The sequence below is a fragment of the Comamonas sp. E6 genome (assembly GCF_001010305.1).
Classification (GTDB): Bacteria; Pseudomonadota; Gammaproteobacteria; order Burkholderiales; family Burkholderiaceae_C; genus Comamonas; species Comamonas thiooxydans.
Map to the genome: position 1 here is coordinate 1 of NZ_BBXH01000028.1, position 57,671 is coordinate 57,671.

The 57,671-nt window shown below is 57.2% G+C and carries 48 protein-coding genes and 2 pseudogenes (1 of these 50 running past the window's edge); 28 read left to right on the plus strand and 22 right to left on the minus strand.

All coding sequences use genetic code 11. The annotated features are described in order from the left end of the window. Positions 1-255 precede the first annotated feature (255 nt). Entirely contained in the window at positions 256-732 is a 477-nt protein-coding gene (locus CSE6_RS22020) for a GNAT family N-acetyltransferase (RefSeq protein WP_238585769.1), read from the minus strand. A gap of 42 nt (positions 733-774) precedes the next feature. After that, a pseudogene (locus CSE6_RS22025) lies at positions 775-1,062 on the minus strand (LLM class flavin-dependent oxidoreductase); the annotation flags it as partial. Between CSE6_RS22025 and CSE6_RS26560 the strand changes: the two are divergent. The 3 genes and pseudogenes from CSE6_RS26560 to CSE6_RS22040 form a co-directional block, all read left to right on the plus strand. Continuing rightward, positions 1,060-1,173: pseudogene (locus CSE6_RS26560) on the plus strand (transcriptional regulator); the annotation flags it as partial. The pseudogenes CSE6_RS22025 and CSE6_RS26560 overlap by 3 nt on opposite strands. A gap of 932 nt (positions 1,174-2,105) precedes the next feature. Then, positions 2,106-2,777 carry a response regulator transcription factor gene (locus tag CSE6_RS22035; protein ID WP_034381054.1) on the plus strand — a complete coding sequence of 224 codons (672 nt, stop codon included), beginning with the start codon at positions 2,106-2,108 and terminating at the stop codon, positions 2,775-2,777. A gap of 185 nt (positions 2,778-2,962) precedes the next feature. Continuing rightward, the gene (locus CSE6_RS22040; protein WP_238585770.1) at positions 2,963-3,700 is read left to right on the plus strand and encodes a sensor histidine kinase; all 738 of its coding nucleotides are present in this window, start codon (positions 2,963-2,965) and stop codon (positions 3,698-3,700) included. A gap of 102 nt (positions 3,701-3,802) precedes the next feature. Here the strand turns inward: CSE6_RS22040 and CSE6_RS22045 are convergent, their stop codons facing one another. Then, a complete protein-coding gene (locus tag CSE6_RS22045; protein ID WP_034380975.1) occupies positions 3,803-4,450 on the minus strand; it encodes a response regulator transcription factor in 648 nt (215 codons plus the stop codon). Positions 4,451-4,882: 432 nt separating this feature from the next. Here CSE6_RS22045 and CSE6_RS22050 point away from each other — a divergent pair, with 432 nt between their 5' ends. From CSE6_RS22050 to CSE6_RS22060, 3 genes are all read left to right on the plus strand, one after another. Continuing rightward, positions 4,883-5,452 (plus strand): fimbrial protein, encoded by a 570-nt coding sequence (locus CSE6_RS22050; protein ID WP_238585771.1) that lies wholly within the window; start codon positions 4,883-4,885, stop codon positions 5,450-5,452. Positions 5,453-5,516: 64 nt separating this feature from the next. Continuing rightward, on the plus strand, positions 5,517-6,266 hold the full coding sequence (locus tag CSE6_RS22055) for a molecular chaperone (protein WP_059441497.1): 750 nt from the start codon (positions 5,517-5,519) through the stop codon (positions 6,264-6,266). Positions 6,267-6,402: 136 nt separating this feature from the next. Next, complete coding sequence (locus CSE6_RS22060; protein WP_238585772.1) at positions 6,403-9,090, plus strand: fimbria/pilus outer membrane usher protein; 2,688 nt, start codon at positions 6,403-6,405, stop codon at positions 9,088-9,090. Here the strand turns inward: CSE6_RS22060 and CSE6_RS22065 are convergent. After that, entirely contained in the window at positions 9,085-9,567 is a 483-nt protein-coding gene (locus tag CSE6_RS22065; protein WP_152668622.1) for a hypothetical protein, read from the minus strand. The two genes, CSE6_RS22060 and CSE6_RS22065, sit on opposite strands and share 6 nt — an antisense overlap. A gap of 212 nt (positions 9,568-9,779) precedes the next feature. Further along, complete coding sequence (locus CSE6_RS22070; protein ID WP_083994790.1) at positions 9,780-10,823, minus strand: fimbrial protein; 1,044 nt, start codon at positions 10,821-10,823, stop codon at positions 9,780-9,782. Between the two features lie 719 nt (positions 10,824-11,542). Between CSE6_RS22070 and CSE6_RS22075 the strand changes: the two genes are divergently transcribed. After that, the gene (locus tag CSE6_RS22075) at positions 11,543-12,217 is read left to right on the plus strand and encodes a phosphoribosyltransferase (RefSeq protein WP_034380990.1); all 675 of its coding nucleotides are present in this window, start codon (positions 11,543-11,545) and stop codon (positions 12,215-12,217) included. 546 nt (positions 12,218-12,763) lie between these two features. Here the strand turns inward: CSE6_RS22075 and CSE6_RS22080 are convergent. The 3 genes from CSE6_RS22080 to CSE6_RS22090 all read right to left on the minus strand — a co-directional run bounded on the left by CSE6_RS22080 (position 12,764) and on the right by CSE6_RS22090 (position 15,791). After that, positions 12,764-13,381, minus strand: a complete 618-nt coding sequence (locus CSE6_RS22080; RefSeq protein ID WP_034380996.1) for a flavin reductase family protein — start codon at positions 13,379-13,381, stop codon at positions 12,764-12,766. A gap of 232 nt (positions 13,382-13,613) precedes the next feature. Further along, the gene (locus CSE6_RS22085) at positions 13,614-14,330 is read right to left on the minus strand and encodes a FadR/GntR family transcriptional regulator (RefSeq protein WP_122974441.1); all 717 of its coding nucleotides are present in this window, start codon (positions 14,328-14,330) and stop codon (positions 13,614-13,616) included. Positions 14,331-14,456: 126 nt separating this feature from the next. Next, complete coding sequence (locus CSE6_RS22090) at positions 14,457-15,791, minus strand: MFS transporter (protein WP_059441499.1); 1,335 nt, start codon at positions 15,789-15,791, stop codon at positions 14,457-14,459. A 193-nt stretch (positions 15,792-15,984) separates the two neighbouring features. Between CSE6_RS22090 and CSE6_RS22095 the strand changes: the two genes are divergently transcribed. From CSE6_RS22095 to CSE6_RS22105, 3 genes are all read left to right on the plus strand, one after another. Next, positions 15,985-16,542, plus strand: a complete 558-nt coding sequence (locus CSE6_RS22095) for an ureidoglycolate lyase (RefSeq protein ID WP_003062254.1) — start codon at positions 15,985-15,987, stop codon at positions 16,540-16,542. Positions 16,543-16,835: 293 nt separating this feature from the next. Further along, positions 16,836-17,810, plus strand: a complete 975-nt coding sequence (locus CSE6_RS22100; RefSeq protein WP_059441500.1) for a tripartite tricarboxylate transporter substrate binding protein — start codon at positions 16,836-16,838, stop codon at positions 17,808-17,810. 442 nt (positions 17,811-18,252) lie between these two features. Then, entirely contained in the window at positions 18,253-19,227 is a 975-nt protein-coding gene (locus CSE6_RS22105) for a magnesium and cobalt transport protein CorA (RefSeq protein WP_059441501.1), read from the plus strand. A gap of 818 nt (positions 19,228-20,045) precedes the next feature. Here the strand turns inward: CSE6_RS22105 and CSE6_RS22110 are convergent. From CSE6_RS22110 to CSE6_RS26240, 7 genes are all read right to left on the minus strand, one after another. Then, positions 20,046-20,507: a hypothetical protein gene (locus CSE6_RS22110; RefSeq protein WP_059441502.1), complete on the minus strand. Its 462-nt coding sequence runs from the start codon at positions 20,505-20,507 to the stop codon at positions 20,046-20,048. Between the two features lie 618 nt (positions 20,508-21,125). Next, on the minus strand, positions 21,126-22,826 hold the full coding sequence (locus CSE6_RS22115) for a LeoA/HP0731 family dynamin-like GTPase (RefSeq protein WP_059441503.1): 1,701 nt from the start codon (positions 22,824-22,826) through the stop codon (positions 21,126-21,128). Then, positions 22,823-25,261: an AAA family ATPase gene (locus tag CSE6_RS26235; RefSeq protein WP_059441504.1), complete on the minus strand. Its 2,439-nt coding sequence runs from the start codon at positions 25,259-25,261 to the stop codon at positions 22,823-22,825. The genes CSE6_RS22115 and CSE6_RS26235 overlap by 4 nt, the downstream gene beginning before the upstream one ends. A gap of 100 nt (positions 25,262-25,361) precedes the next feature. Further along, positions 25,362-26,279, minus strand: a complete 918-nt coding sequence (locus tag CSE6_RS22125; RefSeq protein ID WP_083994791.1) for a YafY family protein — start codon at positions 26,277-26,279, stop codon at positions 25,362-25,364. 73 nt (positions 26,280-26,352) lie between these two features. After that, positions 26,353-26,892, minus strand: a complete 540-nt coding sequence (locus tag CSE6_RS22130; protein WP_152668623.1) for a hypothetical protein — start codon at positions 26,890-26,892, stop codon at positions 26,353-26,355. A 331-nt stretch (positions 26,893-27,223) separates the two neighbouring features. Further along, a complete protein-coding gene (locus tag CSE6_RS22135; RefSeq protein WP_238585773.1) occupies positions 27,224-30,037 on the minus strand; it encodes a transporter substrate-binding domain-containing protein in 2,814 nt (937 codons plus the stop codon). Then, complete coding sequence (locus tag CSE6_RS26240) at positions 30,018-30,335, minus strand: hypothetical protein (RefSeq protein WP_193751164.1); 318 nt, start codon at positions 30,333-30,335, stop codon at positions 30,018-30,020. The genes CSE6_RS22135 and CSE6_RS26240 overlap by 20 nt, the downstream gene beginning before the upstream one ends. A 559-nt stretch (positions 30,336-30,894) precedes the next feature. Here CSE6_RS26240 and CSE6_RS22140 point away from each other — a divergent pair. From CSE6_RS22140 to CSE6_RS22160, 5 genes are all read left to right on the plus strand, one after another. Further along, complete coding sequence (locus CSE6_RS22140) at positions 30,895-33,726, plus strand: ATP-binding protein (protein WP_083994792.1); 2,832 nt, start codon at positions 30,895-30,897, stop codon at positions 33,724-33,726. A gap of 2 nt (positions 33,727-33,728) precedes the next feature. Beyond that, entirely contained in the window at positions 33,729-34,946 is a 1,218-nt protein-coding gene (locus CSE6_RS22145; protein WP_059441509.1) for an EAL domain-containing protein, read from the plus strand. Positions 34,947-34,977: 31 nt separating this feature from the next. Next, positions 34,978-38,247 (plus strand): hybrid sensor histidine kinase/response regulator, encoded by a 3,270-nt coding sequence (locus tag CSE6_RS22150; RefSeq protein WP_083994793.1) that lies wholly within the window; start codon positions 34,978-34,980, stop codon positions 38,245-38,247. Between the two features lie 478 nt (positions 38,248-38,725). Continuing rightward, positions 38,726-39,673: a bifunctional helix-turn-helix transcriptional regulator/GNAT family N-acetyltransferase gene (locus tag CSE6_RS22155; RefSeq protein WP_059441530.1), complete on the plus strand. Its 948-nt coding sequence runs from the start codon at positions 38,726-38,728 to the stop codon at positions 39,671-39,673. 122 nt (positions 39,674-39,795) lie between these two features. Beyond that, positions 39,796-40,059, plus strand: coding sequence for a hypothetical protein (locus CSE6_RS22160; protein ID WP_238585774.1), 264 nt, complete (start codon positions 39,796-39,798; stop codon positions 40,057-40,059). A gap of 164 nt (positions 40,060-40,223) precedes the next feature. Here the strand turns inward: CSE6_RS22160 and CSE6_RS22165 are convergent, their stop codons facing one another. Both CSE6_RS22165 and CSE6_RS22170 read right to left on the minus strand, forming a co-directional pair. Beyond that, positions 40,224-40,856 carry a LysE family translocator gene (locus CSE6_RS22165; protein ID WP_059441510.1) on the minus strand — a complete coding sequence of 211 codons (633 nt, stop codon included), beginning with the start codon at positions 40,854-40,856 and terminating at the stop codon, positions 40,224-40,226. A gap of 81 nt (positions 40,857-40,937) precedes the next feature. Continuing rightward, the gene (locus CSE6_RS22170) at positions 40,938-41,876 is read right to left on the minus strand and encodes a DMT family transporter (RefSeq protein ID WP_059441511.1); all 939 of its coding nucleotides are present in this window, start codon (positions 41,874-41,876) and stop codon (positions 40,938-40,940) included. Positions 41,877-41,927: 51 nt separating this feature from the next. On the opposite strand from CSE6_RS22170, the gene CSE6_RS22175 reads away from it, so the two are divergent. Next, positions 41,928-42,809 carry a LysR family transcriptional regulator gene (locus CSE6_RS22175; protein WP_059441512.1) on the plus strand — a complete coding sequence of 294 codons (882 nt, stop codon included), beginning with the start codon at positions 41,928-41,930 and terminating at the stop codon, positions 42,807-42,809. Positions 42,810-42,974: 165 nt separating this feature from the next. Here the strand turns inward: CSE6_RS22175 and CSE6_RS22180 are convergent, their stop codons facing one another. Next, positions 42,975-43,208 carry a hypothetical protein gene (locus tag CSE6_RS22180; RefSeq protein WP_034381030.1) on the minus strand — a complete coding sequence of 78 codons (234 nt, stop codon included), beginning with the start codon at positions 43,206-43,208 and terminating at the stop codon, positions 42,975-42,977. A gap of 169 nt (positions 43,209-43,377) precedes the next feature. On the opposite strand from CSE6_RS22180, the gene CSE6_RS22185 reads away from it, so the two are divergent. From CSE6_RS22185 to CSE6_RS22200, 4 genes are all read left to right on the plus strand, one after another. After that, a complete protein-coding gene (locus tag CSE6_RS22185; RefSeq protein ID WP_193751161.1) occupies positions 43,378-44,778 on the plus strand; it encodes a PLP-dependent aminotransferase family protein in 1,401 nt (466 codons plus the stop codon). Between the two features lie 239 nt (positions 44,779-45,017). Continuing rightward, the gene (locus CSE6_RS22190) at positions 45,018-46,664 is read left to right on the plus strand and encodes a sensor domain-containing diguanylate cyclase (protein WP_059441513.1); all 1,647 of its coding nucleotides are present in this window, start codon (positions 45,018-45,020) and stop codon (positions 46,662-46,664) included. Positions 46,665-46,783: 119 nt separating this feature from the next. After that, positions 46,784-47,632 carry a glyoxalase III HchA gene (hchA, locus tag CSE6_RS22195; protein WP_034396576.1) on the plus strand — a complete coding sequence of 283 codons (849 nt, stop codon included), beginning with the start codon at positions 46,784-46,786 and terminating at the stop codon, positions 47,630-47,632. A gap of 1 nt (position 47,633) precedes the next feature. Then, a complete protein-coding gene (locus CSE6_RS22200) occupies positions 47,634-48,353 on the plus strand; it encodes a PA1136 family autoinducer-binding transcriptional regulator (protein WP_059441514.1) in 720 nt (239 codons plus the stop codon). A gap of 117 nt (positions 48,354-48,470) precedes the next feature. Here the strand turns inward: CSE6_RS22200 and blaOXA are convergent, their stop codons facing one another. The 3 genes from blaOXA to CSE6_RS22215 all read right to left on the minus strand — a co-directional run bounded on the left by blaOXA (position 48,471) and on the right by CSE6_RS22215 (position 50,589). Beyond that, positions 48,471-49,271 (minus strand): class D beta-lactamase, encoded by an 801-nt coding sequence (gene blaOXA, locus CSE6_RS22205; RefSeq protein ID WP_059441515.1) that lies wholly within the window; start codon positions 49,269-49,271, stop codon positions 48,471-48,473. A 200-nt stretch (positions 49,272-49,471) separates the two neighbouring features. Continuing rightward, positions 49,472-49,888 carry a VOC family protein gene (locus CSE6_RS22210; protein ID WP_059441516.1) on the minus strand — a complete coding sequence of 139 codons (417 nt, stop codon included), beginning with the start codon at positions 49,886-49,888 and terminating at the stop codon, positions 49,472-49,474. 200 nt (positions 49,889-50,088) lie between these two features. Further along, entirely contained in the window at positions 50,089-50,589 is a 501-nt protein-coding gene (locus tag CSE6_RS22215; RefSeq protein WP_238585775.1) for a DMT family transporter, read from the minus strand. Positions 50,590-50,667: 78 nt separating this feature from the next. Between CSE6_RS22215 and CSE6_RS22220 the strand changes: the two genes are divergently transcribed. From CSE6_RS22220 to CSE6_RS22235, 4 genes are all read left to right on the plus strand, one after another. Continuing rightward, positions 50,668-51,828, plus strand: coding sequence for an IS30 family transposase (locus CSE6_RS22220; protein ID WP_034403284.1), 1,161 nt, complete (start codon positions 50,668-50,670; stop codon positions 51,826-51,828). Between the two features lie 111 nt (positions 51,829-51,939). Beyond that, the gene (locus CSE6_RS22225) at positions 51,940-52,863 is read left to right on the plus strand and encodes a LysR family transcriptional regulator (protein WP_059441518.1); all 924 of its coding nucleotides are present in this window, start codon (positions 51,940-51,942) and stop codon (positions 52,861-52,863) included. A gap of 75 nt (positions 52,864-52,938) precedes the next feature. After that, complete coding sequence (locus CSE6_RS22230; RefSeq protein ID WP_059441532.1) at positions 52,939-53,280, plus strand: hypothetical protein; 342 nt, start codon at positions 52,939-52,941, stop codon at positions 53,278-53,280. A 148-nt stretch (positions 53,281-53,428) separates the two neighbouring features. Next, positions 53,429-53,761 carry a hypothetical protein gene (locus CSE6_RS22235; protein WP_034381047.1) on the plus strand — a complete coding sequence of 111 codons (333 nt, stop codon included), beginning with the start codon at positions 53,429-53,431 and terminating at the stop codon, positions 53,759-53,761. A 221-nt stretch (positions 53,762-53,982) separates the two neighbouring features. Here the strand turns inward: CSE6_RS22235 and CSE6_RS22240 are convergent, their stop codons facing one another. Next, positions 53,983-54,231, minus strand: coding sequence for a molybdopterin-binding protein (locus CSE6_RS22240; RefSeq protein WP_370545727.1), 249 nt, complete (start codon positions 54,229-54,231; stop codon positions 53,983-53,985). Between the two features lie 251 nt (positions 54,232-54,482). On the opposite strand from CSE6_RS22240, the gene CSE6_RS22245 reads away from it, so the two are divergent. The 4 genes from CSE6_RS22245 to CSE6_RS22260 all read left to right on the plus strand — a co-directional run. Beyond that, the gene (locus CSE6_RS22245; protein WP_003062329.1) at positions 54,483-54,908 is read left to right on the plus strand and encodes a nuclear transport factor 2 family protein; all 426 of its coding nucleotides are present in this window, start codon (positions 54,483-54,485) and stop codon (positions 54,906-54,908) included. A 415-nt stretch (positions 54,909-55,323) separates the two neighbouring features. Further along, positions 55,324-55,827 (plus strand): hypothetical protein, encoded by a 504-nt coding sequence (locus CSE6_RS22250; RefSeq protein ID WP_059441519.1) that lies wholly within the window; start codon positions 55,324-55,326, stop codon positions 55,825-55,827. Further along, positions 55,824-57,359, plus strand: coding sequence for an FAD-dependent oxidoreductase (locus tag CSE6_RS22255; RefSeq protein WP_152668624.1), 1,536 nt, complete (start codon positions 55,824-55,826; stop codon positions 57,357-57,359). The genes CSE6_RS22250 and CSE6_RS22255 overlap by 4 nt, the downstream gene beginning before the upstream one ends. A gap of 113 nt (positions 57,360-57,472) precedes the next feature. Further along, a protein-coding gene (locus CSE6_RS22260) for a hypothetical protein (protein ID WP_059441522.1) crosses the window boundary here: on the plus strand, positions 57,473-57,671 show its start. Its footprint extends 482 nt past the window's final position; the window shows 199 of its 681 coding nt (coding positions 1-199); its start codon is at positions 57,473-57,475; the stop codon falls past the right edge of the window.

Here is a 57,671-nt window from a genome sequence, read left to right on the forward strand (position 1 = left end):
CAGTCCTGCTCTGGTCGCTATCCACCTATGCAAAAAACCAGTCGAAGTTCGCCGCTCTGCGCGAGCATGGCGAGTTTGCGCATCTGCAATGGATTGAATTTTCCGAGCCTTCAGAGGCCTCGACGTTCCTCAAGGCGATCGCTGCCTCACAAGAGCGCTGACACGGGTTCACCCCCACAGCCCTGCTACAGCCCGGCATTTCAATGACCACCTTGCAGTCGCTCAGATGCAGGCTCGGGCCGCCGAATATGCCCGCTATCGCTGCACATCGAGGTCGTAAGTGACCCAGTCGGTCGCCGACGCAAGCTTGTCGTAGAGCTGGCGCGCCCGGGCATTGCTGCCGGCAGTAATCCACCGCACCACGGGCCAGCCGCGTTCCTGGGCTTTGGCAGTCACGCCCATGATCAAGCTGCGGCCTATGCCTGAGCCTCGCTGGTCTTGAGCCACAAACAGGTCGTCGAGAAAGCCGACGTCCTGCGCGATCAGCGGGTCAGGACATGCACGAAAATGCGCCAGTCCCAGCAACTGGCGGTCCTCCGACTCTGCGACCAGCCCTTCCATCGGGTGGCGCGGGTCCATCAGCCATGACCAGCTTCGATCCAGGATCGCATCGGTCATGGGCGACTGGTAGAAATGGGCGTACTGGCGGTAAAGATCGCACCATGGCGTTCGATCACTCATTTCCAGGGGGCGAATTGTCACTGCACTCAGCATTGGGGTTCTCTTGTCCATGGTTGCTCCGGCTTGGTCATTCCCAAGCCGGTTCTGTGTTTTTCACCAGACGGCGGACGCCGCCGACGGTCCTTCGTGCGAGGGAAAGTGCGGCAGCACCTCCCTGGCCAGCTCCTCCAGCACCTCGGCTGGCGGGCGCTGTGAAAACTGAATGCCAAACGCGGCATGGTTCACCCCTGCCGCCTGCCACTCTTCAAGCAAGGCCATCAGCCCTCTTCGCCCGGTGCGCAGAACATAGCCACCGTGCAAGGGGGTCCGAGGATAGCCAGGATCATCTACCAGATCGATCCACTCGTTCGTCATGTGCGACCTGAACGCCCCTCCGGGGACAAACCCTGGCCTGCAAGATTTGCCTACTACGCCGTGACCCGGCCTGGAGCGGCTGACCGCTCCGAAGTGCGCGCCTTCCTGGACTGGATTCGCGCAGAGGCGGCCCAGTAAGGCCGCAAGCAGATGCCCTGCCGCCCTGCTGGCCTGCGAAATGCTCGAAACGAATCAACCGGCATTCCCGGCTAGCGCGAAGCCTCTGGTCCCTGCTCAGCGCACTCGTTTTGCCCAAGCCTTCTACCCTCAAGCGAGGCAGATGCAGCACCCGACATCGTGCTTGCGACAGCCATGCCGCATGTGTCTCAGCGCATCAAAGGCAATACGGGACGACGCAATAACCGCCAGGACAATCAGCGATTATTCATGCCATTTCTGAATCGCAGTTTCCAAGCTACTGAAGGTATTTCATCAATAGTCCCGGCATGCCACGGCATGCGACGGCAATGACCCGAAACAGCCACCTTCAAGCCTTGAATATCGTCCACCTCGTTTAGAACCAGATTTTTCAGAAATTAAATATCTGAAAATATCCTTCAATCTTTAATTTCAATCGAGCAATAATAAATGAGGTGTATAGAAAATCATCTGAATGATTTCAATAGCCAAAAAAATAATCAACTGAATTTCTAAAAAACATCTACTAAAAATAGAAAAATGGCTTATTTAAATACGCTATCAATAACCAAAAACAGAACTCAGATAGCACAAATTCAACGACGAATTATTTCAGTTTTATATGAATTGAAAAATTAAATAAATATAGTTAGTTAAATTAATTATATCTATAGATTAACTCATTAAACACAACACAAGCATCTACCCAATTCCAAGGATTCATTTTGTAAGTTCAGTAAAATTTGACATTATTTGACATTTTCTATGGATTTCCCAATGAGCACTAATTAATTTCTTAAAGTATTCAAGCCCCCTGGTTTTTTCATCGGGAGCCATCTATGTCAGCCGTCCAGACTTCGTCTTGCCCGCCCTTGTTTAGCAATCACAATGACCCGCCTCCATCGCTTAGCCACTCGATGTGGCCTGGGCACATGGTGGGCCAGCGAGAGCAGCCCGTTCGCGTCTTCCTGGTAGACGACGACAGCCATATCCGCAGAGTGATTGCCCAGGATCTGATGGGAGACTCAAGAACCCTGCTGGTTGGTCATGCCTGCAGCTTGCGTGAGGCACGCAAGAGCATTCAACAGCACGACTTCGACGTTCTGATGATAGATCTCAACCTGGGCGACGGCGAAGGTCTGGATCTTCTTGAACTTGTCCAAGGCACACACCCACATGTGCAAAGCATTATCGTTTCAGTAACTGAAAGAGATGAAAAGGTCTTTCAGGCTTTTGAGAAAGGTGCTGTAGGCTATTTGCTGAAAAACTCCTGGTTTGGCGACTACGCACAGGCAGTATTGCAAGTTGCCAATGGTGGCGCATCCATTACTCCGTCTCTTGCCAAGAAAATTCTGTCGCTGGTTAGCAGATCACAAACTTATGTCGTTCCGGCGTCAAACCTCACCAAAGAAGAGAAACTTTCTGAGCGAGAAATAGAAATACTGAAGCTCATTGCCTGCGGTTACAGCTCTCCTGAAATATCCACGCAGCTCAAGATAAGCACAATGACAGTATCCACGCATGTCAAGAACATGTACCGAAAGCTGCAGGCCAAGACAAGAGCCCATGCTGTAAAAGCCGCCTCTTTGCGTGGGTTGATATAAATTTGAAGGCATTTTCTTTATTCAAGGCCAGAGGTGGCAAGCGTATGGAGTCGCTGAGAAATCTTGGCTGGAAGGCAACAACCATTTTCCTTCAGACCATTACCATACTCAGCTGGTGCTTTCTCACGCCACTGCGAGATCAGAATTGGTTTTTTGTCTTCAGTATCTTGGTAGCCTTGAGCGGATTGCTTATCTCGCTTCGCTACATTCCTGGAATCTATCGTGGCCTCAAGGCCAGACTGCGCTCCAGCTCCCAGCCCTCCAAGGAAGTCCAGGAAGAGCGCAAGCGCATCGCCTCAGACCTGCATGACACTTTGGGCAGCCAGTTGGTAGAAGCCTTGAGCCTGATGAACTCACAGCCCTCGGTTGAAGATGGTCCTGCCAGAAAAGTACTGGAGCAATCGCTGCTGGACCTGCGCCTGATCGTCGACTCCATGGATGCCCAATCCGACAATCTGGCCATGCGCCTGGCGCGATTGCGCTATCGGCTGGAGCCCGCGCTTCAACGCAAAGGCCTTGTACTGCACTGGCAGTTGACCGACCCTGAGCTCGGGGTCGGCCAGCAGACCACGCTGCCGCTTCCCAAAGACCGCGTTGCGCATGAAATCCTGGCCGTCGTTCAGGCCAGTCTCAGCAACGCCATCGAGCATGCCGATGCGACCGAGATGTGGCTGACACTGGAGCCCTATCAACAGGGCGACCTGCAAAGCTTCGGCTGGGAGTGGTATCTGAGCATTGAGGACAACGGCAAGGGCTTCGATCTTCAAGCCGTGCTCGACAACCCCAGCAAGTCCGGGCACGGCGTCAACAACATGTTTCATCGCATGCGAAGCATTGGTGGCGACCTTCACATCCACCCCCGCCATGGCGGAGGCACACAGGTATTGATGCGATGGCGGTCTGAACCGACCAGTCTTTGCTAGAGAAGCCTGAACTCACGGCGTTCTTATTGTGGACACCGCGCGTCATGTCGATCTCATGCCCACCTCATGCCCGGTTGGGGGCACCCGGCAGGCGATCTCATCTCATTGATGGAACACGCCGCTATTCAGACAGAATGCCATCAGCTCCTGATTGGACTTCGCCTCAAGCTTGCGCATCGCGGTCATCTTCTGCGAACTGACTGTCTTGATGCTGCGGTTAAGACGCTCGGCAATCTCGGCAAGGCTGCCTCCCCGCACGTAGTAGCGCAGGACCTCGAACTCGCGCGGAGTCAATGACTTGAAGCGCTCCTGCAGCATCTGATGCTGAAGCGAAACATTCGTCTCCAGAAAGGATGGCGGGGTGTAGATGTTTCCCAGCGACACCAGGCGTATGGCCTTGAAAACCTCTGAGGGGTCGTCCTGCTTGAAGACCACGCCCTTGACGCCGGCCTTGTAGAGCGCCTTCACGATCATCGGGTTCGACAGCATCGTCAGCACGATGACCTTCAGGCCCTCGAACTGGCGCAGCAGATAGCCGATGAACTTGATGCCATCGCCGTACTGCGAATCAGGCATGTGATAGTCGACGATGACGATGTCGGGAAGAGACTTCGTCAGCGCCGCCACAAGTTCCGTCGAGGAACTGGCAGTGGCGGTCAACGTGAGATGTATGTTTTGCTTGAGCAGGTCGCCAAGCCCCATCAGCACTAGTGGGTGATCATCTGCCAGGACTATTCGTAGTTTCGTCATGCTTTTCTCGATTCGACCCCAATTTTGACGGCACAAACCCCGGCCTACCGAGATCTTTCTCAATACGCTATTAACTTTCAGGAGCGCGCTGCACGGCCTCTTGAAGTCAATCAAGACCGATTAGAAAAGATAATCCCGAAACACAATAGTTAAAAATCTACAACTGCCGGACTGTGGGCTGCGACAGACAAACTTCTGACATATATCGCGCCCGGCATCCTCTCTCAAAATCAGAAATCCAGGCTTGCACAAGGCGACTTTGAGAATTTTCTGAGAATTTCCGCCCCTTCATTTTCATATCCTTGCCTGGCACCTAAACAAAAGGCGCGCAAGCAAATCGCAATGCAAATGCATTGCGATTTGAAGGAGTTTCCGCACCCGCACTCCAACGCCCGGAAACGCTTTTTTAAATCTTCAATCACAGAGTCAATTATGAAAAAACTCGTTCTGAGCTTGGCCGTTCTGTCTGCACTCGGTGCTGCGAGCATTGCTCAAGCTGCCCCGGCCGAAGGCGCCAAAGGCCTTATCAAGTTCACCGGCGCGATCAATGCAGACACATGTGTCCTGAGCAGCCCCAGTGGCACGATCGCCGGCAAGACCCTGACCGTGGACATGAATGAAGTCCCCGCCGCCTCGCTGGGCAGCGAGGAGTCGCCCACGACGACTGGTAACGGTCTGACGGCCGAGGCAAAGGACCTGGATCTGGACATCCAATGCGCCACCGGTACCAAGGTTTCGATGACGCTCATCCCTTCCGCACCCTCGGGCAAGGGCATTGCAGTGCAAGGCGGAGCCAAAAACGTGCAAATCATGCTGACGCGTGACGGCAGTGTGGTGGACTTCACATCCGGCTCCGCTGATATCGCTGCCAACGCCGCAGTGGAAGGCAAGTTCCGCGTGCCTCTGAAGGCCTACTACACCCGCGCGGCCGGCAAGGCATTGGCCGACGTCACTATCGGCCAGGCCAATGCGACTGTTAACTACGTTCTGAAGTACGAGTAAATCTCGATAAGCCGCAGTGGTGAGTCAGTGAACTGACCCCACTGCGGTGAAAAAAGGGAGTGCAATGACATCTTTCGCCCAAATTCAACGTACCGTGGCTTGTGGCCTTGCCGCTGCAACCATGCTGTATGGAGCTTGCGCACAGGCATCAATCTCTCTGAGTGCCACCCGCGTCATTGTGCAGGAGAAGAAGCAGGAAGCCTCTATCTCAGTGCGCAATAGCGGCACGCCAGTGCTTGTTCAGGCATGGCTGGAATCGAATACGGCAAATGCCACGGACGATCTCCCATTTGCCGTGACGCCGCCTCTTGCCAAGGTCGCTGCTCCTGGCCAGCAGCTCATGCGCGTGCTCTATGCGGGCAACAGCGGCCTTCCTCGCGACCGTGAGTCGGCCATGTGGCTGAACGTGCAGGAAATCCCCCAATCGACCGGCGGAGAAAACCAGCTTCAGATCGCGGTTCGGCAACGGATCAAGGTATTTTTCCGCCCGACCGCAATCGTGGGTGTCGTCGCCGATGCGCCGGGTTCCTTGCGCTGGAGCGTTGCCCAAGACGCAGGCAGGCCGGCACTCAAGATCACCAATCCCAGCATGTATCACATCTCGTTTGCCTATCTGGGCATCGCTGGCGGGAAGGAACTGCCTACGCCGGAAATGATCGCCCCTGGCGAGACACGCATGCTTTCGGCAGACGATCTAGAGCGCAACTCCAAGATCGCTTTCAAGCTCATCAACGACTTCGGTGGCGTTGACGCCTATGAGGTCCAACTCTCTGGTGACTCCGCCGAGTCTCCTGCAGCAGTCAAAACAGACTAGTCGCGGCGGGGCGCGCCCTCTTCTGCGCCCTGTCTTCCTCATTCCCGGGCTCGAACAAGAATTCCGCCGCAAATCAGCGGATAGGGATTCCTTGCGCCTTTTTTTGGAGGCAGCCCACCAATTTGCTCTCTGATCCATGTCCTCTCATCACCTGCTTCACCGCTGGCTGGCTGGCGTGCTGTGTGCCTCTCAAGCCGTTGGCACAGGAGCATGGGCGGAACAAGTGACACTGCACCCAGCACAGGGCGGGGCTGCGGCGTCCCTCAAGAAGCCTCAACCGGTACAGGTTGCAGCGCTGGACGGCTCATTCGTCGTCAGCTACAACACGGCCTTCCTCTACGGAATGACTTCCACCACCGACATCCGGACATTGCTGGCCGGCTCAGGCGTTCCTCCGGGCTTCCAACGCGTCGACATCTACATCAACCAGATGCTGGCCGGCCGCATGGATGTCGAGTTCTCCCGCAACCCCAAAAGCGACGAAATCGAGCCATGCATTACCGTGGCCATGCTGGAACAAGGCGGGGTTGATCTGAGCAAGCTCCCCACCCCTTTGGAGCAAGGCGCCACCTGCATGCGCCTGGCGGAAGTCATACCGGACGCAAGCGCCGCATACGATATGGCAAGCCTGCGTCTGAACCTGAGCGTGCCGCAGATCTACATGACCTCGCTTCGTCGTGGCTATATCGACCCCTCCCTGTGGGAGCAAGGTGCCGATGTCGCCTTCCTCAACTACAGCCTCAATGCACGCCGCAGCGAGTTGCGACACAGCAGCTCTCAGAATGATCTCAGCGCCAGCATCCGTTCAGGTGTCAACCTGGGCGAATGGCGCTTGCGCAACGACTCGTATTTCACTTCGGGAAGCCGTCGGCCGTCGAAGTTCAATAGCCAGAACACCTATCTGCAGCGCGGCTTCAACACCATCAAAAGCCAGATGGTCGTGGGAGAGACATACACCTATTCGCCGTTGTTCGACAACGTGCGCTTTCTCGGCATGCAACTGGCCTCCGATGAGGCGATGCGACCTGACGAAGAGCGAGGTTACGCGCCCGTGATCCGAGGGACGGCGGAAAGCAATGCGACCGTGGAAGTTCGCCAGAATGGCTATCTGCTCTATACGACTACCGTTTCTCCCGGGCCATTTGCAATCACCGATTTGCAGCCTTCCGGCACGAACGGCGACCTGGAAATCGCCGTCATTGAAGCCAGCGGGGTCCGGCGTGTATTTCGGCAGGCATTCGCAAGCCCTCCGCTGATGGTCCGCGAGGGCCGGATCAAGTACGACATTGCTGCCGGCCAGGTGCGCCTGGATCGTCGCCAGCAGGAGCGGCCCGGTTTTGCCAGCGGATCGGTGATCTACGGCCTGACGGCCAACACCAGCCTGGCGGCCGGCCTGCAGGCCTCGCCCGGCTATTTGTCTTACTCGCTGGGTGCAGGCATGAACACGCCGATTGGCGCGGTGTCTCTGGACGCCATCCACTCGCGCAGCAACGCCGGCGGCTCATCGACAAGCGGAGATCGTCTCAACCTTCGCTATGCAAAATTTGTCGAAGCGACCGGATCCCATGTCTCCTTCAATGTGCAGCATGGCTTGCGCGAGGGATTTCGCACGCTCTCCGATCACATCGAGCGAAACGGCACACAGTCCGGCTCGCGACCCGGCTCGTATCTGAACTTGGGGCGTGCCAGCAGACAGCGTCTGGACGGCTACCTCTCTCAACCTATCGGCCGTGGCCATATCTACCTGAATGGATCCTATGGCAAGAACTGGAATGGAAGCTCTTCCCGCAGCCTGTCACTGGCGTACAGCAACTCGATCGGCAAGCTGAACTACAACATCTCCTATACGCAATCACGAAACCTGCATTCCTCCTGGGCAAACGGGCCCATGCCCCGTCATGACAACACCTTGATGCTCACGCTCAGCATGCCCTTGGGTGGCCCGGGAGACTCCACGCACGCATTCTCCACACTGAGTCGACAACGTGCCGGTACAAGTGCGCAGGCCGGCGTCTCCGGCGCTCTTCCCCTCGAGAGGCATGTCAGCTACACCGTGGCCGGCAACAAGGATGCGGATGGCCAGCGAGACGCCTCGATCGGCGTGGGCACCGCGACCTCGTTTGGCCGCCTCAATGCCAGCTACACCCATGGGGACCGATACCGTGCGAGCAATTTCTCGGCGTCGGGGTCCGTCGTGGCTCACGCGGGCGGCGTCAACCTCGGGCAGGGATTGAGTGAAACCTTCATGCTCGCCAAGATCGAGCCGCCGGTGCCTGGCGTGGCAATCTCGAGCTTCTCCGGCGTCGAGACGGGCAGCAATGGCTATGCAATCATCCCCAGTGCTACGCCCTTTCGCGGCAACCTGGTGACGCTCAGGACACAGGGACTGTCCAAGGACGTCGATATCACCAACGGCGCGCAGATGGTGGTACCTACACGCGGCGCAGCCGGGCTGGCCAAGTTCACGGCAGTGAGCGGGCGCCGCGTGCAGTTCGATTTGCGCGGGGCCGACGGCAAGCCCCTGCCGTTTGGAGCGACTGTCGACGAACTCGATGGCACAAGGCTGGGAATCACCGACCCGCGCGGCCGCGTCCTGACCTTGCTGCCCGCAGACCGCGAGCAAGGCATGCTCGACATACGCTGGGATGAGGCCACATGCCGCGTCAGCTATACGCTGCCGCCAAAGGTCGAGGGCGAAAATTATCAGCGCCACACGCTCACCTGCACAACACCCATCCCGCCCTCTCCCGAGCGAAAGGACCCTGGCTCCATTGCTGCGAGCGATCTGCGGCGTCCCAAGGCAGATGCCTCAGACGCCTCATAAGCCAACAGGGCGGGAAGCGACTCCCGCCCTTTTTTGAGTCCCCGGCCAGATAGCCAGATAGAGTGATGGGCACTGCACGCGCAGGCGCCCGAAGCTGGCAACAGTCAGAGCGCCATCTTCGTCGGCGAGCTCCCTATGCAGGCAAACGATATGCGGCAAACGGAATGGATCGAATCGGCCGCTCTGCATCGCTCGAACAACTTCGCGCCATGAAAGCGGCCCAAGAACGACCTGAGAACGACCTGAGAACGACCTGAGAACGACCTGAGAACGACCCAAGAGCGGCGCGCTTCTAGACCACCTGCTGCCGGGCGTGCGCAGCAGATTGCAGCAGCCACCGGCCTCAAGCAAGGCTTTGTGAATATCCAGGCGCCTTTCAAAGCGGATGCGCAGCTTTCCAAAGCCTGCAGGCTTGATCTGGTTCGTGCTCTGGATCGCGCTCCAGCGATGTGCAATATCCAGAGCCTTGAAGAGCAAGACCGAAACACCTCAAGAAAGTGCCCTATCCCGACGGTCCTGGATCGATGGCCATCGAACTCCCCAGGGCATGCTGCTGCTCACACCAAGCGCACCAGGCACACCGGGCACACCAGGCACACCAGGCTGTAGCGGCTCAAGCTGATGCACTCCAGATATAAAAAAGTGCCCGGCCTCCATCACGGAGGGCGGGCACTTTTCTGATAACGATCTTATTTATAGCTGATGGTAAACGTGGCATAGGCATTTGCAGTGCCGACGGTAGGCTTGAGACTCATCGACGTTCCGACGTAGCGCGCCCTCAACTTGATGTCCACGGGCACATTACCAAACTCGCCGACCATCCATTGGTTTACCCCTCCGGATTCGGGGCCGTAGCGGACAAGCTCGCCATTTTCTCGCAGGATTTCTATCCCGACATTCTTTGCCTCGGAATCGCTGGAGAGAGAAAGTGTGCTCGAACGGTTAGAGGGGTTCATGGGATCCGACAAAACAATGAACATTCTTGTCGTTGTGCGGTCATCTCCGCCCGAGCACTGCAGCCTCAGGTTGAAATCCTTGGTTGGCCCTGCGCTCTTGTCGGTCAGCTCACTAATATCGCCCTCCAGTTCAACACTGACAGTTTTTGTTTGCAGTGCGCAAGATGGCACTCTTGGCCGGACCTCAATGCCATCCCCCTGAAGATATATTCGTCGAGCGACATAACCGTACTTGACAAACGTGGTTTCACCGATGGCTCCAGATATGTGTCCGCCAGCAGTAATCTTGCCTATTTTCACAAGTTCAACGGTGAAATTGTCGGCCGCAGCCATGTTAAGCCAAGTTGTAGTTCCAAAGTCTTTCTGTTGCGGCCACCACTGCTGCTGGTTAATGCCGCCTTTGACTCGTATTCCAATGCCCTCGATTGGAGTCTTGTACGTATTCCATCCACCCATACCGAGATTAAACGGAACAGCATAGACAACAACACCAATATCGAAAGGGCATATCGCCCTCCCTCCTTCTCCATTGGCTTTTGAGTTGGAGCTATATAGCACCGTACCCAAAGGAACATTGGGATCAAAATCCGCAACTTTAAAAGAAGGAAATTCCCAATGCAGCGAATCTGCGATCGTCTCACTGTCGTCAATACGAACGTAGCAAAAATCAGCCCTTGCAGCAGTCGACAGCAGAGTGGAGAACAACAGAAAAAATATCCGCGAAAGATTTTTCGGAGAACCCTTTGATCGAAATAGAGATTTGAGAGATTTCGCCATTATTCATCCAATATTTTTTGGACATTAAATGATATCTGGCTCGGTGGCATTCAGGTTTAGGAAAATTCTCAAAACACCGGTGGGTTTCGGCTCTCACTGTTTTTTGCAATCCTCCACTCGGTTTTGTATTTGACGAATAAATACATCTCTCTTCAATTGATTGATCTATTTTTGAAGAAAGCTCATTCTTCGAGATCATTCACAACTCATTTTGCTTAGCTATCAGACAAAGACTCGCAAAAATTCGAATGCCTTGATATTCGGCTTCGCTTTACTCGGCATCTGTTTGCATGCAATGCCACCGCCCTGCTCCTGATCTGGGCCTGGCGATGAGACCTGAATTGCGAGCTTCAGTGGGTGCAATGTGCAAATCCTGCCGGGCTTGGGCCAGCCACTTCAAAGCGGCTACCACGACCCGGCAAACGGACGGTTTGCCGTTGAGACAGGGCGCGAAGCCGCAGGCTGCGCAGAGAAGTACGACAAGACGAAGCAACGATGTATCAAGGGTTGTGCAAGCAGCTCCAATTGCAGAACTGCTCACTCGACCCAAACGTTTCCAACAAGGCTAGTCGCGCAAGCTGCACCGCTACGTCCCGATGTCTCGGCTATGCAGTCGCGGCTTGATGAAGTTGCTCATAGGCGGGGATTGCCTGAAGCAGCCGCCCGAGGCACGCAAATCAGGCGCATAGTAAAGCTGTGGGTGCTGAGGAGCCGAAGACATGAGACCGGATACTTCGTTTCGTGACCGGGCAGATGCTGGCCGGGCCCTGGCCGCGGCATTGGCGGCGTGGCGCGAGCAAGCCGATGTGCTCGTGCTGGCCTTGCCACGGGGCGGCGTGCCGGTCGCCTATGAGGTTGCCAGCGCACTGGCCCTGCGGCTGGATTTGATGCTGGTGCGCAAACTAGGCACGCCCGGCCATAAGGAGATGGCGATGGGCGCCATTGCCAGCGGCGGCGTGCGGGTGTTGAACGATGATCTCATCCGTGGCCTGTACATCTCCCCAGCGGCCATCGACGCAGTCGCGCAACAAGAAGTTCTGGAGCTGCGGCGCCGTGACCTGGCCTACCGGGGCAAACGTCCCGCGCCAGCCGTGACTGGGCAACGGGTGATACTGGTCGATGACGGACTGGCGACCGGTGCCACCATGCGTGCGGCAATTGCTGCGGTACGCTTGCAGTCGCCAGCACACATCGCAGTCGCCGTACCGGTCGCACCTGTGGAGACGCTGGCGATGCTGCGCCCTCTGGTCGATCAGCTGATATGCCTGCTCACTCCAGCGCCCTTCTTTTCCGTGGGCCAGTGGTACCGCGATTTCGCTCAGACCACGGATGAGGAGGTAAAGACCTTGCTCAGCAAGGCCTGGCGCAGGGAATTGCGTGACGCTGCGCAATAGCCGAGCGCGCTGTGCAGCTGCTGCCCGGCCACTCCAAGCCGGAGTCGACACCGAGGTGCCTGAACATCAAGGTCGACGATGCACGCGAGATCTCTGAGCAGACGGAGACCTGCCGCCCTCAAAGCCTGCAATATGGCGTTGGGGCGAGCTAGCATTCCCGGCCAGAAGCTGTTCTTGAAGGCACTCCCTCAGTTGACTGCTTCAAGCTGATCTGAGCCATCCACGGCCCTGCGCCTGAGTGACAGCAATCACCAACACAAGCCGTTGAACGCCGTCTGCCTCGAAGGGCCGCTTCGCCCTCAGGATCGGTCATGCGTTTGCGTGATTCGCCGCTTACCCAACCGAAGGACGGCTTCTGCTTGCCCTGACAGGCTTGTCTCGACCCGTTGCTCTCGTTCGAGCTTCCACGGCAATGTCTGATGTGCAGCGGTTGTTGCCGGTCGTAGCGAAGTCCTGAACTCACGGTGTCGGCCACATTGCAGACACCCAGGCAACCGATATTGGGCTCAACCTGAGCTTGCAAGGGCAGGCTCATGCCATCTGCTACTAGGGACGATACATGCGGAACTTCTGCTCATCGCCAATCGAGAAATAGTCTGCTGGGCCTCCCGCGCGGAGAATCACCCCGGCATTGGCCGTGTCGAACACACCGTCCTTGAGCAGCCGATGATCGATGTAGACCTTTACCACCTCTCCAAGCACGAGCCAAGACGGAATCGACTCATGGCTGGCGGTACGCAACTGGTGGATGTCGGTCAATCGGCATTCGAAGGTCACCGGGCTCTGTGCGACTCTGGGCACCCGTATCAACTCCGAATCCACGGCTTCTAGCCCTGCCAGCTCGAACTCATCCACCTCCGCAGGGACAGCGGCACAGGTCTGGTTCATGGCATCGGCTAGCTCACGCGTGGCCAGATTCCACGCGAACTCGCCAGTCTCCTGGATGTTGCGCACCGTGTCTTTCCAGCCGATGCTGGAGAAGCCGATGATGGGAGGGACGTAGTTGAAGGCGTTAAAGAAGCTGTAGGGTGCCAGATTGACCTGTCCGCTCGCGCTCCTGCTCGAAATCCATCCGATCGGCCGCGGGCCGACGATGGCGTTGAAGGGATCATGCGGCAGTCCATGCCCTTTGCGGGGCTCATAGGTATGCGAGTCAGTTTTCATCGCTGGTGGTTCTAGCGTCTGCCCTGTCGGGAAGTGCTCAACTGCATTCATGGGAGATAGTGCCAATCTAACGGCGTGCTGGGGAAGTCGGGCTGCTGGGAGCTCTACCAAGCCTGAGGCCCAACCCGTCGCTATAGCCGTCTCGCACTGGTAATGTGCTCACGCCTCAGCACAAACGATGAGCGCCTTATTTTGCGTAAAAAAGCCGTCCTTTGAATCGGGAGAACAGCTCCTAGCCGGTTGGAAAGTGCACGCCAGCACGCTGGGCAGCCTGCACGATGTGCGCTGACATGGCCTGCTGCGCCAGCTCCGGCCGGCCCTGTGCAAGGCCGTCGATGATGGCCGCATGCTCCTCGCAGGTGGCATGGCGCGCGCCGCGCTTGTAGAACGGCAGGCGCTGGCTCTCCTGCATGACTTCGCCGCTGCCGCGCAGCACGTCGGCAATCGCGTGATTGCCCGAGATGGTGGCGATCTGCATGTGGAAATCGAAATCCAGACGACTGGCTTGCAGGAAGTCCGAGGCCTCTATGCATTGCTGCATGCCCTGCAGGTTAGCCCGCAGCAGCGTCAGGTCCTCGGGCTGTACCACCAGGGCCGCAAGGCGCGCCGCAAAGCCTTCCAGCGCGTAGCGTAGCTGATAGACATCGGTGAGAGCATGCGAATCGGCAAAGCGCCAGGCCTCGCTGGCTGGCGCCTCGGACGCCTCGGTTACATACATGCCCTTGCCGGGCCGCGCCACGACCAGCCCCAGCCCCTGTAGCGTTGACAAGGCCTCGCGCAATGACGTCCGGCTGATGCCCAGTTGTTCCGACAGATCGCGCTGCGAGGGCAGCAGTGAGCCCACCGGATAGGTGCCGGCTTCGATCCAGTCCCGGATCAAGCGGGCGGCCTGGCTGGCAACGGCGACATTGGGGGAGACAGAGGGTTCCATTCGGGGGAGATCGTTCATCGCAAAAAGGGGGATGCGCGCCATCTTAACGACTGCGCAGCACATCCCGCTTCGAACACTGCCCCTGACATTGTTCCAGACCACACTGCGGCAGTGCTTCCGGACGGTGACTGCCGCGATGCGAGGCTACTTGTTGACCAGCTTGGCCGGCACGGTATAGGTCAGAAAGGCACCGAGCAGCAGCACGCCGGCCAGCACGAACATGGCGGCATTGGTGCTCTGGGTCGCATCCTTGATCAGGCCGATCATGTAAGGGCTGATGAAGCCAGCCAGATTGGCGAAGGAGTTGATCAGCGCAATGCCTGCCGCGGCCCCTGCGCTGGACAGAATGGCCGTGGGCAGGCTCCAGAACAGCGGCGAGGTTGCGAGGCTGCCGCCTGCAGCCAGCGCCAGGGCGGCCAGTGACAGATAGACGTTGCCGCTGAAGACGGCCGACAGCATCAGCCCCGCGGCCCCCACGCAGAACGGCACGATCAGGTGCCAGCGGCGCTCGCGCATGCGGTCCGAGCTGCGGCTGACCAGGTTCATGGACACCACGGCCACCGAGAACGGTACGGCCGTCAGCAGGCCGATCTGGAAGGCGCCTTCCACGCCTGACTGGCGGATCAGTGAGGGCAGCCAGAAGGTCAGGCCGTACTGGCCCATCACCGTGCAAAAGCAGATCATGGCCATCTTGATGATGCGCGGATCGGCGAACAGCGCGCGCAGCGTCATGTGGCTGTCTGCCTTGCTGGCGTTCTCGCGGGCGATGTTGCGCTCGAGCAGCGTCTTTTCCGATTCGCTGAGCCAGCGCGCGCTGCGGATGTTGTTGTCCAGATACCAGAGCACGGCAATGCCCAGCAGCAGGGAGGGTACGGCCTCGATCAGGAACAGCCACTGCCAGCCACGCAGGCCGGCCACGCCCTGCATCAGGTCCATGATGCCGCCCGACAGCGGCCCGCCCAGAATGCCCGAGACCGGGATCGCGCACATGAACAACGCCACCATGCGCGCACGCCGGTACGACGGGAACCAGTAGGTCATGTACAGGATCATGCCGGGGTAGAAGCCCGCCTCGGCCGCGCCCAGCAGGAAGCGCAGCACATAGAACTGCGTGGGCGTGGTCACGAACATCATGGCTGCCGAGATCAGGCTCCACATGATCATGATGCGGGCAATCGTAGCCTTGGCACCTATGCGGTGCATGAGCATGTTGCTCGGCACTTCGAAGAAGAAGTAGCCGATGAAAAACAGCCCCGCACCGAGGCCGTACATGGCCTCGCTGAACTGCAGGTCCGCCAGCATGTGCAGCTTGGCAAAGCCCACGTTGACCCGGTCCAGGTAGGCCGCCACATAGCAGGCCATGATGAAGGGAAGCAGACGCCAGGCGACCTTGCGGTAGACCGCGGCCTCGGCGGCGGTTTCGCCGGCAAGCGTGGCTGCCGGTGCGGCAGCGTCAGGGGTGGAGGAAAGGGATGACATCTTGGATCCTTGTTGGCGGTGGTTTTCGTAACTGGTATTACCGGTATGAATTAACGATCGCAACCATAATCAAGATCAAGACATTGCGCACTCGCAATTACCCTAGCCACTCTTTAAATTTGCAATTTGACAAAGTCGCTGAGGCAAAACATACTGGTATTACCAGTTAGACCAACTCAAGCAACAACCTTTTATGACCACTGTCCTGGCAACCACGCCCGCCTCCTGCGGCGCCCCTGTCCTCCACCGCCTTAGCATTCAGCCCCTGACTGCCGAAGCCTTTGCCCGCTTTGGTGACGTGATCGAAAGCGCGGGGCATGCCCCTTTGCAGATCAACCACGGCATGACCGAGCGCTACCACGCGCTGGCGCAGGTGGATGCCGGTGGCGCAGAAGGCCACGCGCTGATCAATCTGTTCCACGCCCTGCCTTACGAGTTGCCGCTGCGGCTGGAGGAAATGGAACGCCACCCGCTGGGCAGCCAGGCCTTCGTGCCATTGCAGGAGACCCCTTTCGTCGTCGTTGTCGCGGCTGCGGGCGAAAGCGTGCAACCCTGCGACCTGCAGGCCTTCGTGACTAATGGCCGCCAGGGGGTGAACTACCACCGCGGTGTTTGGCATCACTCCCTGATTGCCCTACAGGCCCCTGCACGTTTTCTCGTTGTGGATCGCGGCGGTCCCGGCCACAACTGCGATGTGGTGGCCATTGGCGACGGCAGCGGCGTGTTGCTGGAGCTGCCGGACGCCGGCTAAAGGCTCCTAGCCGAACGCAGCTGCTCGCTATCACCGGACAGGTCAGTCATAGCCGGCACAAATAATCAGGTCAGCGGGAACATGCAGTCGAAGGCAGTGCTGCACGGGGGTGTATCCGCACCTGAGCCCAGTCCTTGGTCAGCACTTGCCAGATTGAGCTCCCACGGACTGCTTTGAACAAATACACTGCTTGTCACCCTGCTTCGGGCGACAACGGCCTCCAAGGCCTTGCTTCAAGCAGATTCCGGATATCGACTTCAAATGCTGCCCAATAGAACTACCAAGGAGACCCCGTGAACCGTCGACAGATACTCGCGTCAATTGCCGCCGCAAGTGCGCTCACCACCATGGCAACCGCTCGCGCGGAAGCAGCTTTCCCGCAAAAGCCAATTACTTTTGTCGTTCCGTATCTGGCTGGTGGAACAACCGATCTCGTGGCACGAGTCGTGGGCGAGCACATGGCACGTACGCTGGGCCAAGCTGTGGTGATCGAGAACAAGCCCGGCGCCGGAGGCAATATCGGCATGGATGTGGTGGCAAAGTCCAAGCCTGACGGCTACACGATCGGTTTCGGAGCCATCTCCACCAATGCGCTCAACCCGCACATCTACAAATCGATGGCGTTTGATCCCCGCAAGGACTTCACGGCGGTTTCCATGCTGGGCTACTCCACCATCGTGCTGGAGGTGGGCAAGAGCTTCCCGGCAAACAATGTGCAGGAATTCATCGCCTACATCAAAGCGAACCCAGGCTTTCAGTACGGTACTGCCGGCGCCGGAACAAGCATGCACCTGGCTGGCGTGATGTTTGCGCAAATGACTGGCCTGGATACCGTCCATGTGCCCTATAAAGGCAGCGTACCGGGTATTACCGACATGCTTGGCGGCCACCTACCCGCCATGTTTGATAACCTGCCCGCTTCCCTGCCACACATTCAGGCAGGCAAGCTCAAAGCACTGGCCGTGGCAGGCAGCGAGCGCAGCCCATCGTTACCCAATGTGCCGACAATCGCGGAGAGCGGGCTCAAAGGCTACGCAGTCGATCCATGGTTCGGCGTATATGGCCCAGCCAAGCTCGATCCAGCCATCACAGCCAAACTCAATACCGCCATCAACCAGGCCCTGAGCGATCCGGCCGTCAAGGACAAGCTGGTGCAGGCCGGATTCACTCCCAAGGGATCTGCGGCCCAGGGCTTCGAAGCGCTGACACAGTCCGAATACAAACGACTGGGCGAGGTGGCACGCAAGGCCCAGATGCAGGTCAACTGACGACAGCCGCTGGCGGTCGAAGGGAAATCCCAATGACTGGTAAAGATGGCAGCGGCCATCGGTCCAATACAACGGGATGTCGACAACCAGCCTAATACCGTCACCTGTCGGCAGGTTGTCAGCGACTGCTCCTGGCCGAGAACCCCATTTCGTCCTTTGCTCCAACAGCAGTCCTTAAAGCCGTTGCTGCCCAGCCGAATCTACAGTCGCCAGTGGCCTGCAGGACGCCTACTCTAGGCGTCAGTTCACCTGGCTCTGACGGTTCGATCCCGCTCCCGGCAAACAGCCAGTTTTGCTGCCACAACCGCACCAGTGGAAGAAAGGACGTTGAACAACACTTGTCCATCTCTCCCAAGCCCAGGCATTGTCTGTCCATTGTTGACCTCTGCCGTGATAGAGGCATGGCACCATTGAGCCTTTCGATTGTGGAAAGAGGATCTCGATGCTGATCAATTGCGTGGCCTACGAAAAGGGATCCAAGCTGGCAGATATTGCTGTCGCCGATATCAGCGAGTACATCGCAAGGCCTGACTGCTTTGTCTGGGTGGCCTTGTCCGATGCGACGTCAGCTAAGCTGGACGAAATGCGTGAAGAGTTCAACCTGCACGAACTCGCCGTGGAGGATGCCAGCCACGGACACCAAAGGCCCAAGATCGAGGAATACGGCCAGTCCCTCTTCACAGTCATGCATCTTCTGGAGCCTGATCCCGCTCAACCCGGCCATTTCAACCTGGGTGAGGTGGATGTGTTCATCGGCTCCAACTACGTTCTGTCGGTCCGAAATCGCAGCAAACAAGGTTTTCTGGGAGTGCGGGATCGCTGCGAGAAAGAGCCCGAGCTACTTAAGCACGGCTCGGGCTTTGTCTTGTATGCACTGATGGACGCGGTGGTTGACCGCTACTTCCCCATCATTGAAGCCCTGGAAGCCGAGCTGGAAGCGGTCGAGCTACAGATTTTCACGCAGCGAGCTGCACGCGAGAGCATCAAGCAGCTGTATGGGCTGAAGCAACGTGTCATGATCCTCAAGCACGCGGTTGCTCCATTGCTGGAGGCCGTGAGCAAGCTCCACGGCGGACGTGTACCTCAGGTCTGCGCGGGATCGCAGGACTACTTCCGCGATGTAGCTGACCACCTGGTCCGCATCAACGGCCTCATCGAGGGAATGCGCGACACCATAGCGACTGCGATGCAGGTCAACCTCGCGCTGGTCACAATCGATGAAAGCGAAGTCACCAAGCGACTGGCAGCCTGGGCGAGCATCTTTGCGATCTGTACTGCCTTTGTGGGCATCTGGGGAATGAATTTCGAGCATATGCCAGAGCTGAAGTGGCAGTATGGCTACCCTGTTGCACTGCTGCTGATTGTCTGCGTGTGCAGCTATGTCTACTACCGCTTTCGCCGGGCCGGCTGGCTATGACGCCAGCTTGAATCCATGCTGGGTACATCCTTTGGATGCGGTCATCCACAAAAACCATGACCGAGCCGCAGCGGCGCCAAGCGCTCTGTCCAGATATTTCCAACACAATTCTCGTCGCACAAGCTGCGCAGCTAAAGGCCGGTGCCCCCGCTCTGCAGTCACTGTTTGATGAAGTTGGCCGTGGGCGGGAATGGCGTGGGGGCAACTCTTGAAAATGTACCCCAAGTCTACCGCCTAAGGCGGCAGCAGCTTAACTCAGAGAAGCAACTGACTGCTGACACGCAAAACAAACATTACGAAGACATTTGCCTGGAATTCCGCTCTACGTACCTGAATAGACCAGCATTCCGCAAACTGCCTCACGCTCTCCTACTGGTACGCGTACCTTATCTGCCTTATGCCGCTTTCGGATTGCTTCAAGAGCAGTTCGCAGGAGTTCAACACCTCCCTTGATTTGAGCTGCAGTAGGTACTGAGAAGCCGCACGCGGACACCTTGTTCTGCCCGGCTAACCAGTCACTTAACCGAAGTCAGGTATATGAGATGAGAGCCCCGCACTAAAATCGAACGCATCCAGCAACAGCGTACCAAATGGATTTCTGACGCAACTGCATGTGCATTTCGTGACGTCATACCAACAGTGCTCAAGAATGTGCAAGCGGCTGAGGTATTGCTCCTGCCCATCATTGATTGGTACTGAGCAATTCCATCTTTCTTAGTGCCATGCTTCGAGATTAACTTCAGGAAGTACCTGCATAACATCGGCTCCCCAATATTGGTATTTTTCCTACATCGCATGCAAGCACTCTGGCCCTCCAACTAGGCCGTTGACCGCTTTTGCCTCCACCTATATAAGTAGTACAACACAAAGAAAGCAGCAAAAACATACCCCCCAAAAAACCGCATTACAAAAAAACCAGCGGTCTCATCTTTGAAATATATATTGAATATTTTTGTTCCCAAGAAATTATAAACCAGATAAATCGCACCCCATTTAGACAAAAAAATAAGGAATTTTTGACGTCGACATCTATATTCCTCATCAGAGTTCGACATGGATTCCATGATCCCCCAAATAGCCCCTAAAATTAATACCCCAATATTAATAGATAATAATTGAAAAATACTCTTTAGCTGGGAAAAATTTATATCCCCATACTTTTTCAGCCAAATTACATAAACAGCAGAAATTCCAACAACAGTTAGCATCACAACCCTTGAAACCTTGGACATTAATGTGAAAGCAATCAATACCAGAAAAAAAGCCAATCCAAATGCCATATTTTAAATTCACATAATGGTTTATCAAAGGATCAAAGCCTCATGAAGCAAGGAGGCACCCTCCTCCAACGCCTAGCATTCATCTGTTCTTAGCAGTTCTATCGAATGATTGCCACAACATAAGATCCGGTTGTCAATAAAGCATTACTCTCCTTCTATTTTTCCGTTTTTCCAGCGCTCCAAAAAATTTGGCACTCGAGTTTTCAGGTCATCTGAGCCACATTTTTCGCACGTGTTAGGTGGAACCTGCTTCTCACTGACCAAGACATCTGATTTAGAGCCATAGATATATTTACTCCAACCACATCGACAAAAATAAATACGGGGAGCTATAGGGCCAAACATACAGACTCCTTAAATTTCATTTCAATATTCTATAAATAAGAAACAGGCTTGAGAATTAGATTATCAAGCCTGTTTCTTATTATCACATAAGTCGTAAATCATCGCACTACGACATTTTTGTATATATCCACTCAGATCGTGACGCGTCTGAACCTGTCACCAATCACCCGTTTGAGGGTAGGTTCTGAGAAAATAACGCAGTGCCTTGTGTGACTGTGCCACCCTCATCGCGGAAGCCAATGTCATTCATCACGCAATAAGCAGCTGGCAATTTCAATTGAGCATTCGGAACTTGACTTCCATTGCCTTGGCACTTTCAGCCCAGCGTTCAAATCGCAGCTGGCGATTCAGGCTTTCGTTCAGGCTCAGCTTGAGCTCTTTAATTTTCTGGTTCAGTTCCGTGTATTGTGGAAAAAAGTCATCGCAGAAACTATCCAAGTTCACCAGATCGATGAAGTCTTGGCGCTGCTTTTCAAAGTCCTCGACCATCTTTTTGATTGCCTTCTTGAACTCATCTTCACGCTTCCACTTCTCCCAGGTATCCCAAGCTTCCAAAGCTATGCCCAACACCGAAAGCATGCCGTTGGCACCTTTGGCAAAATTCACGGCTCCCCAAGGCTTGAACTTTAGATACTTGCCAATGTCCAGCCCCACAGTCTTAGCAACTGACACTACACCGTCACGTGCAGCCAGTACGGTGGAATTGTTGATCATATTGCCCTTAAGCACATGGTTGACACCCTGCTTGCCCAGTGACTTGAGGGTGACGTTGAAGTGGTTTACCTCGCTGTCAAAATTGACCTGCATCTTTTGCATCTCAAAGTTGATCGACTGAGTGCGTTGGCTAAACTCTTTTTGCAAGCGTGTTGCCACGTTGACACCTTCTGCCCCGATCTCGCGCTCATAGAACTCCGCGAATGTCTCCATACTGCAGCCTCTGGCCTGAATGATAAGGTCGCTGAAGTACTGTGTGGCAAAGTCGCGCAGGCTGATGCGGGCGTCTTCAATGTCGCGTGATGTACGGTTAAGTTTGCCCGCCAGATCAGTGCTCATACGACTGAGCTTATCCACCTGCTCGCTAATCTGCTGGTGGTTGTCCAGCGCCTGTGGGAGCTGGTTACCCAAAATATCGTTGATCACGCTGGCCTGCATCTCCTGCACCAGTACGCCGTAGCCACGCTGCTTGATCTTGTCACTGGTGGCCTTTTGCAACGTGTGGATATGAGACAGCGCCTTGAACTCCTCAAGGTTCTGCAGCCAATATTCCACACCTTGATCGAACGGATTGGCGGCCACGGCCACAATGCTCAGGTTTTCCTGCTCCTCGGACGTCAAATGCAGCGCGCCGCTCAGGCGTTCATGAACATTCTTTCTCTTAATGGAAAAGTTGTAGTCATAGTCGGCCTCATCCTCCACATCGGCAATCTCGTCGAAGCGGCTGAGCACGAACACCGTACGCGGCAGCAAGTTCAGCGTGCGGAACAGCCACTGCAGGTCTTCTTTGTGGCTTTCCTTGATTGGGTTAGTGGAGTTCATGACGTACAGCACTAGGTGCGCCTCGCTCACGTACTTCTTTGTGATGTCTTTGTACTTCTCAACGGCATGCGTTTCTGCGTTCATTTGCTCCTTAAAGCCGAACAGGCCAGGCGTATCGATGAGCACAAAGTCCCCGTCAACCTCATACACCTTGACCTCGTTCGACGATTCCTGGTGGCTGATGTTCATACTTGACTTGTCCAAGCGCTCCATCCAAGCGGCAGCAATCGATGTCTTGCCTTCCGAGAAACCGCCCACCAGCGCCACCTTGAGCTTGTCGCCCGAGACACTGCGCAACGCGGTTTGGATCTTGTCATCCAGCTTTGGATCATGCGGCATACCGGCCTGCTCGCCCTGCTGCACCACTTCTTTTAGCTCATTCAGCAAGTTCAACATTTGTGCTTGCTGATTCTTGAATTGGTTCAAAGTGTTGTTCATGACAACCCTCCCTGATTAATGATTTTTTTCGACATGAGTGTGAGTTTGTCGGTGGAATGCTGCAGCAACGCGACCAGCTCCCCCGTCTGCTTGACCGGCACTTCAATGGCTTGCTCAATCTGGTCGAGCTTGGCTCGCACGCCGGGTAATGCCTCCTCCAGTCCTGTATCCAGAGACAGGTGCAGCTGTGAGACGATTTTGCTCAGATTCTGGTTGACAGATTTGCGCTGCTCCGACTTCTTGTAGTCCGAATCAAACCAGCCCCAAACCGATTTTGCAAACGAGAATAGCAATCCCACTAGGCCAATCACCAAGATCCAACCGCCAGTACCAAAAACTGCAGCAATACCGCCCGCTATGCTCAGCAGTAGACTACCTACCTTGATACCGTTATCGATATTGATCTTCAGATCGATTTTGGTGTTGAGGCGCGTCTTGTTGAGTTGATCGTAGATGGAGGTGAGTTCCTGCGCATGCTCTTGAAACTTATCCACCACATCCTTCACATCGGTTTGGAAGCGTTCAATATCACGTTGCAACGTAGCGGGAAACTGCTGCTGCAGTATCTTCTGCTCTTGGTCGATGTGGTAAGACAGTGAGCTTTTGAAGTCATCATTGCTGATGTCTTCATCAATGCGGCTGTATACCTTGTTGCGCACATTGCTCTCAAAGTTGCTGATTAGCTGCGAGCCAGAGGCCCTTAGGCGCCCCTGCAATGATGCATAACTGCTTTGCAGTTGCGCTTTAGCATCTTGCTCATTCCCCCCCAAGTCCTTGTACAACTTACTAAAATTACTGCGGATGCTCTTGAGTTTTCCCAGCGTACCTCTGAGCGCCTCGTGCGCCTTATTGAAGTTGGATTTCTTGATGCGCGCTTTGCAATCTGTCACTAGCGAGCTGGCTAGAAACTCCAGAAAAGGCGTCATCTGTGTGCATCGCAGCAGGTCCTCGGGCGTGAAATCGTCCAGAATCTTCTGGCGACGGCTTATGTTGATTGAGCCAGGGGAAAAATGATTGGTGGAGACCAAAAACGCTGGTAGCGCCGCCAGCGAAATCGCCTTCCGGTAGTGTTTACCCAAGTGCTGGCTCATCACTTCATCCAGCCCCTGCAGGCTTGCCAATTCGTCCTGTGACAGTAGCTCTTTACCCTTGAGCGAATGCTTGGCGTTGGAGATTTTCTTGTTAAAGATAGACCACACTTCAGTCTGAGAGCCCAAGTGCTCGCGGATCTTTTCTAAAGTACCTCGAGTCTGGATGTCACCGGTCTGAGGGGGCGCAGCCTTGTTCGTGACATAGAACACTGCGTGTGCGCGTTGTACGGCACTGGTGATCTGTTCATACACCGTGCTCTTACCGCCTACGGGTAGCGCCACTTCCTTAGTCTCGTTGCCTTCAATGCCCGGTACATCCAGCAGCGCAAAATCCTGCCCATGAAGGTGAAAGTCATACTGCTTCGTCAGCAGCGTGTGGTCGGAGCGACCATCACCAATGATCTCCCCATCCACATATTGCAGTTGCTGCTGGCACAGCTGTTCGTACTGCGCCTGTTGGGTAAGTCGATCATTTTGCAATTGAGTTAGCTGTATGCGCGTTCGAGTTTCCTCTCCGGCCATCTGAACACAGGCCATCTCGCAGGCTAGGCGCACGTCGGACAGCTGTTTTTCTAGCCCCTCGCGCTCTTGCTGGTGGAGCTCCTTCTGAGCATGCACTGCGCCTGTGGCCGTGCTCTGCTTTTGCTGTGTGAGCTGCTGATGAGCCTCAGCTTCACGCAAAGCCTGTTTTTGCGGCAGCTGCTTAAACAACTCTTTGAACTTCTCCCAAAGTGATGCCGTACGCTGATGCTGCTCAATAAAGTCCTGCAACGTTTGCACTGCCTGGCTGGCCTGCTGGTGCGCTGCCTGCGCTGCTTGCAACTGCTGATCGAGTTGCTCTAATGCCGCTGTATGGCGTAGCTGAGTCGAATCGATAGCATGCGAGACCACTTGTGCAGGGGCTTCATAGCTCTCACGCAAAGCTTGCAACTGCTCGGCAAAACGACCTAGCGTATCCTGAGTGATCTGCACCTGGTCATTCAAAGTCTGCAGCCGCGTTTCGCTGGCCCGCAACTGCGCATGTATTGCATCGTACTGCTTGCGCGCCTGCACTTTGCTGGGTTCATGAAGCAAGATGCGTAACGTCTCGATCAGAGTGGACTTGCCTGCGCCGGTTTCGCCATAGAAGGCAATCGTAAAACGGTTCCACTCTGAGTTCCTGCGCAGCTCATTCAGTTGTTGCCCCAGTTCCTGCTGGCACTCGCTTAGCGTCAGCTGCGCACTGTTCTTTTCCTGACTGACAGCATCGTCCTGCGACAGAGCATTGACAGACTGAACCACCTTTTCCAGCTCGGTATTAATTTGCTGATAAATCTCTTCAGGATTTTTGAAACTATCGACCATGAGTTTTAGAAGTATTTAATAACTCCACCAGCAGAAGTTACGATGGATTGTTTAGTAGATTTTTGAGAGCGGGTGATTTGATCAGCTTTGCTCGATAGCACTAGCTCCCACTCCATTTCGCCAGTGCTTTTTGCAAACCAACCTGTAATTCTTCATGCCATGCCACAGGCTTGACTATTCGCACATGCGGCAGCCAATACCGCACGACGGGCAGTAGCTGGTCGATATGATTGATCTGCGTGGTAACTATCAAAGAGCCGTCTCTGTCTTGCCATTGGTGCTGCTTTGGCAGTAACGGCCGACGAATAAAGTAATGCGCAACTTCAGGAGCTACACGCAGCAAAGCTTCAGTGGTGTTTTCAGTAAACCAAACATCATCCTTGGCTTCGATGTATTCCTTATGACTGTGCTTCGGTGCAAAGAGACTGCTTGTGTCCACCAGCAAGTGATCAATCAATGCAATGCTGAAATTTTTCAGCTTAGCGCCCTCTTCCGCTGCTAGGTACCAAACGCCGTTTTTGTGAATGAGCTTGTAGGGCTGCACATTGCGTGCTTTACCCTTGTAATTAAATTGACATGGGTGTCTCTGCTCGATGGCAGCTTGAAGCTCCAAAAACTCTCGTGTACGGGGGCGCAAATCTTCATGCGCAACTGCCTGCACATGGGTCGTCCGCTGTTGTTCTGGGGTATGAAGTTGCTCTAAGAGGTAGCGCAAGCTGTTATCTGGAAACAGATGCTCTGTTCCCGACATACGCGCATAGCCATGCAAGTGTTTGACTGGAATACTGCTACGCACTGTGTGAGTCAGTTGCCATTGACCATTGGAACTTCGTTCGACAATACCGCACAGTCGATCACCAAGGTCGCGCTCAATGGTGCGAACATCCACTTGAAATTCTTGCGCAAGTTGATGCTTATCAAGCACATCACCTCGATGTACGCGGGCAAGAATTTGAGACAAACGCTGTGCCAGCTTTTCGCCTTTTGATGTTGAACTTGCCAAGGATGAAGCAGACATTCAAGAACTGATGAGTAAGTCAATGAATGTAACTATAAGTGCCTTTTGAGACAGGTTGTGTCGCAGAGAGCATCTATGCACACCAAATTACTTTGCGTGAGCCCTGTGTGTTATGACTCACTCTTTGATTGGACTTTGCTGTTTTGTCGTTTATCCATGCGTCAGAGGCACTGACTATTTCTTTCAGTTGGTGCTGTAGGGACTCGTTGCACACCATCAAATGAAGAAATACCGTGTTGATCTGCTGCACTAACTCCTCCGTCGAACAAGAACTATGGGAGTTTAGAGTCACGCTCGTATCACATTGAAATTCTGTGCTCACACCTTGTAAGCGCAGCATCTCTTGCACAGCCAGGGAGCAATTCAAACAATAAGTGCGTTCAGAGATTTCTTGCTTGAACTGCTCAATCCGACGCCGTGCTAGTTGGTAATGCAGGGCGATGATTTTTGCATCCAGAGGGTCTGCAACGTCAAGTGCCAGGATGCAAGGACCATAGTGCGCAAGTGCTGTCGATATTTCCTGGGATAAGCGAAGATGTAATTCGCATTCGCGTACATACAATGCGTTCAGTAGTGCATAAAGGTCTCGTATCGCAGTATCGCTAGCAACCATGGACGGCTCTTCCTGTAAAAAGCTGAAGAAAGTCCAAACTCTAGAAGTTGATAACGACAGCCTGTGTCGCTTGATCATTCGATCCGATAGCAATGAAGCTGGCAGTAGGCGGTTCAAGGCGCGAATATTCTGGCCTTCCGACGCCAGGGCGGGCACAGCCAATGTCAGGGCACTATGGCCCCTTGTAACTGTGACCAGCCTTTCGTACTAGGTGCTTGACTGACCGCAACCTCCTGTACCACTGATGGGCAAGCAGCCCTAGGAGTTGCCCATGTCGAATCATGCAATCACCTTGATCGCACACCAACCCATCAAGCACACCCCAAATCGCTCAGCCTCCGACGAGAGCCGTGGACTCGCGAATCACTCTGGCCATGTCCTCTTCGCGGATGGGCTTGCAGAGCACCTCATCGGCGCCGGCAGCCATATAGCGCTGCCGTTCCGTGTCTTCGATGCTGGCGGTCAGTGCCACGATACGGCAGCGAGGTCTAGCCTCGCTGGTTTCACGTGCGCGCACTCTAGAGATCAGTTCGGCGCCATTCATATGGGGCATCTGGCCGTCCGTGACGATCAAGTCAAAATCCGTCTCGGTGCACAGCTCCCAGGCCTGAACGCCGTCCTCGGCAACATCGGGAACCACACCTTGATCGGACATCATGCCTTTGACGATCTCGCGGTTGAGTGCGTGGTCTTCAACGAGCAGCGCGCGCGGCAGTGAGGTGCCATGGGCTGGCGCCCTGGCTGCCGGCCGGGGCGTGATGCGCGACTTCGGCTGCGGCAAAGTCTGCGCCCCAACAATGGGCAGCGCAAGCTTCACCGTGAAGCAGGAGCCTCGTCCCGGTTCACTGTCGACAGATACGGCTCCGCCCATATGTTTCACCAAACGGCGGGTGATGTGCAGCCCGAGACCGCTGCCAAAGACCTGCCCCTGCTGAGCCGATGCCACCTGTTCATAGGGCTCGAAGAGCCGAGCCTGATCAGCCGGCTCGATACCCATTCCGGTATCTTCGACCTCCAAGCAAAGGTTCAGCATTCCGCTCTCGGCGCTTCCAGTCGCTGTCAGGGCAATGCCCCCGTGAGCGGTGAACTTGACAGCGTTGCTGAGAAGGTTGAACAGCACTTGCTTGAGGTGCAGCGGATCGACCATCACCCATGTATCGACTTCGGGGGCGACCGACATCTCCAGGCTGAGCTGCTTGCGATAGGCCATGCCCCGGACCAGAACAGCCATGTCCTCAATCAAGGGCCCGAGCGCCACCGGTTTGGGACTTGAGTGGATCAGGCCCGACTCGATCCGGTTGAGATCCAGCACATTGTTGAGCAGCAGCAGCATGGTCTGTGCCGCATCCTGAGCCGCTGGCAGGCTGCCATCCTCGGCGGCCGTTCCCTGGCTTCGCTGCCGGGCCATGTCCAGCAGGCCGATGATCGCCGCAAGAGGCGTGCGAATCTCATGGGTCATGGTGGCGAGGAACTGGGTCTTGGCCTGATTGGCGGCTTCGGCACGCTGTTCCGCACGCCTTGTCCGGCGAACCTGACGGGTCAGGTATATCCCCCAGATCAGCGAGATCGCGGCCGCCAGGCCCAGTGCGCCCGCCACCCGCAATAGTGCCTGTCGATGCGCGTTCCAGAATCCCCAGCCATCGGCAGGATGTCCGGGTTCCCAGTTGCGCACCAGTTCGGCCACATCTTCAGGCGTGATTGAAAGCCGGGCCTTCTCCAGGATCGCCACCAGCTCAGGCTCCTGAGCCTGTACCGCCATGGCGACGCGGGGCGTGTAGTCGTCCAGAATGCCTATCGGCGCCAGCCGGTTCCCAAGATACCTGGCGTTGATGAAGCGCATCGCGTAGTCGCTGCCGACAACGGCATCGCTGCGCCCCTGCACAACACTCTGCATGGCCTGCGTCATGTCCGGGAACGCGCGGATCTTCACGCTCGGGTGGTCGCGACGTATGGCACTTTCGAGAAAATAGCCCTTGACGACGGCCACCCTCTTCCCGTCCAGGTCTGCCAGCTGATGAATGCTCTGCCCATCGTCCGTGATTCCCTTGGCCGCTCCTGCCGGGGCCATGACAATGACCGAGGTCCTCAGATAAGGGGTGAGTATTTCAAGCCCCTGCGGCGCCTCATCCGAGGGCGCAAAAACCGGAGTCAGCAGCGCCCGCCGCTGGCCCAGGATGGCATTGAGCTCCGAGTAGTTGCGAGCGCGAATGTAGTCGAACTTCAGCCCGGTGCGGCGACCGATGAGTTCCAGATACTCGGGGCCGATGCCCTGGGCCCTCCCGTCACTGGAGAACTGCCCCAGCGCGCCCAGCGAACCGTTCAAGACCACCGGAACACTCGGATGCGCGGCCAGCCAGCGATTCTCCGATGCAGTCAATGGAATGCGGTCTTGGCCCAGGCGCAGTGGCCGTCCGCCGCTCCAGGAGTACAAAATATCGTCGCCATATTCCGCCGCGACCTTCGGAATGGCCTGGTCGAGATAGTCGAGCAGCGTGCTGTCGCCCATGCGGACCAGGAAACCAAATCCAGCGCTGTCCACGGGAACAAAGCCCTGGATCTTGAGATTCACCAGATAGTTGATGCTGATGAGGTAGTGGGCTGACGAGGCATCGGCCAGGACCGCATCGACCTCGCCCAGACTCAGTGCCTCCAGCGCACGTTTGGGCGACACAAAGTTCAGAAGGCGGCTGTTGGGATATATCTCGGCCGTCTGTGCAGCCGGCAGATACCCCGGATTGACCGCCACCTTGGTTCCCTGGGTCTTGGCGTCAAAGGGAGCATCGATCCTGGAGACCAGCACAGGCTGGTCCGCAAGATAGGGGCGGGTGAGTTGCAGGCCTGCCAGCCGGGCGTCGCTGGGCGTGCCGCCGCCAAGCATGTCGATCTCGCCGCGTTGCAGGGCCTGCAAGGCGGCCTCTCGACTGCGGAACGGCTGCACGCGCACGGGAGACGCGAACAGCAGGCCCACATAGTCGGCCGTGATGCCGCGAAACCGGCCTGCATCAAAAATACCCAGGGGAGGATAGTCCGGCAGCGAAACCCCCAGCGTGAGCTGGCCGCGCTGGTCCAACGTTTTGCGTTGCTCATCGCCCAGCCAATTGCGGGAGGCAGAAGTAATACGCGGCTCAAAGTTGAAGACGCTCAACTCCGCCCGGCCTGGGGCCATGACTGCCAATGACAGGATCAGGAGAACCAGGAAACACCGTATAAAGCGCATCGTTTTGGTATGTTTGTTTATCTCGCCATTCAACTGACCGAGTGCCTTGGCATTCCCTGCGCTCCAGCCGAAAGCGGTCTTCGGCTCGACGAAATAAGGACTGATGGCGCTCTGTTGTCAGCCGCCCTTCTCTGCAGCCTTCACTTCGCCTGATCTTATCAAGCAGGCCGCCGATAAACGCCGGGACGGCAACTTCCGAATATTGATCGGGGATGGATTCAGGCATCACTCCTGGCTCGATTTCTGCCTGGAGATTTACGAAAGGTCACAGAACTGCACAGGAAACAAGTGGCGTCGAGAGGACTTGCGGGGACGGCTTGAATTCATTGCCGCGCAGCCTTATTAACAAGCCGGCACTGTTTGCCATTCAGTTGCGGAATATCAAGTACCAAGTACCAAGTACCAAGTACCAAGTACCAAGTGCCGATTAAGCGCCTGGGCAACTGCGCTGAGCCAAAAACAAAGACTCTGCGCCACAGCACAGAAATTCGGCAGAAGCGTCTTTCACACCCTGCGGCCGCGCACGCAGCACGCAGCACGCAGCACGCAGCACGCAGCACGCATGTGCAGCTTGCCGCATTACTTCCAGCCCATATGGGACTGCGGGCTGAGCTTGTTCCGCTGCACGGCCAGAAGGAGCCGAAATCGCGCCTCTCATTTATTGGACTGCGGTACTGGATTGCGCCGGCAATTTGCGGCCCGATTCTCCCCGCCCTGTTTTTCAGAGAGCGCTTTTAAGAATTTTCCTAGACCTGTGAAAGTGCCCGACTTCTATCATTCTTTGCATGATTTTGACCAACCCTCCTACCGAGAGGTTGAACGCCACCGCGCTCGGCTTGCCCATGCTGCTGCTTCATCTGTTGGCTGTAGCGCTGCTGACCTGCATCCTTTTTGGCTCCGCGCTTTATCTGTACTGGGCATTCAGCGGAGAAGTTTCCAACCACCGACGGCGCATGAATGCTGCCGCCTACAGCGCGCAGCTTTATTTTGACCAGCGCGAAGCCTTGCTCAAATCGATCGCCGGATCGTCCGTGCGCAACACCAACCACATGTCACCCGAGCGAACCCCGCAAACATTCGGCGAAACACGCCAGATCAGCGTCACGCCGCTGCTGACGGACAAAAACAGCTATGACTGGGCCCTGGTTCTGACTCCGCACGATAGAGCGGACGTCAAGCAGGCCCGCGCCCGCATCATCTATTTGTCGCTGGAGCATTCCACGGCCAAACGCCTGGGCGCAGATACGGCGGCAAGGCCCTCTCCGGTGTCGCCAGGCACCACAGCGTGGCTTACGAAAGCGCTGGCCGAACGCGCGCCTGCCATTGAGGCAGGCAGCCGTGCGCCCATCGTCTGGCTGCGCCCGCCAACGGATGAAATGGACAGGATCTTCCTGTTCACCCCGCTGGACGCAGCGCACCCTGAAGAAACCTGGATCGGGTTGGAGGTCGATGGTGTGGCCTCGGTCATCGCTTCCGAATGCGCTAGCGATGGCGGTAGCTACGCGCTCTACGACAGCAACAGCCGCATGACCTTGCACGGCGGCCCGCTGCCCATGATGGGCGATACGGTTTCGGGCCGGCTGGCCCAGGACTCTTTCGGATTCCAGGGCGGCACGTGGTTGCCCGAGAACCTCGTGCTGGTCAAATCGGTGGGCGAAGCGCAGTGGAAGCTCGTCTACTACGTCCCGATGCGAGATGTCCTGGCCCGTAGTGCCCACTCTTTCTGGATGGCAGGAGGCGTAGCGGTCGTGCTGGCCGTCATCGTCTTGCTCGCCGTGCGTCACATCAAGAGAAAGCTGGTGGCTCCGGCTTTGCGCCAATACGCAGCTCTTGTCGACAGCCTGGCCCTCAACAACAAAATCATCGAAGTTGCCCCTGTCGGCCTGAGCCTTGTGCGGCGGGCCGATGGGAGGCTGCTTGTATCCAACGACGCTGCCAGGCGCCTGCTCGAAGAGCACGATAGCTGGCGCGAGGATATCCGTCTGGCCACGACCCGGACAGGCAGCCGCGAGTGCGAGCTTCGGGACGGGCGCAGCGTCATCCTGACCTTCGCCTCCATGCCCTATCAATCCGAGGACGTGGTCATTTGCGGCATCAGCGACATTACCGTGCAAAAGGAGGTCGAACGGTCGCTGCGAAGTGCGAAGCTGGCCGCGGACCAGATGAACGAAGCGAAAACGATGTTCTTCGCCACGCTCAGCCATGAGATCCGCACGCCGCTGTACGGCATCGTGGGCACGATGGAACTGCTGGCGCTGACAGGATTGAACGTGCAGCAGCAGCAATACCTGAACACGATCCAGCAGTCCTCTGCGACGCTGCTGCGCACCATCAACGACACCCTGGACCTGTCGCGCATAGAAGCCGGCCGGCAAGAGCTGTACATCGCCGAGGTCTCGCCAGCGGAACTGCTGGAGCGCGTCGTCGCGAACTTTGCAGCGCGCGCGCACGGCAAGGGACTGCTGATCTACGGGCTTTGCGACCTTGGGGTTCCCTCCTCGGTTCGCGCCGACTCCGCCCGCATACTTCAGGTTCTGAACAATCTAGTCGGCAATGCGGTGAAGTTCACCGAAGCAGGCCGGGTTGCCGTGCGCGTGAGCGCTGAGAATCTTCAGCCCGGGCGGGTTCGCCTCAAGTTTCAGGTTGCGGATACCGGCGTCGGCATTCGGGCGGAGGCACAGGCTCAGCTCTTCGAGCCCTACTTCCGTGCCGACGCCAGCGCCAAGGAGGACATTTCCGGATCGGGGCTGGGTCTGGCCATCTGCCGGCGCCTTTCAGACCTGATGGGCGGAAGCCTGTCCGTCGTCAGCGAAAAAGGTCTTGGCACCAGCATTACGTTTGCCGTCACGCTGGATGTCGCGGCGGCTGACCCTGCCCCGCCTGTGGTTCTGCGCAAACGCGCGGTATATGTCGACGGCGCCGCCCCGGAAGTCGTGGCCAACCTGTGCGCGTGGTTGAGCTCATGGGGCGCTGTCGCGCTGCCGTACCGGAGCGATCTGAAGCTTCCTGCCTCGAAAGACGCCGTCTTCGTTCAGGCCTGGCCGCCGGCCCCGCCTGATCTGCCATGGAAACACAAGAGGGTTCGCGTCATGGCGCCCGGATCCGGCCAGGAGTCCTTGGCGTCGACAAGCTCCAAGCTGAGCATCACCAGCACCACGAATCCGGTCAGCATCGGGCGCGCCGTCCGGATGGCGCAGGATGGCATAGAGCGCCCACTGAGCGCGAAGGTCCACGCCAAGCGGATTTCGCTGGGATTGCGTGTCATGGTGGTGGAAGACAACATCATCAGCCAGATCATCCTGCGAGAGCAGCTGGAGCATCTGGGCTGCAAGGTAGTCACTGTCGTCAACGGACATGAGGCGCTGCGCCGCTGGAGCGCTCAGGAGTACGACGTTGTCATTACCGATCTGAATATGCCGCTGATGGGCGGCAACGAGCTGGTCCGTGCCTTGCGAAAGCTGGACTACCAGGGCGTCATCCTGGGCCTGACGGCAAGCACCGCGCCCGATGCCGCGCGCCTGGGTATCGAGGCCGGCATGGACCAGGTGCTCCTCAAACCCCTGCCACTTCTCACCCTGGCGCAAACCTTGCACACCCACGTAGAGGATTTGACCTGACCATGCTTTCCAAATACAAAGTTCTTGTCCTGGATGATCACGCCTTTCAATGCATCCGCCTGAAAGACATGCTGGAGGAAGCAGGCTTCGCTCACGTCGACGCGGAGCAAAGCGCCAGTGTTGCCCTGAAGCGCATAAAGGACCAGGGCTACAACGTCGTCGTCATGGACGTCAACATGCCCCTGATGGACGGCGCCCAGTTCATCGACCAGCTTGCGCGCCAGGACTTGAATCCCGTCCTGGCCATTGTCACGGCATGCTCACGCCGCATGGCCAACAGCATCAGCCTGATGGCCAAGGAACGCGGCTTCGCCGTCATCGGCGCCTTCGTCAAGCCTATCGTGCGCGAGCAGATCGACGAGATGATCAGGAACCTGTTGCGCCGCCCGTCTGCAGAACGCTCCAGCGTGACCGCATGCGACGACAGGGTCCTGGACAAGGAGAGCATGGTGACTGCGCTTCGCGATGGCAGCATCCGGGCCTGGTTCCAGCCGAAGAAGTCGCTGCTGTCCGGGAGCATCGTCGGAGCAGAAGCCCTGGTTCGCTGGCAACACCGCGATTTCGGCTTGATGATGCCGGCCTCCTTCCTGAAAACTCTGCATGACTATGGACTGGATCACGCATTGCTGATGCGCATGGTGGAAGATGGAGTCGATGCCTACAGGACATGGAGACGCCAGGGCTACCGGGTCCCGGTATCGATCAACCTGCCGACTTCGTTGCTGGATCAGCCACAGTTGCCGGACGAGCTCCACGCTATAGTCACCCAATCCGGCGTGCCGACAGAGGATGTCACGTTCGAGCTGCTCGAAGACGACATGAGCACGGACGCCGGCCAGTTCTACATGGGTGCCAGCCGCCTGCGATTGCGTGGCTTTGGCCTGTCTCAGGATGATTTCGGCAAAGGGTACAGCTCCATGTACAACTTGATCTCCATCCCGTTCACCGAATTGAAGATTGACCGGGCCTTTGTTTGTGGCGCCGCCGACGACGAAGTGCTGGCCGCGGCACTCGCTTCATCGGTTCAACTGGGCAAGCAACTGGGCCTGCAGGTGACTGCCGAGGGTGTCGAAACCATGGAAGATCTGCAATTCGTGCGGCAGCTTGGCTGCGACTGCGCCCAGGGATACCTCATCTCGGCCGCCATCGACGCGCCCGCATTCGCCGAGCTGCTGATTGACGAGCCCAAGCTGCATTTCCCTGAATCTGCGCCACATTGAAACCAGAGCGCGCGTCAAGCGTGCAGCACCTATGACACGACAGAAGCATCAAAAAATGGTGATGCCCGCCTCCAGTCGCCTGAGAGCACTTTTTTTCGGCGTTTTCCCGGCTGCTCTTGTGCTGGCTGGCGCCGTGTATTGGCTAGGCCTGCATATCCTGCAGAATGAAAAGGAGCAGCTTCAAGAGGACTTTTCATTCCTGATGGGCAATATCAATGCCCAGGAGCAGATGTTGCGCACGCTGCGCATGCAAAGTCAGCAGGCCGAACGGGCCGGCCTGGCTTCACGCACTTCGGTCAGCTCGGCCGCAGGCATCGAATCTCCCTCCTGGCGATTCTTCGAAGGCCAACGCGCAGCGGCATCCACGCCGTTCACCCTGCTTTGCCAGCGGGCCGAATTCTGCCCGGTGACGAATGGCGTCTACTCAGGGGCAGGCTCCTATCTTTCAGACTTCTATTCCACGTATTGGGCAAATCTGGCGTTTCCAGCCGCGCCCGTCTTCGTCGTTTCGCCCGCCAGGCAGTTCAGCCTGAGCGTGCCGGCAGTTGCAGCAGACTCAAGCCATACGCCCCTGACGCGCCGAGTGTTCCTGGGTGTGGTGCAGGCTATCCAGCAGCAAACATCCAGCGAGAGTCCGCAAAAAGCCAGGCAGGATTCGCACACACCGATCGAATGGCGACGAGACGCCGATCTCCCCGGCGCGATGATTGGACTTCTTCCGCTCCCCCGACCTTGGGATGCAGACGATGCGCAGCCCAGTGCATCAGGCGGTGTCTATGCGGCGACGCTGTTCGCGCGAGACCGAATCAGCGCATCGGAGCGCCCCTCTTTCCAGCCTGCCTACGATGATTTCTGGCTGATGCGGCGCGACAGCGGTGTGCTGATAGGCGAGGGACGGCCTCCGGCTGCCGACGATATCGGCTTCAAGGCTTCGTCCGAAGGCTTGACTCTCCGGCTTGCCGACAAAAGTGGCGATTGGACCGCAGTCTACTTGCTCGGCTACAGCAGTTTCATCAAGAATCACGCGTGGCTGCCGGTGGGAGCCTTGAGCGCATTGCTGCTCGTTCTGGCGGGCGGATTGGGATTTCGGCGATGGTATCGGCTGAATGTCACCAATCCTGTGCAGGCCGCAGCCAAGGGCGTGCAGGAAACGGATGCATTCAATCTCACCTTGCTTGACACCGTCCCGGTTGGGCTCTGCGTCCTGTACCGCTCGACCGGCAAGGTCGCCTTCCGCAATGAGCTCGCGGCGCAGTGGCTGGGCATAGGGGCCGACGCTGAGTTGCACAACACCCCGGGAGCCAATGGCCTGCTCCGGCAGATCATGGGCACCACGAAACCAGGAAGCATCGAAAGCATTCCGGGCCTGGATGGCCGCCCCTTGCATGTGAGATTCGTGCCGACACGCTACAAGGGCCAGGACGTGGTTCTCTGTGCATTCGCGGACATCAGCGCACGAGCCGAGATGGAGCGCACTCAGGAACAGGCCAAGGTGCAGGCACAACGGGCCGTAGAGGCGAAATCGACCTTCCTGGCGTCAATGAGCCATGAGATCCGCACGCCCTTGTACGGGTTGCTGGGCACGCTGGAGATTCTTGCCATGACTCCACTCAGCGAGGAACAACGCCGGCATATCGACCACATTCAGAATTCATCGGGCATTCTGCAGCAACTGATCAGCGACATCCTGGATGTCACCAAGATCGAGTCGGGACAGCTTGCACTTGAGGCCGTAGCTTTCGATCCCGGCGAGCTGGTGCAAAGTGCAGTCGCCTCCTGCGCGCCGGCCGGCGAGCAAAAAGGCCTGGTCGTCTATAGCTGCGTGGACACCTCCGTACCGGCCTGCGTCTACGGAGATGCAGCGCGCATACGCCAGATTCTCACCAACTTGCTTGGCAACGCCATCAAATTCACGAGCGCCGGACATGTCATCACCCGGATGCGCGCCGAATCCTTGCCGGACGAAAAGGTGCGGCTGAGCCTGCAGGTGGTGGACAGCGGACCGGGCATCGGCCCCGAAGAACGAAAACGTCTGTTTGAGCCCTTCTATCAGATCAACGGCGGCGCGCATACGGTTGGCGGCATGGGCATCGGCCTTGCCCTTTCCGCCAAGCTGGCCAAGCTCATGGGCAGTGAACTCCATGTCACCAGCGAGCCCGGCTTGGGAAGCAGTTTTTCCGTGGATCTCGTGCTTGAGAAGGGTAGCCCGCCTGCGGCCTCTGCACCCCAGTTGCGAGATATCACGACCTATGTGCGCAGCCCGCGCAAGGAACTCAGCGAGAACCTGTGCCAGTGGCTGACACGCTGGGGGGCTCAGGCGAACGCCCTCCCCCCGCATGCCTATCCTGAGAGCGAGTCGCCTGGTGTGCTCGTGGACGTCATGCTTGATGACCGGGTCGATCTTGAGGAATGGACTGGCCTGCGGGTCGTGGCCAGAGGACACGAAGACTTTGGCCGCATCCCCCCGCAGGCAAACCGATACTCGGTGCGCAGCGTCGGATTCGCCATTCAATATCTGGTGAGCGGCGAGCTGGAGATTTCACCAGAGCCCGCTCATCCGCCCGATCAACCGCTGAATCTGCATATTCTTGTTGCCGAGGACAATCCGATCAATCAGATCACGCTGCGCGACCAGCTTGAACAGCTTGGCTGCCAGGTAACCGTCGCCCCCGATGGGGTGGATGCCCTCGCGCTATGGAGCATCAACAACTTCGATCTCCTGCTTACCGACCTGAACATGCCGCGCATGAATGGCTATGAGCTGGCCAGCAGCTTGCGCGAGCGTGGCGTGTCCACGCCCATCATTGGCGTGACGGCAAATGCCATGAAGGAAGAGGAGACTCGATGCAGGGCTGCCGGCATGAATAGCTGGCTAGTGAAGCCTATCGATCTGCGATCGCTCTGGCTGCACTTGCGCGCACATGCGAAAGCCAGCGCCGAAGCCCCGCTGCCAAGCGGCTCGGACCACCCCGCAGGCAATCCCAGGCGCGGCCCTTCGGCGAGCGCCGCCGCGATCCCCAGAAAGTACCGCGAGGTCTTCATCCAGACTATGAGCCAGGACCTGGACACGCTCAAGGAGTCCGCCAATGGGGACAATGCCCCGGCCATGCTCGCCGTGTTGCACAGGATACGGGGAGGTCTTTCTGCTGTCGCGCTCAAGGATCTCCTTGCGCAAGCCGAATCCCTGGAAAATCAGATCAGGTCCAACGGACAAACTCCTGCGTCACGGGAAATGCTGACCCTGCTTGTCAAGGACATGCACGAAACCCTGGACATCGTCAGAAGCAGCATTTCCGCCTAACAGGTACGCGGCGCCCCGCAGGCCAGCGCCAGCAGTCGACTCGACTGTTACGACTGCGCTCTGCGCTGCGCTGCGCCACACCGCCCCGATCCCGGACGTGACTACGCCACCGCCTGCCGTTGTGCGCGGCCCGGCTCCGTGAATCGATGGCAACAGCGGCCCGGATGTGCAGATCGCTGAGCTGCCGCTCAGGCGTAGGCGCAGGCAACATCGTCCCCTCGACGAGCCGATGATGACCACTACCGCTTTTCCCAAGCTTGCCTCCGATGCGCCGCATGTGCCCACATGGGCCGATCACCGCATTGCGATGCGCAAAGGCATCGTCCTGTACATCCGGGCATTCCTACCAGCCTTGACCGGCATGCTGGGCCTTGCCATCGGCAGCAATCCACTCAGACGAGGTTGCGTCAAAAATCAGTTGTACTATACAACCATATGGTTGTATATTGCAACCAATACTGATTGCATGACGCCACAAATGACCAACACCATGTCTGAAATTGACTCGATTCGAGCCGACTCCCGCGCCCTGGTAAGAGAGCTCGGATTCATGCAGCCGACACTGGCCGCAACGGATTACTCGGCATCGGCTGTGCATGCATTGCTTGAAATCGACGCCCATGAAGGCATAACCTCGGTTCAACTTGTGCCGCTTTTGGGGTTGGAGAAGTCAAGCGTCAGCCGAATGCTTGCGAAGCTGGTTGCAGCAGGAGAGATCAAGGAGGTGGCTGCTATCGATGATGGCCGTTTCAAGCTACTGCAGTTGACGGACCAGGGGCGCAGCACGGTCAGGCAGATTCATTCCTATGGCCAGATGCAGGTGCAAGCTGCGTTTCAGCACCTCAATCGCTCCCAGCAACAGGCGGTTGCGCAGGGCTTGTCTGCATATGCAGGAGCGCTCAAAGCCCATCGCTTGAATATGGCGGAAAAGCAGCAAAGCCCAATCACCATAAGCGCAGGATATCGCCCCGGACTGGTTGGGCGCATTGCCGAAATGCATGCGGCGTTCTACTCGAAGCACTCCAATTTCGGGCAGTTTTTCGAGAGCCAGGTCGCGACTGGTGCGGCAGAGTTCGCCGGACGGCTGAACGAGCCATGCAATAGGGTATGGACCGCCCTGCTCAATGACCGAATTGTTGGCTCGCTCGCGATTGACGGCCAGGACCTGGGCGACAACAGAGCCCATCTGCGATGGTTCATCTTGGACGATGGTTGTCGCGGTAGCGGTGTCGGCAGGCAGTTGATGACAGAAGCGATGACATTCTGCGACATACGCGGGTTCCGTGAAGTCCATCTGTGGACATTCAAAGGCTTGGACGCCGCCCGCAAGCTGTATGAGTCTTTTGGCTTCAAGCTGCACAAGGAGGAACAAGGAGCGCAATGGGGAAGCACGGTTACCGAGCAGCAACTCGTTCGCTTGACTTGAAATTTCATTGCCGGTTTAAGGACAGCTCCTGGCCGACAGCAGGCGGCAAAGCTGCTATGGCGATTTCTTTGCGCGCCATGAGAGCCATGTTGCAAATGTAGCGCCCCACCGTGAATGGAGCGATGGCACAGAGCCATTGGCGCGGCGGCCCCGCAAAGAACAGTGGGTGGCAATATCACCTGGCAAACCGAAACCTATTACCAGCAGCCCAGCGCTCCGTACTGGCGCGCCACCCAGCCTTCTTATGCCGTGATGGGACTGATGGCACGCTAGGAGATGGACAAACACTGGTCGACAAGACCTATATGCCGGGTCTGGGCTCTTACGGCACGGGTGTCTACGGCGATCCGCGCAATGTACTGGTGACAGCGCGCTACCGCTTCTAAGGGGTGGGCGTGTAAGGTTCGACGATGCTGAACGCCGATTGGCTGTTGAGCATCGCCGTTGCCAATGGCTTCATCTCCCAGTGACCGTTTCCGATAGGTATGGCAGGACGCATATGGTCAATCTGTGACTGTCGCAATACGTCCCAAGGTGGTTCGGCAAGGTGCTATTTCCTTGCTTCAGTCAACATCCGAACGGCCAAGCCGGCGAGAACCGTTCCCATCAGCCATCGCTGGACCAGGATCCACGTCGGACGGCCGGAAAGAAATACTGCTATCGATCCTGCAAGCATGGCAATCGTGGCGTTCACACTGACGCTGATCACAATCTGGGTGAAGCCCAGAACCAGGGATTGCGAGAGCACGCTGCCATGTTCAGGGTTGATGAATTGAGGCAGCAGGGACAGATACATCACGGCGATCTTCGGGTTGAGAAGATTGGTCAGGAACCCCATCAGGAACAGCTTCTTTGGGCCGTCCTGCGGAAGGTTCTTGACTTCGAACGGAGAGCGGCCGCCCGGCTTGACGGCTTGCCATGCCAGATAGATCAGGTACAGAGCCCCGCCAATGCGCAACGCATCGTAGGCATAGGGTACCGCCATGACGATCGCCGTAATGCCCAGTGCCGCGCACATCATGTAGAACACGAAACCAAGAGCAACTCCCCCCAGGGAGATAAGCCCGGCGACACGCCCCTGGCATATCGATCGGGAAATCAAATAAACCATGTTCGGTCCTGGAGTGAGGACCATTCCAAGGGAAACAAGGCCGAAAGCAAGCCAATTCTCAAAGCCAGGCATGATGGTTTCTTAAGTGTTGTTGCATTTGAATATATCAGTCGAGGTCTGCTCCTGGCCGAAAGCAGCAGCACTCGACCCGAATCAGGCAGCCGCAGAGTGAGACGCTCTCTCCAGTCGTATGCGCCCGATATTCATCAACAACATGCCGAAGATGGCCGTAGCGCCGCCACCCAGCAGCGAGCTGGTAATGGGCTCTCCGAGCCAGACGCTGGACAGCAGCATGCCAAACAGCGGCACCAGTGACATATACGCAGCTGCGGCGCCAGCACCCAGCTCCTGGACGCCCTTCAAGTACCAGGCGTAAGCCAATGCCGTAGCGCCCAGGGCCAGCGCCACAACGCTGTACCAGGCGACGGCAGGGGCTTTTGCCAGGCCAGTCCAGGCGGACGAGCCCTCCAGAGCAGTGCTGGCCATAAGAAGCAGTCCAGCGCCAATGAGTGCGGTTGCCGTCGTCGTGGTCAGCGCATCCACGCGGGACAGAACAATGCGTCCTATCAGGGTATAGGCAACCCAGCATGCAGCGCAGCCAAGCAGCAGCCACTCTCCCATGCCGGACGAGGAAGACACCAGCTCCCCCAAAGCACCGCCGCTCAGCGCATACAGGGCGCCCGTCACGGCCAGCCCCAAGCCCAGGCACATGATGGCATTCACGCGCTCACGAAACAGCAGCGCTGCGAACAGCATGGTCAGGACCGGGTTGAGCGCCACCACCATGGCCGCCTTGCCAGCAGGCACGGTCTTGAGTGCCAGCAAGAAGAACACGGAGTAGCCCAGCACGCCCACGGCAGAAGCGCAGGCCAGACCCGCCCATTGGCGAGGTCCCAGGGCACGCAATGCACCCATGCGCCCGCTGCGGTACAGCCACAGCACCAGCAGGAGACCAGCCAGAAAGAAGCGCAGGCTGGCCGCAGCCAGCGGAGGCATGGCTTGCGCGACGATGCGCCCCCAGGGCCAGGAGGCGCCCCACAGGGCAGCCATGCCGATCAATCCCAAATGGGTGGAAGTTCGTGATGTGTTCATGAGACGTTACTATCTGATAATCAGTATTCATCGTCGAATGAGTAAAAGCTCATGACATTCACGCAACTCGAAGTCTTTGCAGCGCTCGCCCGAGTCGGCAGCTTCTCTCGCGCAGCGGGTGTGCTGGGTATTTCCCAGAGCGGCGTCAGCCATGCCATCAAGCAGTTGGAGACAGAGCTGGGCGTCGCGCTTTTCAAGCGAGAAGGAGCAGCGGCAACACTGACCGAAGTGGGCGCCAGGCTACTGAGCCGCGCCAATGACATCCTTCAGCAAAAAGAGGCATTGCAGCAGGAAGCCGATGCGGAGCATGGCATTGCCCGGGGCACCTTGCGCATCGCATCTTTTGGCGCCACCTCGTCGCTGCGTCTGCTGCCGAAGCTCCTGGCACGTTTTCAGCAGAAGCACCCCCTGGTCGAGGTGCACATTGAGGAAGCCATGGACGACACAGTCGTTCAGTGGCTGCTGGAGCGGCGCGTGGAACTGGGCTTTGTCGTCTTGCCCGACGAGCGCTTCGACACCCTGACACTGGCCGAAGACGAGCTGGTGGCGGTGCTGCCTGCTTCGCACCCCCTTGCGTCCCAATCGGCCATTGCTGCCATGAGCTTTCATGGACAGCCCTTTATCCGTACCAGCGCAGGCTCGGGCCCCCATATCGATGCTTTTTTGGCCAGCCAGGGCGCCTCACCCAGAACTCTGTTCAAGTTTGAGCAGCTCATCTCGATGATGGGCTTTGTAGCGCAAGGCGAGGCAGTCACCATTACCGCACGCCTGGCTCTGCCCGAGCCCCCGGCAGGTGTTGTCTACCGCCCGCTAAAGCCCTGTTGTCGCCGGAAAATCGCGCTGGCCGCGCTGAGCTTTGACAAGCTCTCGCCCGCTGCTTTGGCTTTTGTCGAGCTGGCCCGGAAAAGCAGAGGCAGCCTGGCGATTGAATAAACCTCGTCATCCGAAGCAAGTGGTCTCCCGAATGCCTGGAGCCAAAGGTAGTCTGCAAAGGCCATGCAAGGCAGATTGCCATCTTCGATAAGGCAGCCAGTCATGGCCGAGCGATGAATGCAAGGTTCATTGCATGACTGGATATCGGCCAAGCAGCCTTCGCCGTCATGGCAGGCTCAAGTCCATGCCGAGCATATTGGCAAGGCCGAAGGTGAACAGCAGCACACACAACAGCGCCAGCATGAAGGCGGCAGCCACCTTGCCGCCCGTGCGCAGCAGCGCGCGCCTGTCCATCCCCTTCTTGCCTTGGTCGTAATGCCACTTGATGGCGAAGAACATGCACGCGCCGAAGATGAGAACCTTGAACGTAACAAAGATTACAGGGACCCAATCGATCATTTTGAAAATTTCCAGCCTATGACTTGACACTGTCTACCGTGAGGAACACCGCCCCCCTAGGGAGAGAGGCGAAAACGTCGGCGATTGCCATACAAGAATGGGGTCGCCACACGCTCTGAGGCATATTACTTAAAAGCAATTTCCATACATTGAGACAAAATGTCTGCGTATGAAAACCATACAAGATGACAGTTTGCCAGTTTGGCTGCCGCGATTGGCCGTGCATGGCGGGCCGCGCTTCTTGCAGATTGCGGATGCCTTGCAGGCGGCAATGGCAGACGGTTCGCTGAAACCGGGTGATCGTCTGCCCCCGCAGCGCCAGTTGGCAGCACAGCTGAACCTCGACCTGACAACGGTCACGCGCGCATACGACGAAGCCAGACGTCGCCATCTGCTCGAAGGCCGCGGCGCGCGAGGCACCTATGTCGCGGCACCGAGAATTGAACTGACCTCGGTCCTCGACCTGAGCATGAACACTCCTCCCCCAGCCGCTGGCGTGGACTTCGACGACCTGCTGAAACAAGGCCTTTCTCAGGTAATGATGGGGGCAGACACCGCATTGCTGATGACTTACCACCTGGGTGGAGGCAGCGACTTCGACCGCAAGGCAGGAGCCAGATGGCTGGAGCCGATGTTTGGAGCTCTGGATTCAGCACAGGTTGTTGTCTGTCCGGGCGCTCAAGCTGCAATTGCCGCATTGATCCTGGCGCTGACGAAGCCTGGCGATGTGATACTGACAGAGCCAGCAAGTTATCCGGGCCTGCGTACTGCTGCGACCCAGTTCGGCCGGCGCATCGTTGCGGTGGAAGCGGACCAGCACGGGATGGTGCCCGAGATGCTGGAGCAGGCCTGCCATCAGCACCAGCCTGGGCTGGTCTACCTCAACCCTACATTGCAGAACCCGACCGCCATCACCATTCCGGAGCGCCGGCGCAAGGAGCTCGCCAACATCGCGAAGCGCTGCAATGTACGCATTGTCGAAGATGATCCCTACTGGCTGCTTGCCGATGCACCGCCACCACCTATTGCCACGTTTGCCCCGGAACAGGTGTCCTACATCTCGACCCTGTCGAAATGCCTGACGCCCGGCTTGCGTGTCGCCTTCGTGCTCATACGTGACCCGCATGAACGCGAACGTTTCCTGGTCGCGCTCAGGTCATTTGCGCTGATGGTCGCTCCTCTGACGGCCGCACTGGCCACACAGTGGATTCTCGACGGTTCGGCTGCTGCTTTGATGGAGGGCGTACGCAAGGAGGCGCGTCTGCGCCACTGGATGGCCAGGGATATTCTTGCGGGGAGGTACAGCGGCACTGGAGACGGCCTGCATGTATGGCTGGAGTTACCAGGGTATTGGAACTCCTCACAGCTTGCGCGTGCGGCCGACAGCGAGGGCATCGCCGTCACGCCGGCGGAGGCATTCGCAACCAGCGCCACCGGCAGCGGCTCCGTCAATGCCATTCGCATCTCGCTGGGCAGCATCAAGGACCGTGGACGCTTGCAGACGGGCCTTCAAAAGCTGTCTCATCTGCTTGCACGAAGGCCAGAGCCGTTCAGCGCTGCGGTGGTTTAAGTGCCCGGGAAAGACGGTGCACCATTCAGGAGCACCCTCAATGCGGTCGCATCCAGGCCGGCTCAACCATCGACTGCTCCGGCTTTTTTCGCAGAGGACTCATACGGCCGCGACACCGGCTTCACCGATGACCTTTCCTGACTTTTCGCTCCAGACGTACTTGCTACCATGCTTTCAAAACAGTCTGGAGGGTGTACGTGGGCAAGGCATTACCGCTGCAAGCTCAGCACAAACAGTCAATGCGCCCCACCGTGCGCATGGCGACACTGGGAATGGCCGTTGCGTGGCTGACCTTGGTGGCTGCTCTGGGGTGGTGGATGTCAAAGCGAGTCGTGGGTGCAGAGCTGGATCGCCTGGCGGCCAGCGCCGAATACGAAGCCAAGACGACCGCACGCATCATGGATCGGCTGTTCACGGAAATGTCGAGTGTGGCCAATATGGTGGCGCGCCAGGGCTCGGTGATCCAGCTGGCCACCCGGTATCGCGACGATCCGCCAAGTCTGGCCAGGCTCACGCGCCAGCAGCGCGCGGCGCAGTTCACGCAGGATCCGTTGGTGCGCAAAGTCGGCAACTTCATGCATGAACTCTCCAGTGATCTGCGCTATGCCCGCATCTACATGAACAACATGTCGGACGACACGGTGACGGCCAGCAACTGGAACGAGCCTGACAGCATCGTGGGCATGATCTACTCTGGCCGTCCCTATCTGATCGATGCATTGCGTGACGGCAATGGCCATTCGTTCGGTATCGCCCGGCTGAACAAAACACCATCCTATTTTGTAGCCAGCCGCATTGAGAACGAAGACGACATGCCTCTGGGCTCCGTCACGGTGAAGTTCGATACCCCGGAAATAGCGCTCTACCTGACCGGACACCACATTGCACTGATCGTGGATCGCCAGGGAAGAGTGACCACCGCTTCGTCCGCTCCATTCATGCTGCGCAATGCGGCAGGGCTTCTTTCGCCGGGTACTGCGCAGTCTTCCAGCACGCCCTCTTCGCCAGACAATGGAGAAGATCCAGGAATAGCTCTGGATGTGCAAGCCATGACCAGCTCCGGCCATGCTGATCAGTGGCTCATCGATGGCAAACCCTATCTGCTGCAGCGTGAGCCGCTATCCAAGACACAGTACCAGCTGATCACGATGGCGGCCCTGGATCACCTGCCTGCCATGCGTCGACAGCACTATTGGATGGCAGGGCTGGTGGCGGCGATCGGCTTGCTTTTCATCCTGCTCTCCAGCCACGTGATCGGGCAAATGGTGGCGCGGCGGCAGGACGAGCGACATGCGGCGAACCATGATGCACTGACCAATCTGCCGAACCGGCGCAATGTGATGGCCCAACTGGATCGGCTGTTCGCTTTAGCGGGCCGCACGCAGCAATGGGTCCTGGTGGCCTTCATCGATCTGGATGGGTTCAAGGCGATCAACGACACCTACGGACATGTGGTCGGTGACCAATTCCTCGTCGAAGTCGGCCGGCGCATGTCTGCAGGTTTGCGCAAGAGTGACATGCTGGGGCGACTAGGTGGTGATGAATTTGTCGTCATCGGGCTGATTGCTCCGCCTGACCCAATGGATCAGGACAAGGCTCTTGAAGCCATGCGCAGTCGATTGGCACCGCTGCTGATCGGAAGCTATAAATTTGCCGAGTGCAGCTTCGACTACCCAGGAGCAAGCTTTGGCATTGTGAGTGCCGATCCATCCGCCAGCTCTCCGCAGGCTGTGCTCAAGGAGGCTGATCAGTGCATGTATGCGGACAAACAGGCGCGGCGAGCATCGCAAATACAGTCGACCCAAAGTGACTCAACCATTGAGACACGCGAATTGGCGGAGCGCCTCCAGGCTTCTGCTCCCGACTTTGGCTCTGTGCGAGCCTGAAACAGAGCAAGAGCAAAATTCCGGCTTCGCCCGACCCGCGTTGACGGAAATCCCTCATTGCCACAGGTTTCTTGCCGCCGCATTGTTGTGCCCTCCGCAAACTACCCCAGAGGTGCCCCATGGCTGAACCATCGACTCCCGACAAGCAACCGCAACCCGATCCGGCCGAACTCAATGCGTTCTTCCCCTCCCCCTACTCGCTCAGCCAGTTCACGTCGCCCAAGTCCGACCTGAGCGGAGCCGACTACGCGAAAACCTATCAAGGCAGCAAGAAGATCCTGATGATCGGCGCAGACGAGCGCTACCTGCTGACCGATAACGGCAGCTTCTTCTCCACCGGCAACCACCCGGTCGAGACACTGCTGCCCATGTACCACCTGGACAAGGCGGGCTTCGCGTTCGATGTGGCAACGGTGTCGGGAAATCCCGTCAAGTTCGAGTTCTGGGCAATGCCTTCCGAAGACGAGACGGTCAAGGGCTTCTTCAACAAGTACCACTCGCAATTCAAGGAGCCGCTGCGCCTGTCGACGGTGCTTGAGCAAGGACTGGAGCAGTATGCAGCCATCTTCGTCCCCGGCGGGCATGGCGCGCTGATCGGCATCCCCGACAGCCGTGACGTAGGTGCGGTGCTGGAATGGGCTGCGGCCAACAACCGGTTCGTCATCTCCCTGTGCCACGGACCTGCTGCCTTCCTCGCGGTTGGCGACAGCGACATCTACCGAGGCTACAAGATCTGCGCCTTCCCCGATGCACTTGATGCGCAGACCCCGGCCATCGGCTACATGCCGGGTCACCTTACCTGGAAGTTCGGCGAAAGGCTCAAGACCCTGGGTTTCGAGATCGTCAACGACGGCATCTCGGGTGCCGTGCACCGGGACCGCCAGCTGATCACCGGCGACAGCCCTCTGGCTGGCAATGCGCTTGGCAAGCTCGCGGCCGAAACCTTGCTCAAGGAAGTCACGGCCTGAGATGAGCACTGCAATCGCGCAGGCGGCATTGCACGGAGCCCTCGCCATCGAGGGCGCCCGCGGCCTCGCCGCAATCCAGGATACGGTGCGTGCTGTCGGCGCGCCGCTGGGGTACGACCGTTTTGTGCTGTTCTCGGCTTCCAGCGCTCGGGACGATGCGGTGGAGCGCATCTACTGGATCGAAGGCGACTGGTTCGGCACGGGCGCGCCTGTGGATGCTGAAACCTACGTGCGGCACTGCCCGGTGACGCGCCATATCCTGGAGACGAATCAGCCCTTCTTCTGGACCAAGACGAACGGCGCTCAGGGCGAGCGTTACAGCGTCGTCCGCGCGCCGCAAGGCCCGGGTATCCACGGTCTGCAAGTGCCTGTATTCGGCCTCCTGGGGCTGGAAGGCGCAATGAGCCTGGGCGGCGAGCGCATCGATGCCTCGCCGCAGGCCCGGCTGGCGCTGGAGCTGATCGCCCAAATCGCATTCCGCACGGCGCGCAGGCTGCTGGAGCTGCCCGCGCAAGAGGAGCTCGGCCCCTTGTCCGATCGCGAACGTGAAGTGCTCGCATGGACGGCCGCCGGCCGGCGGCAGACGGAGATTGCCGCAACCCTCGGCCTGTCCGAACGCACTGTGGAAAACCACCTGCGCCGCATCCGCAAGCGCCTGGGCGTCGCCACGACGGCGCAGGCCATTCGCGTAGCGATCCGCAACGGAGAGATCGTCGCCTGACTATCCATGTCGGCCCACATCTCAAGTATCCCTTTGGAACATGCAAACGGGAGGCAGGAACCGGCCGCAAGAGCTCTTCAAGACACAGCCCTGCCGGCTTCTGCTCCCGGTCCAGATCTATGCTGAAGTGGGTAGCGCTTTAATGGAGCGCAGAACATTGCGTGTGATGCTTTGCCGTTTGGCAAGGTCGGCAAGTCTGTTGGGAGTGTCCATGTTCAAGGCGAAGAAGACGGGGCCGCTGGGCCACTCTACCCAGCCCACCCACCAGCCGATTTTTCCGGTCCAACCCGTTTTTGCACGCAGTATCCAGTCAGGCCCCGCTTCATTGACCATCACGTCCTTCACAAGCCGCTGGTGCTCGACCCGGAAAGGCAGTTGATTGCGGTAAAGCCGTTGCAAGAAAGCAATCTGCTCGAAGGACGAGATGGCGAGGTCGCCCTCAACCCAGAATGGCTTGTCGCCAGTGGCGACCGCATTGCCATACCCAATCTTTCGCATATAGGCGCTCTCGCGTGCATCGCCGAGTTCCTTGGCGAAGCGCTCATACACCCAGACGGTGGAGTTCCTCATCGCGGAGCGCAGATTCTGGTCCACGTTCCAGGCCTCCACAGGTCGTTTCACACCATCCCATTGAATGAGCTGAAATTCGTCACGCAGCAGCCCTGCATCAAGCGCAAACAGGCTGTGCGGAATCTTGAAGGTAGAGGCTGGCGAGTAACGCCGAGCGGAACGCGACACGTTGTAGACGTGGGTAGTTTCAGAGTTATCGCGTGCATCGAGAACAACGATGCTGCCTTGCGCATCGGCTTCTGCGAAAAACCGAGACCACTCGGCCATTTCTTGAGGCTGGGGGCCAGCCGCCGTCACTTGAGCAAACCCTGCGGCCAGGGCGGATAAGACCAGACTACGTCGATTCATGCGGCTAGTTTAAGGGTCAAACGAACCCGTCCTGAGGTGACAGGGACAGTGGCGGTGACACCTTGCCGCGATGGGGAGCGTCTCTTGCGGGCCGGACAGCGACAGCCGCAATCGCTTGAATCCACAGCCAGAGACTGTCTTTCGAGCAACCAGATCGGGCATAGCGAACACTCTGGGAGTTCGGACTGCCGCCTGAGTTGTCAATCGGTGCTCGCTGGCCCTTTAAGTTCAAGCTGATTGCCGTCCGGGTCTTTGCAGTAAATGGACAGGCCCATGCCGTCAGCGCCAAAGCGCCGCACCGCCCTATCCGCCTCAAGACCATGGCCAGCCAAATGGGTGAGGATGGCTTGCTCATCAAAAGGCTCGATACGCAGGCAAAAATGATCGACATTTCTGCGCTCGCTTGAGGCCGCAGCTCCGCCCGCACGGCCTAAAGGGCCCTCAACATCCACCAGGTCAATCATGGATGCACCAGCTCGCAGATGAACCATACCCAAATCCTCGCGACGCTTCACCAAGGCACAGCCCAGGACCGCTTGGTAAAAGCGGATGCTGCGCTCCAGGTCGGTGACGCGCAACACGATGTGATCAATGTGCTGAATACTGAATTTGCTCATGGCGATCTCCTGCTCCAGGCATGCACACTCCTAATCGTATGCACTTGGTGTGATGGAACCCCAGACGTTCGGCGAGCGTCAGGGACATTTTTTCGATCCTCGCATTGAGCATTTCGGCGTGAGGCGCTGATGTCCATTTCCTTTCGAGAAGCGCTCAGCGCACTGGCGCCGCGCCAGTGGGGCCATCACTATTTTTGTGCTCAAGCCAAGCCCACGCTGGAGGTGGCGGGGATCGCAGCGGCGGCAGGCCTGGCTGCTCCCGCTCCCTGGATCAGGAACACCCCGCCAAGAATCAGGAGCACACCCAGCACACGCATGACGTTGATGGGCTTGGGCTCCAGTCCCATGACACCGAAGTGATCGATCAATACCGCCACGACCATCTGTCCTGCGACCACGGCAACCAGAAATCCGCCGGCACCCAGTTTCGGTATCAGGGCTGCAGCACTGGCGACGTAAACAGCCCCCAGGACACCACCGATCCACAACCACCAGGGACCGTGAAACGCATTGCTGAAATTCGGCATGGGGGCCTTGACCAGAATCAGCATGGGCACCATCACGGCCAGGCTGATCACCAGCGATGTGGCAGCCCCCCAGAAAGGGTGACCAAGAGCACGGCCTACGTTGGCATTTGCAGCGGCCTGAAAAGGCAGGATGGCCCCCGCCAGCAAGGCCATGCCCAGTGAGGCGACCGTCATCAATGCCATCTTGCTGTGGCGGATTCAACCGGTCGTTGCAACACACTAACCACCGCATAGGCGGCAGGAGTGTTGCAAATGAAGCAGCGACCCAGAATCTACTATTCGGACAGCCAGAAGGCGCTGATGTGGGAGCGCTGGAAGCAAGGCTGGACTTTGCAGGAGATCGGTAAGCTCTTTGATCGCACCCACTCTTCGATCCATCGAATCCTGGCCGAGACAGGTGGAATCCGTCCCGTCCAACGATCGCGGGCCGCAACCGCATTGACACTGCCCGAACGAGAAGAGATCTCGCGAGCCATCGTGGCGGGAGCGTCGATTCGGGCCATCGCTGCACGACTGGGACGAGCACCATCGACAATCAGCCGGGAGATCAAGCGCAATGGGGGCTGCAATAGCTACCGGGCGAACCAGGCAGATGCAGCTGCGTGGGGCCGAGGGAGGCGCCCCAAGTGCTGCAAACTCGTTGCGAACCACGCATTGGCCCAAACCGTGGCCCACAAGTTACGGATGCTGTGGTCGCCGGAGCAGATTGCTGGTTGGCTCAAGCTGACTTATCCTTGCGACGAGAGCCACCACGTGTCACACGAGACCATCTACCGCAGTCTATTCATTCAAGCGCGTGGCGCCTTGAAAAAGGAACTGTTGGAACACCTCAGACGTACTCGCGGAATGCGCCGCTCACGGCACTACACGCAGAAGACGGCAATCCATGGCCAGATCGCCGATGCAGTCACGATCCGTGAGCGTCCGGCGTGCGTTGAAGACCGAGCTGTGCCTGGGCATTGGGAGGGCGATCTGGTCTTTGGCAGTGGCAACAGTCAGATCGCGACGCTGGTCGAGCGTCAAACGCGCTACGTGATGTTGGTGAAGCTCAATGGCAAAGACACGCAGACGGTCGTCAACGCGCTCATAAAGAATGCCCGCAAGCTGCCACAGGAGCTCTACCAATCTCTGACCTGGGACCGGGGCACCGAGATGCATGCGCACAAGCAATTCACCCTGGCTACGGACATCCAAGTTTACTTCTGCGACCCGCAAAGCCCATGGCAGCGGGGGAGCAATGAGAACACGAATGGGTTGCTCAGGCAGTACATGCCCAAGGGCATGAACCTATCAGGGCTGTCACAGCATCAACTCAACGCGATAGCGAGACAATTGAACGAGAGGCCACGCAAGACGCTCGGCTTCCGTACACCCGCGGAGATGTTCAGCGAATGTGTTGCATTGACCGGTTGAATCCGCCGTTCATATCTGCCACTCCTTCAAACGTCTACAAGCAATGTTTGAATGGTCTCGCATACGGATTAATTATGGAAATCGTTTATATGCACATGTACTATTCTTCACATGGATGATCTGCGCCGTATCGACCTCAATCTGCTGCTGGCACTTCACGCGTTGCTGACCGAGAAGCACGTGACCAGGGCTGCCATGCGCCTGCACAAGAGCCAACCGGCAGTGAGTCATTCGCTAGCTCAGCTGCGCGAACATTTCAATGACCCATTGCTGGTGCGCAAACAGGGAAAGCTGGAGCTGACGGCCCGAGGCAATGCGCTGCTGCAACCGCTCTCGGAGGCTTTGGGCAGCCTCAATACTCTGCTGGGAACACCTCAGTTCAATCCACTGCAGGCACAACGACGATTCAGACTGTCACTGTCCGACTATGCGGCTCGTCTGATACTTCCGGACCTGATGCGATATGTCCGCAAACATGCGCCCGGCTTTGACTTCGCCATCAGTCAGGCCAGCCGGGATGCCATGCTGGTACAGCTGGCAGACGGTGAACTGGACCTGGCTATGGGGATCTTTCCCGATCTTGCACAAGACATCCAGGTCGAAACACTGTTTGAAGAGGATTTCATCTGTCTCGCAGACAAGGCCGTCAGTCCGGAAAAAGGAGGACTGTCGCTAGAGGAATGGCTGACGCGCCCTCATGTCATGCTGGCATTGAGGCCGGATGCGAACGACGAGATCGAGCGCGCACTCGCCGCCAAGGGACTTAAAAGGAGGATTGCGGTGGCCTTGCCACACTGGAGCGCTGCGGTTGAATTGCTGCCAGGTACCGATCTGGTTCTGACAATTGCCCGTCGTGCTGTCGGCCCGCTGCGCTCATTCAAGAATCTGCGGCAGTTTGCGCCTCCACGCCAATTGCAACTACCGAAAATGGCATACCAACAGGCCTGGCATGCGCGAAAGCACAATGATCCCGCGCTGGCCTGGCTCAGGCTTGCTGTGATGAACAGCTGCAAACCGAATGCTGGGCAGCAGTGAGTTGCCACAAGTCGCGACTTTTGCGGTAATTTTTCTTCAGTCTCCTGGACGCTGCCGATGACTGCACATGTAACGATGAACGCCAAACAATTTGTTGAAAACTGGGTCAAGCTCAAATCGGAACTTCTTTTGTCTTTCATGAATGCTCATGAGGAGTCGGAGGTCGCAGCGCGGATCGAAGCTCTAGAGCTCACGCCCAAGCAGCACGAGCAACTTCGAGCGATTCTGGATGCGGTGCTGAAAGACACCATGTATACCTTGCTGCTGGGACTTGATGGCGCCGCGAGCATTGGAGGTGAGCAACAAACGTATACGCTTCATGATGAGAGCGGCAATCTCATCTCTGATTGCGGTGAGCTGGAAGCAGCTGCATGGGAAGCCTTTCACGGGCAGGATCAGGCACCTGAGGGCGATTGACAAACCATGCCCAGCAGCTAGTCTACGTCGTTTGCAGTCCTGAATTCATTAGGGAAGTAGGCGTAACTACGCGCTCTTGGTGCTTGCATCTCTTCAATGCGCTCGACTATGCTGGTTACATTGAGTCACGCAGCGCTAGGAGGGAACTTTGCCAAGCATTGAAGTTTTTGAAAAGCTCACTGGTCGCAAATTTTCGGATGCAGATCTCTTGCATACAAAGGTGCTCGCTTTCCCCGCAGAGGGAAAAAAGAGAGTTGTCTATGGACTGCTGGCCGAGGCTATCGACATTGACTACTCTCAAAAGTCACTTTCTGAGCTTGGCGAGCAAATAAGGCTGGCCCTGTCCAATATTGAGCGCCTTGCACCCAGAGCCTTTGTTGGTCAGAACATTCGCCTGTACGAGGGCGGCAACCACCTGGACATCATCAATGATGGGGTTGGGAGCATGGGCTGGTTGATTGTGGAAGACCACCTGACCTGATTGGACCTCAGACGCCCCCGGAATTCAGAAGCGCAGCAATCCCTTGTCCGGCTTCCGATGCCTGTTGGCTGTCTGCACAAACATCGCCGTGCTATCCGCTGCGCCGGTCTGGAGGTCGTTGCTTGCGAAAGAAGTCTTTAACTTAGCGCATCCAATTGATCTGAACTGGCTGAATCAGAAAGGCTCCTCTAGGAGCCTCTTTGCTTAGACAGAAGAGCTGTTTAATCCACAGCGACCATTACCGACGACGCTTTAATGACGGCATATGCGTTGTCGCCCTCTTTCAACCCCAGGGACTGCGCCGACGTCGAGGTAATAGAGGACGTGACTCTCACACCAGGGGCAACTTCCAGTGTCAATTCCGTGCTGACTGGGCCCTTGACAATCGAGATAACCTTGCCTTGCAAGACATTGCGAGCACTGATTTTCATAGTATCTGTATCTGAAGAAGTGACGACGGACAAGAGCATATATTCAGCGACTTGATGGCTGTAGAAGCTCTGCCATATAGAGGTCCTATCAGCCGCTGTATGACTGCAATGGGCCGAGCAGCGACAGCCGCAATCGCTTGTCGGCTGCGGACTTTCACCAGACTTTGTGAGTCAAATGCTCCTCAAAAATTACTACTACATGCGCGATAGTCGATACAGACGATGCCCAAGCGGCCGATACACGTATTGTCCTGACTGGTTCAAATCATGACTTCCAAACGGAGCCAGCAATGACACTTCAGGACATCTCGGACAAGGTAGAAATCAACGAACTCCTGGCACGGTACTGTCATGCCTTAGACGAAAAGGACTGGCACTCGTTTCAAGCAATATTTCTTCCTGATGCGATTTTGGACTTCACTGCTTTTGGTGGACCCAAAGGCTCTCCTGCCGAGCTACAAGAGTTTTTTGTACCAATCCTTGGCAGCCTGGCCTCGACACAGCACACAGTCTCTACCGTCAAAATTGATCTGGCAGGAAATAGCGCCACCGCCCGATCTGCGGCCATCGTCCCCATGACGGGCAAGACGCCTGAAGGCAAAGAAACCACTTTTGTGAGCGGCCTTTGGTATGAAGACAGCCTTGAGCGCACAAAGGATGGCTGGAAGATCAAATCACGAAAGCAAGTTCGCAGTTGGGCCGCAAATATGGCCTGATCCACACGGTCTGAAGCATCGGTGTCTATGCGATGGGAATCGATCAGGCCGGAGTTTAAGTGGGGTGCAGCGGGGCTATCTCCCTCTGAGCGCCATGATTTCAATTCCCGTCGCTCCCCCAAATTCCCCAGAAAATTCCCCTGGCGCTGCAATGTTCGCGGCAGCCCTGCTCCGCTTAATCATCAACACGGGTCTCGGAAAAAAGAAGTCCATAACTAACCCATTGCCGCCTTCTAAATCAATCATTTCATCGACTACTTTTTTGCGAGTAACAATGCTCGGATGTCGTCGCCAAACTCGCAGTTTTACATATAGCAAGTTCCATGGTCGAAGGAAGCACTGCTTGTGAAATTCTGTGGCCTAACCCGATGCCAATACATAATCGAGCATTTCAGTTCATTTAGCGACATTCCCAATGGCCACATACCGCCCTGTGTCTTCCATATCCACTGCAGTCCTTCAAATTTTTAAAGATCAGATCGGTACAAGCAGCGCTTGGACTGTCGAAGAGATCTGGCAGGTATTAAGACAAGACGTCTATATGCCTTACCGTGATATTGAGTTTGATTTCTATTTTTTTCGTGACCATCCTGACACCCCTGTCCAGTGGATCACTACTGTCTTGAAAGACTTGGCCAAGTTGGGACTAGTCAAACCAGCCAACAGCCCGGAAGAGTCAAGCGGCTTTTCACGCTGGAGCATTGGAGATTCTTGGCACCCGCCTGAGCCGCCATCGGGCGATGGTGATGGTGATGGTGATGGTGATGGTGGTGGTGGCGACCGCATCAATCCTGGGGCTGATGACGGCGACGGCGACGGCGGTTTGCAGGAGGTACTAGGGCACCCTGTGCTTCTCGCGTTGGACCAAGACGACTTCGATGATTTGGTAGAAGGTCTCTTCGAGGAGGTTCAACCATGATAACTAACACCATTCAAGTGGTTGACTGCCTCTCGCTCCTTGCCCTCAAAGTTGCCTCTAATGTCTTCGATCTGTCCAGCGGACAACATCACGTAAGCATCCGCGATCAGATTGTTCGGGCTCAGTTGGCTGTTCGAGATCTGAAAAGAGGTGATCCGAACCTCCAGTCGCTGCTGATCGTCGGTGCTGGCGTTGCCGGCATTGCTGCGGCTCTCGAAGCCGTTGATCAAGGCATTTCAAAGGTAGTGGTCGTGGAAGCTGGAGAAAACCCTTTCGGACTGTTTAGAGGGGTCAATACGAGGTTTGTGGGCCCCTACATGTACGAATGGCCAAGCTCCTTCTCACGCAATCAGTCCTACCCTGACCATAGCAGGAGCTCTTGGTCAGGACGCTCCTATTCCTCGCTCGAATGGATGGCGTCGACACCTTTGCCTGCAGACAAGCTTGCTATGCAACTGGAGCAACATTTAAACAAGCGGCTTCAAGATTTAGAGACGAATAATAAGGCTGTCCCCGTTATCTGCGTAAATGTTCATAAGTGGTACATCCAAAGATTTGTAAAGGAGTTTGCCCAACGAGAGTCAGCACGGTCACTCAGTCGCCTGCAAGGCCGCAGCCCTTTGGCCCCGCTGAAGTTCATATGTGACAACGAACTCCTCTGGCCGAAGATGGAGCCTGCTAAAGGCGTCTACGAGCCACAGTACGTATTGCTTGCAGCCGGCATGGGCAATGAAAACGTCACGCTAGTTCAGAAAGACATTTCTGGCACGGACTACACAGGCGATAACTATACGGGTGCCCCATTTTGGAATGATGACACACTCCTGGACCCTGGGACGGAAAACCTCCAGTTAAGCATCTTCGGCGGGGGCGATGGGGCGCTTCAGGATGTGCTTCGTGCGCTGACGCGGCGCAACCATCCTCTCGAGTTAATTGCATTTTTAGAGCGTGACCCCATGACAAAAAGCGCTCTGCAGCGCGTCTCTCCGAGTCTCCTTGACGCAGAACGCCAATCGCGGCAATTTGGAACCTGGACACATAAAAACGGGGAGTATGTAAGCATCGATATGGTCTGCCAGCGTTTGGCCAAGGAACTTGCATTGCAGTCACGTATTGCGCGCAAGGTCAGTCGATGTATTGCATTTGGTCGAGGGAAGGTGTCACTTTTTGTTCGCGGAAAGCACTTTGACAAAACCTATCTCTTAAACCGCTTCTTAGTCCACCTCATTTGGGCCTGCAAGCAAGAACACCCTGCCATGTGGGTAGGGCGAATGGACTTCGAAGTCCACTTCGAGCAAAGTGCTGTTGGTTACTCAGAAGCTAGCAACTGCCAGCACCTAGTCATGATCAAGAGGTGGGACACCAAGCCTGCGGGCAGCTATCTTCACACTTGCGACAAGATTGCTGTGCGCTACGGCATCACTCCTGGCACCGTACCTGGCGCAAAGATGATTCAAATAAGCCCTAAGCCATCGAAGCAGCGCACCACGCTGGCCAGAATTGAGCTGCCTTTCGTGGCGGAGCGCGCTTAGCGATTAAATATAGTACCGACCAAATGCCACATCCAGCTCACAGCCCCACCCATATTGCCGCAGACACCCCATTGCGTTAGCCTGCTGGCTCCACCATTGCTCAGGAGCCTGCCATGTCCCGTCGTTTGGTTCTTTCTGCCAGCACCGCCCTTGCGGCTGCCGCACTGATTGTGGGTTGCGGCGCCATGGGGGCGTCGGGCGGCAACCCCATGAGCTTCTTCATCACCAGCACCAACCCCGGCAAGGGCGGCGACCTGGGCGGGCTGGCCGGGGCCGACCGCTACTGCCAGTCGCTGGCCGCAAGCGTGGGCG

Bases quoted from the DNA above. Each gene is read 5' to 3' on its own strand.
- CSE6_RS22020 (WP_238585769.1), bottom strand. From the start codon at position 732: ATGGACAAGAGAACCCCAATGCTGAGTGCAGTGACAATTCGCCCCCTG.
- CSE6_RS22035 (WP_034381054.1), top strand. From the start codon at position 2,106: ATGGTGGGCCAGCGAGAGCAGCCCGTTCGCGTCTTCCTGGTAGACGAC.
- CSE6_RS22045 (WP_034380975.1), bottom strand. From the start codon at position 4,450: ATGACGAAACTACGAATAGTCCTGGCAGATGATCACCCACTAGTGCTG.
- CSE6_RS22050 (WP_238585771.1), top strand. From the start codon at position 4,883: ATGAAAAAACTCGTTCTGAGCTTGGCCGTTCTGTCTGCACTCGGTGCT.
- CSE6_RS22055 (WP_059441497.1), top strand. From the start codon at position 5,517: ATGACATCTTTCGCCCAAATTCAACGTACCGTGGCTTGTGGCCTTGCC.
- CSE6_RS22060 (WP_238585772.1), top strand. From the start codon at position 6,403: ATGTCCTCTCATCACCTGCTTCACCGCTGGCTGGCTGGCGTGCTGTGT.
- CSE6_RS22070 (WP_083994790.1), bottom strand. From the start codon at position 10,823: ATGGCGAAATCTCTCAAATCTCTATTTCGATCAAAGGGTTCTCCGAAA.
- CSE6_RS22075 (WP_034380990.1), top strand. From the start codon at position 11,543: ATGAGACCGGATACTTCGTTTCGTGACCGGGCAGATGCTGGCCGGGCC.
- CSE6_RS22080 (WP_034380996.1), bottom strand. From the start codon at position 13,381: ATGAAAACTGACTCGCATACCTATGAGCCCCGCAAAGGGCATGGACTG.
- CSE6_RS22085 (WP_122974441.1), bottom strand. From the start codon at position 14,330: ATGAACGATCTCCCCCGAATGGAACCCTCTGTCTCCCCCAATGTCGCC.
- CSE6_RS22090 (WP_059441499.1), bottom strand. From the start codon at position 15,791: ATGTCATCCCTTTCCTCCACCCCTGACGCTGCCGCACCGGCAGCCACG.
- CSE6_RS22095 (WP_003062254.1), top strand. From the start codon at position 15,985: ATGACCACTGTCCTGGCAACCACGCCCGCCTCCTGCGGCGCCCCTGTC.
- CSE6_RS22105 (WP_059441501.1), top strand. From the start codon at position 18,253: ATGCTGATCAATTGCGTGGCCTACGAAAAGGGATCCAAGCTGGCAGAT.
- CSE6_RS22110 (WP_059441502.1), bottom strand. From the start codon at position 20,507: ATGGCATTTGGATTGGCTTTTTTTCTGGTATTGATTGCTTTCACATTA.
- CSE6_RS22115 (WP_059441503.1), bottom strand. From the start codon at position 22,826: ATGAACAACACTTTGAACCAATTCAAGAATCAGCAAGCACAAATGTTG.
- CSE6_RS26235 (WP_059441504.1), bottom strand. From the start codon at position 25,261: ATGGTCGATAGTTTCAAAAATCCTGAAGAGATTTATCAGCAAATTAAT.
- CSE6_RS22125 (WP_083994791.1), bottom strand. From the start codon at position 26,279: ATGTCTGCTTCATCCTTGGCAAGTTCAACATCAAAAGGCGAAAAGCTG.
- CSE6_RS22130 (WP_152668623.1), bottom strand. From the start codon at position 26,892: ATGGTTGCTAGCGATACTGCGATACGAGACCTTTATGCACTACTGAAC.
- CSE6_RS26240 (WP_193751164.1), bottom strand. From the start codon at position 30,335: ATGCCTGAATCCATCCCCGATCAATATTCGGAAGTTGCCGTCCCGGCG.
- CSE6_RS22140 (WP_083994792.1), top strand. From the start codon at position 30,895: ATGATTTTGACCAACCCTCCTACCGAGAGGTTGAACGCCACCGCGCTC.
- CSE6_RS22145 (WP_059441509.1), top strand. From the start codon at position 33,729: ATGCTTTCCAAATACAAAGTTCTTGTCCTGGATGATCACGCCTTTCAA.
- CSE6_RS22150 (WP_083994793.1), top strand. From the start codon at position 34,978: ATGACACGACAGAAGCATCAAAAAATGGTGATGCCCGCCTCCAGTCGC.
- CSE6_RS22155 (WP_059441530.1), top strand. From the start codon at position 38,726: ATGACCAACACCATGTCTGAAATTGACTCGATTCGAGCCGACTCCCGC.
- CSE6_RS22160 (WP_238585774.1), top strand. From the start codon at position 39,796: ATGGCACAGAGCCATTGGCGCGGCGGCCCCGCAAAGAACAGTGGGTGG.
- CSE6_RS22165 (WP_059441510.1), bottom strand. From the start codon at position 40,856: ATGCCTGGCTTTGAGAATTGGCTTGCTTTCGGCCTTGTTTCCCTTGGA.
- CSE6_RS22170 (WP_059441511.1), bottom strand. From the start codon at position 41,876: ATGAACACATCACGAACTTCCACCCATTTGGGATTGATCGGCATGGCT.
- CSE6_RS22175 (WP_059441512.1), top strand. From the start codon at position 41,928: ATGACATTCACGCAACTCGAAGTCTTTGCAGCGCTCGCCCGAGTCGGC.
- CSE6_RS22180 (WP_034381030.1), bottom strand. From the start codon at position 43,208: ATGATCGATTGGGTCCCTGTAATCTTTGTTACGTTCAAGGTTCTCATC.
- CSE6_RS22185 (WP_193751161.1), top strand. From the start codon at position 43,378: ATGAAAACCATACAAGATGACAGTTTGCCAGTTTGGCTGCCGCGATTG.
- CSE6_RS22190 (WP_059441513.1), top strand. From the start codon at position 45,018: ATGCGCCCCACCGTGCGCATGGCGACACTGGGAATGGCCGTTGCGTGG.
- hchA (WP_034396576.1), top strand. From the start codon at position 46,784: ATGGCTGAACCATCGACTCCCGACAAGCAACCGCAACCCGATCCGGCC.
- CSE6_RS22200 (WP_059441514.1), top strand. From the start codon at position 47,634: ATGAGCACTGCAATCGCGCAGGCGGCATTGCACGGAGCCCTCGCCATC.
- blaOXA (WP_059441515.1), bottom strand. From the start codon at position 49,271: ATGAATCGACGTAGTCTGGTCTTATCCGCCCTGGCCGCAGGGTTTGCT.
- CSE6_RS22210 (WP_059441516.1), bottom strand. From the start codon at position 49,888: ATGAGCAAATTCAGTATTCAGCACATTGATCACATCGTGTTGCGCGTC.
- CSE6_RS22215 (WP_238585775.1), bottom strand. From the start codon at position 50,589: ATGACGGTCGCCTCACTGGGCATGGCCTTGCTGGCGGGGGCCATCCTG.
- CSE6_RS22220 (WP_034403284.1), top strand. From the start codon at position 50,668: ATGAAGCAGCGACCCAGAATCTACTATTCGGACAGCCAGAAGGCGCTG.
- CSE6_RS22225 (WP_059441518.1), top strand. From the start codon at position 51,940: ATGGATGATCTGCGCCGTATCGACCTCAATCTGCTGCTGGCACTTCAC.
- CSE6_RS22230 (WP_059441532.1), top strand. From the start codon at position 52,939: ATGAACGCCAAACAATTTGTTGAAAACTGGGTCAAGCTCAAATCGGAA.
- CSE6_RS22240 (WP_370545727.1), bottom strand. From the start codon at position 54,231: ATGCTCTTGTCCGTCGTCACTTCTTCAGATACAGATACTATGAAAATC.
- CSE6_RS22245 (WP_003062329.1), top strand. From the start codon at position 54,483: ATGACACTTCAGGACATCTCGGACAAGGTAGAAATCAACGAACTCCTG.
- CSE6_RS22250 (WP_059441519.1), top strand. From the start codon at position 55,324: ATGGCCACATACCGCCCTGTGTCTTCCATATCCACTGCAGTCCTTCAA.
- CSE6_RS22255 (WP_152668624.1), top strand. From the start codon at position 55,824: ATGATAACTAACACCATTCAAGTGGTTGACTGCCTCTCGCTCCTTGCC.